The organism is Mesorhizobium sp. M0833 (assembly GCF_040319905.1).
Taxonomy (GTDB): Bacteria; Pseudomonadota; Alphaproteobacteria; order Rhizobiales; family Rhizobiaceae; genus Mesorhizobium.
In genome coordinates this window covers 113,124-169,366 of the sequence record NZ_JAMYOQ010000008.1, presented here as the reverse complement: position 1 = coordinate 169,366, position 56,243 = coordinate 113,124, and the positions used below count along the sequence as shown (strand labels likewise).

The 56,243-nt window shown below is 59.0% G+C and carries 53 protein-coding genes and 5 pseudogenes (1 of these 58 only partly in view); 31 read left to right on the top strand and 27 right to left on the bottom strand.

Going from position 1 to position 56,243, the window contains the following annotated elements:
• The 3 genes in view from NKH98_RS12035 to NKH98_RS12025 are tightly spaced (at most 54 nt apart) and all read left to right on the top strand, a layout consistent with a single transcriptional unit that may run on beyond the window.
• Positions 1-348, top strand: partial view of an SDR family oxidoreductase gene (locus NKH98_RS12035; protein ID WP_352824804.1) — the 3' portion only. Its footprint begins 417 nt before the window's first position; only the last 348 of its 765 coding nucleotides appear in the window; its start codon lies beyond the left edge, outside the window; it ends in the stop codon at positions 346-348.
• 54 nt (positions 349-402) lie between these two features.
• Entirely contained in the window at positions 403-1,164 is a 762-nt protein-coding gene (locus NKH98_RS12030; RefSeq protein ID WP_352898650.1) for an SDR family NAD(P)-dependent oxidoreductase, read from the top strand.
• A complete protein-coding gene (locus tag NKH98_RS12025) occupies positions 1,145-2,170 on the top strand; it encodes a glycoside hydrolase family 3 N-terminal domain-containing protein (RefSeq protein ID WP_352502267.1) in 1,026 nt (341 codons plus the stop codon). The genes NKH98_RS12030 and NKH98_RS12025 overlap by 20 nt, the downstream gene beginning before the upstream one ends.
• A 158-nt stretch (positions 2,171-2,328) precedes the next feature.
• Here the strand turns inward: NKH98_RS12025 and NKH98_RS12020 are convergent, their stop codons facing one another.
• Both NKH98_RS12020 and NKH98_RS12015 read right to left on the bottom strand, forming a co-directional pair.
• Complete coding sequence (locus NKH98_RS12020) at positions 2,329-3,144, bottom strand: ImmA/IrrE family metallo-endopeptidase (protein ID WP_352898646.1); 816 nt, start codon at positions 3,142-3,144, stop codon at positions 2,329-2,331.
• A gap of 89 nt (positions 3,145-3,233) precedes the next feature.
• Positions 3,234-3,563 carry a helix-turn-helix domain-containing protein gene (locus NKH98_RS12015; protein ID WP_352898644.1) on the bottom strand — a complete coding sequence of 110 codons (330 nt, stop codon included), beginning with the start codon at positions 3,561-3,563 and terminating at the stop codon, positions 3,234-3,236.
• A gap of 170 nt (positions 3,564-3,733) precedes the next feature.
• Here NKH98_RS12015 and NKH98_RS12010 point away from each other — a divergent pair, with 170 nt between their 5' ends.
• From NKH98_RS12010 to NKH98_RS11990, 5 genes are all read left to right on the top strand, one after another.
• A complete protein-coding gene (locus tag NKH98_RS12010; protein WP_502894231.1) occupies positions 3,734-3,940 on the top strand; it encodes a DUF2188 domain-containing protein in 207 nt (68 codons plus the stop codon).
• Between the two features lie 28 nt (positions 3,941-3,968).
• Positions 3,969-4,241, top strand: a complete 273-nt coding sequence (locus NKH98_RS12005; protein ID WP_352898642.1) for a multiubiquitin domain-containing protein — start codon at positions 3,969-3,971, stop codon at positions 4,239-4,241.
• Positions 4,216-5,391: a ThiF family adenylyltransferase gene (locus NKH98_RS12000; protein WP_352898640.1), complete on the top strand. Its 1,176-nt coding sequence runs from the start codon at positions 4,216-4,218 to the stop codon at positions 5,389-5,391. The genes NKH98_RS12005 and NKH98_RS12000 overlap by 26 nt, the downstream gene beginning before the upstream one ends.
• Positions 5,388-5,795 carry a ubiquitination-like system serine protease family protein gene (locus tag NKH98_RS11995; protein WP_352898637.1) on the top strand — a complete coding sequence of 136 codons (408 nt, stop codon included), beginning with the start codon at positions 5,388-5,390 and terminating at the stop codon, positions 5,793-5,795. The genes NKH98_RS12000 and NKH98_RS11995 overlap by 4 nt, the downstream gene beginning before the upstream one ends.
• Positions 5,796-5,944: 149 nt before the next feature.
• Complete coding sequence (locus NKH98_RS11990; RefSeq protein WP_352898635.1) at positions 5,945-6,484, top strand: hypothetical protein; 540 nt, start codon at positions 5,945-5,947, stop codon at positions 6,482-6,484.
• A 38-nt stretch (positions 6,485-6,522) separates the two neighbouring features.
• On the opposite strand, the gene NKH98_RS11985 is transcribed toward NKH98_RS11990, so the two are convergent.
• Positions 6,523-7,158 (bottom strand): poly-gamma-glutamate hydrolase family protein, encoded by a 636-nt coding sequence (locus NKH98_RS11985; RefSeq protein WP_352898633.1) that lies wholly within the window; start codon positions 7,156-7,158, stop codon positions 6,523-6,525.
• 260 nt (positions 7,159-7,418) lie between these two features.
• Here NKH98_RS11985 and NKH98_RS11980 point away from each other — a divergent pair, with 260 nt between their 5' ends.
• Entirely contained in the window at positions 7,419-8,723 is a 1,305-nt protein-coding gene (locus NKH98_RS11980) for a DUF2130 domain-containing protein (protein WP_352898631.1), read from the top strand.
• Positions 8,724-8,761: 38 nt separating this feature from the next.
• On the opposite strand, the pseudogene NKH98_RS32990 reads toward NKH98_RS11980, so the two are convergent.
• Positions 8,762-8,953: pseudogene (locus NKH98_RS32990) on the bottom strand (hypothetical protein); the annotation flags it as partial.
• A 129-nt stretch (positions 8,954-9,082) separates the two neighbouring features.
• Between NKH98_RS32990 and NKH98_RS11975 the strand changes: the two are divergent.
• The gene (locus tag NKH98_RS11975; RefSeq protein ID WP_352898628.1) at positions 9,083-10,207 is read left to right on the top strand and encodes a TIR domain-containing protein; all 1,125 of its coding nucleotides are present in this window, start codon (positions 9,083-9,085) and stop codon (positions 10,205-10,207) included.
• Positions 10,208-10,355: 148 nt separating this feature from the next.
• Here the strand turns inward: NKH98_RS11975 and NKH98_RS11970 are convergent, their stop codons facing one another.
• From NKH98_RS11970 to NKH98_RS11950, 5 genes are all read right to left on the bottom strand, one after another.
• Positions 10,356-10,829 (bottom strand): hypothetical protein, encoded by a 474-nt coding sequence (locus NKH98_RS11970; RefSeq protein ID WP_352898625.1) that lies wholly within the window; start codon positions 10,827-10,829, stop codon positions 10,356-10,358.
• Entirely contained in the window at positions 10,816-11,388 is a 573-nt protein-coding gene (locus NKH98_RS11965) for a hypothetical protein (protein WP_352898622.1), read from the bottom strand. The genes NKH98_RS11970 and NKH98_RS11965 overlap by 14 nt, the downstream gene beginning before the upstream one ends.
• Positions 11,389-11,525: 137 nt before the next feature.
• A complete protein-coding gene (locus NKH98_RS11960) occupies positions 11,526-13,040 on the bottom strand; it encodes a hypothetical protein (RefSeq protein WP_352898621.1) in 1,515 nt (504 codons plus the stop codon).
• 53 nt (positions 13,041-13,093) lie between these two features.
• Positions 13,094-13,564 carry a DUF1156 domain-containing protein gene (locus tag NKH98_RS11955; RefSeq protein WP_352898620.1) on the bottom strand — a complete coding sequence of 157 codons (471 nt, stop codon included), beginning with the start codon at positions 13,562-13,564 and terminating at the stop codon, positions 13,094-13,096.
• Positions 13,565-14,143: 579 nt separating this feature from the next.
• Positions 14,144-14,542 carry a hypothetical protein gene (locus tag NKH98_RS11950; protein WP_352898618.1) on the bottom strand — a complete coding sequence of 133 codons (399 nt, stop codon included), beginning with the start codon at positions 14,540-14,542 and terminating at the stop codon, positions 14,144-14,146.
• A gap of 254 nt (positions 14,543-14,796) precedes the next feature.
• On the opposite strand from NKH98_RS11950, the gene NKH98_RS11945 reads away from it, so the two are divergent.
• The 3 genes from NKH98_RS11945 (at position 14,797) to NKH98_RS11935 (ending at position 17,241) form a co-directional block, all read left to right on the top strand.
• Entirely contained in the window at positions 14,797-15,555 is a 759-nt protein-coding gene (locus tag NKH98_RS11945; RefSeq protein WP_352898616.1) for a hypothetical protein, read from the top strand.
• A 35-nt stretch (positions 15,556-15,590) separates the two neighbouring features.
• The gene (locus NKH98_RS11940; RefSeq protein ID WP_352898615.1) at positions 15,591-16,583 is read left to right on the top strand and encodes an ImmA/IrrE family metallo-endopeptidase; all 993 of its coding nucleotides are present in this window, start codon (positions 15,591-15,593) and stop codon (positions 16,581-16,583) included.
• Positions 16,584-16,737: 154 nt separating this feature from the next.
• A complete protein-coding gene (locus tag NKH98_RS11935) occupies positions 16,738-17,241 on the top strand; it encodes a hypothetical protein (protein ID WP_352898613.1) in 504 nt (167 codons plus the stop codon).
• Here NKH98_RS11935 and NKH98_RS11930 read toward each other — a convergent pair.
• The 4 genes and pseudogenes from NKH98_RS11930 to NKH98_RS11915 form a co-directional block, all read right to left on the bottom strand.
• Positions 17,224-17,805 carry a hypothetical protein gene (locus tag NKH98_RS11930; protein ID WP_352898611.1) on the bottom strand — a complete coding sequence of 194 codons (582 nt, stop codon included), beginning with the start codon at positions 17,803-17,805 and terminating at the stop codon, positions 17,224-17,226. The two genes, NKH98_RS11935 and NKH98_RS11930, sit on opposite strands and share 18 nt — an antisense overlap.
• The gene (locus NKH98_RS11925) at positions 17,802-18,653 is read right to left on the bottom strand and encodes a bis-aminopropyl spermidine synthase family protein (RefSeq protein WP_352898609.1); all 852 of its coding nucleotides are present in this window, start codon (positions 18,651-18,653) and stop codon (positions 17,802-17,804) included. Before NKH98_RS11925 ends, NKH98_RS11930 begins: the two co-directional genes overlap by 4 nt.
• Positions 18,650-19,228, bottom strand: coding sequence for an AAA family ATPase (locus tag NKH98_RS11920; protein ID WP_352898608.1), 579 nt, complete (start codon positions 19,226-19,228; stop codon positions 18,650-18,652). Before NKH98_RS11920 ends, NKH98_RS11925 begins: the two co-directional genes overlap by 4 nt.
• Before the next feature lie 307 nt (positions 19,229-19,535).
• Positions 19,536-20,139 (bottom strand): annotated as a pseudogene (locus NKH98_RS11915) (aminotransferase class III-fold pyridoxal phosphate-dependent enzyme); the annotation flags it as partial.
• 11 nt (positions 20,140-20,150) lie between these two features.
• Between NKH98_RS11915 and NKH98_RS11910 the strand changes: the two are divergent.
• Positions 20,151-20,462: pseudogene (locus tag NKH98_RS11910) on the top strand (type 2 periplasmic-binding domain-containing protein); the annotation flags it as partial.
• Between the two features lie 66 nt (positions 20,463-20,528).
• Here NKH98_RS11910 and NKH98_RS11905 read toward each other — a convergent pair.
• The 3 genes from NKH98_RS11905 to NKH98_RS11895 all read right to left on the bottom strand — a co-directional run bounded on the left by NKH98_RS11905 (position 20,529) and on the right by NKH98_RS11895 (position 23,044).
• Positions 20,529-21,137: an RES family NAD+ phosphorylase gene (locus tag NKH98_RS11905; protein ID WP_352898605.1), complete on the bottom strand. Its 609-nt coding sequence runs from the start codon at positions 21,135-21,137 to the stop codon at positions 20,529-20,531.
• Entirely contained in the window at positions 21,138-21,764 is a 627-nt protein-coding gene (locus NKH98_RS11900) for an XRE family transcriptional regulator (protein WP_352898603.1), read from the bottom strand. It abuts the gene before it with no gap.
• A gap of 161 nt (positions 21,765-21,925) precedes the next feature.
• On the bottom strand, positions 21,926-23,044 hold the full coding sequence (locus NKH98_RS11895) for an RHE_PE00001 family protein (protein WP_352898602.1): 1,119 nt from the start codon (positions 23,042-23,044) through the stop codon (positions 21,926-21,928).
• Positions 23,045-23,326: 282 nt separating this feature from the next.
• On the opposite strand from NKH98_RS11895, the gene NKH98_RS11890 reads away from it, so the two are divergent.
• Entirely contained in the window at positions 23,327-24,259 is a 933-nt protein-coding gene (locus NKH98_RS11890) for a recombinase family protein (protein WP_352898599.1), read from the top strand.
• Between the two features lie 25 nt (positions 24,260-24,284).
• Here NKH98_RS11890 and NKH98_RS11885 read toward each other — a convergent pair whose 3' ends face one another.
• The 5 genes and pseudogenes from NKH98_RS11885 to NKH98_RS11865 all read right to left on the bottom strand — a co-directional run bounded on the left by NKH98_RS11885 (position 24,285) and on the right by NKH98_RS11865 (position 30,320).
• Positions 24,285-24,470: a hypothetical protein gene (locus NKH98_RS11885; RefSeq protein ID WP_352898597.1), complete on the bottom strand. Its 186-nt coding sequence runs from the start codon at positions 24,468-24,470 to the stop codon at positions 24,285-24,287.
• A gap of 90 nt (positions 24,471-24,560) precedes the next feature.
• Positions 24,561-25,910 (bottom strand): plasmid replication protein RepC, encoded by a 1,350-nt coding sequence (gene repC, locus NKH98_RS11880; RefSeq protein WP_352898595.1) that lies wholly within the window; start codon positions 25,908-25,910, stop codon positions 24,561-24,563.
• Positions 25,911-26,064: 154 nt separating this feature from the next.
• Positions 26,065-27,099, bottom strand: a complete 1,035-nt coding sequence (gene repB, locus NKH98_RS11875) for a plasmid partitioning protein RepB (RefSeq protein ID WP_352898592.1) — start codon at positions 27,097-27,099, stop codon at positions 26,065-26,067.
• A complete protein-coding gene (gene repA, locus NKH98_RS11870) occupies positions 27,096-28,277 on the bottom strand; it encodes a plasmid partitioning protein RepA (protein WP_023749471.1) in 1,182 nt (393 codons plus the stop codon). Before repA ends, repB begins: the two co-directional genes overlap by 4 nt.
• A gap of 1,001 nt (positions 28,278-29,278) precedes the next feature.
• Positions 29,279-30,320 (bottom strand): annotated as a pseudogene (locus NKH98_RS11865) (tyrosine-type recombinase/integrase).
• A 361-nt stretch (positions 30,321-30,681) separates the two neighbouring features.
• Here NKH98_RS11865 and NKH98_RS11860 point away from each other — a divergent pair.
• Together NKH98_RS11860 and NKH98_RS11855 are read left to right on the top strand one after the other, a co-directional pair.
• Complete coding sequence (locus NKH98_RS11860) at positions 30,682-30,978, top strand: hypothetical protein (RefSeq protein WP_023749475.1); 297 nt, start codon at positions 30,682-30,684, stop codon at positions 30,976-30,978.
• Complete coding sequence (locus NKH98_RS11855; protein WP_352898590.1) at positions 30,968-31,561, top strand: type II toxin-antitoxin system VapC family toxin; 594 nt, start codon at positions 30,968-30,970, stop codon at positions 31,559-31,561. The genes NKH98_RS11860 and NKH98_RS11855 overlap by 11 nt, the downstream gene beginning before the upstream one ends.
• A gap of 204 nt (positions 31,562-31,765) precedes the next feature.
• Here the strand turns inward: NKH98_RS11855 and NKH98_RS11850 are convergent, their stop codons facing one another.
• Both NKH98_RS11850 and NKH98_RS11845 read right to left on the bottom strand, forming a co-directional pair.
• Complete coding sequence (locus NKH98_RS11850) at positions 31,766-31,915, bottom strand: hypothetical protein (protein ID WP_352898589.1); 150 nt, start codon at positions 31,913-31,915, stop codon at positions 31,766-31,768.
• A 370-nt stretch (positions 31,916-32,285) separates the two neighbouring features.
• Positions 32,286-32,894: a TetR/AcrR family transcriptional regulator gene (locus tag NKH98_RS11845; RefSeq protein WP_352898587.1), complete on the bottom strand. Its 609-nt coding sequence runs from the start codon at positions 32,892-32,894 to the stop codon at positions 32,286-32,288.
• Positions 32,895-33,238: 344 nt separating this feature from the next.
• On the opposite strand from NKH98_RS11845, the gene NKH98_RS11840 reads away from it, so the two are divergent.
• From NKH98_RS11840 to NKH98_RS11825, 4 genes and pseudogenes are all read left to right on the top strand, one after another.
• Positions 33,239-34,417 (top strand): acyl-CoA dehydrogenase family protein, encoded by a 1,179-nt coding sequence (locus NKH98_RS11840; RefSeq protein WP_352898585.1) that lies wholly within the window; start codon positions 33,239-33,241, stop codon positions 34,415-34,417.
• Between the two features lie 3 nt (positions 34,418-34,420).
• On the top strand, positions 34,421-35,536 hold the full coding sequence (locus NKH98_RS11835) for an acyl-CoA dehydrogenase family protein (protein ID WP_352898584.1): 1,116 nt from the start codon (positions 34,421-34,423) through the stop codon (positions 35,534-35,536).
• A gap of 57 nt (positions 35,537-35,593) precedes the next feature.
• A pseudogene (locus NKH98_RS11830) lies at positions 35,594-35,892 on the top strand (3-oxoadipyl-CoA thiolase); the annotation flags it as partial.
• Between the two features lie 62 nt (positions 35,893-35,954).
• The gene (locus NKH98_RS11825; RefSeq protein WP_352898582.1) at positions 35,955-38,048 is read left to right on the top strand and encodes a 3-hydroxyacyl-CoA dehydrogenase NAD-binding domain-containing protein; all 2,094 of its coding nucleotides are present in this window, start codon (positions 35,955-35,957) and stop codon (positions 38,046-38,048) included.
• A gap of 158 nt (positions 38,049-38,206) precedes the next feature.
• Here the strand turns inward: NKH98_RS11825 and NKH98_RS11820 are convergent, their stop codons facing one another.
• Positions 38,207-38,707, bottom strand: a complete 501-nt coding sequence (locus NKH98_RS11820) for a hypothetical protein (protein WP_352898580.1) — start codon at positions 38,705-38,707, stop codon at positions 38,207-38,209.
• Between the two features lie 834 nt (positions 38,708-39,541).
• Here NKH98_RS11820 and NKH98_RS11815 point away from each other — a divergent pair.
• From NKH98_RS11815 to NKH98_RS11790, 6 genes are all read left to right on the top strand, one after another.
• Positions 39,542-41,203: a N,N-dimethylformamidase beta subunit family domain-containing protein gene (locus tag NKH98_RS11815; protein WP_352898577.1), complete on the top strand. Its 1,662-nt coding sequence runs from the start codon at positions 39,542-39,544 to the stop codon at positions 41,201-41,203.
• An 85-nt stretch (positions 41,204-41,288) separates the two neighbouring features.
• On the top strand, positions 41,289-42,878 hold the full coding sequence (locus NKH98_RS11810; RefSeq protein WP_352898575.1) for an ABC transporter substrate-binding protein: 1,590 nt from the start codon (positions 41,289-41,291) through the stop codon (positions 42,876-42,878).
• A gap of 173 nt (positions 42,879-43,051) precedes the next feature.
• Positions 43,052-43,993: an ABC transporter permease gene (locus NKH98_RS11805; protein WP_352898732.1), complete on the top strand. Its 942-nt coding sequence runs from the start codon at positions 43,052-43,054 to the stop codon at positions 43,991-43,993.
• Positions 43,994-44,002: 9 nt separating this feature from the next.
• On the top strand, positions 44,003-44,893 hold the full coding sequence (locus tag NKH98_RS11800) for an ABC transporter permease (protein WP_352898572.1): 891 nt from the start codon (positions 44,003-44,005) through the stop codon (positions 44,891-44,893).
• 1 nt (position 44,894) lies between these two features.
• Entirely contained in the window at positions 44,895-45,890 is a 996-nt protein-coding gene (locus NKH98_RS11795; protein WP_352898571.1) for an ABC transporter ATP-binding protein, read from the top strand.
• Complete coding sequence (locus tag NKH98_RS11790) at positions 45,887-46,885, top strand: ABC transporter ATP-binding protein (RefSeq protein ID WP_352898569.1); 999 nt, start codon at positions 45,887-45,889, stop codon at positions 46,883-46,885. Before NKH98_RS11795 ends, NKH98_RS11790 begins: the two co-directional genes overlap by 4 nt.
• A 226-nt stretch (positions 46,886-47,111) precedes the next feature.
• On the opposite strand, the gene lhgD is transcribed toward NKH98_RS11790, so the two are convergent.
• The 3 genes from lhgD to NKH98_RS11775 all read right to left on the bottom strand — a co-directional run bounded on the left by lhgD (position 47,112) and on the right by NKH98_RS11775 (position 50,940).
• On the bottom strand, positions 47,112-48,314 hold the full coding sequence (gene lhgD, locus NKH98_RS11785; RefSeq protein ID WP_352898567.1) for an L-2-hydroxyglutarate dehydrogenase: 1,203 nt from the start codon (positions 48,312-48,314) through the stop codon (positions 47,112-47,114).
• Between the two features lie 26 nt (positions 48,315-48,340).
• Positions 48,341-49,792 (bottom strand): NAD-dependent succinate-semialdehyde dehydrogenase, encoded by a 1,452-nt coding sequence (locus tag NKH98_RS11780; protein ID WP_502894238.1) that lies wholly within the window; start codon positions 49,790-49,792, stop codon positions 48,341-48,343.
• A gap of 278 nt (positions 49,793-50,070) precedes the next feature.
• Positions 50,071-50,940: an SMP-30/gluconolactonase/LRE family protein gene (locus tag NKH98_RS11775; RefSeq protein WP_352898563.1), complete on the bottom strand. Its 870-nt coding sequence runs from the start codon at positions 50,938-50,940 to the stop codon at positions 50,071-50,073.
• A 454-nt stretch (positions 50,941-51,394) separates the two neighbouring features.
• Here NKH98_RS11775 and NKH98_RS11770 point away from each other — a divergent pair, with 454 nt between their 5' ends.
• The 4 genes from NKH98_RS11770 to NKH98_RS11755 all read left to right on the top strand — a co-directional run bounded on the left by NKH98_RS11770 (position 51,395) and on the right by NKH98_RS11755 (position 56,006).
• Complete coding sequence (locus tag NKH98_RS11770; RefSeq protein ID WP_352898730.1) at positions 51,395-52,117, top strand: ATP-binding cassette domain-containing protein; 723 nt, start codon at positions 51,395-51,397, stop codon at positions 52,115-52,117.
• 39 nt (positions 52,118-52,156) lie between these two features.
• Positions 52,157-53,203 (top strand): sugar ABC transporter substrate-binding protein, encoded by a 1,047-nt coding sequence (locus tag NKH98_RS11765; RefSeq protein WP_352898561.1) that lies wholly within the window; start codon positions 52,157-52,159, stop codon positions 53,201-53,203.
• 121 nt (positions 53,204-53,324) lie between these two features.
• Entirely contained in the window at positions 53,325-54,311 is a 987-nt protein-coding gene (locus NKH98_RS11760) for an ABC transporter permease (protein ID WP_352898558.1), read from the top strand.
• Between the two features lie 402 nt (positions 54,312-54,713).
• Positions 54,714-56,006, top strand: a complete 1,293-nt coding sequence (locus tag NKH98_RS11755; RefSeq protein WP_352898556.1) for an alanine racemase — start codon at positions 54,714-54,716, stop codon at positions 56,004-56,006.
• The last annotated feature ends 237 nt before the right edge of the window (positions 56,007-56,243 follow it).

Sequence of the window (56,243 nt, the reverse complement as noted above, 5' to 3'; positions counted from 1 at the left end):
ATCATCAACATCGGCTCTGTTCAGAGCGAATTGGCCCGTCCGGGCATCGCGCCCTACACGGCGACAAAAGGGGCTGTCAGAAACCTGACCAGAGGCATGTGTGCGGATTGGGCAAAGCATGGTTTGCAAGTCAATGCCATCGCGCCAGGCTATTTCAAGACGCCGCTCAACGAGGCTCTCGTTCGAGACCCCGAATTCTCCACGTGGCTCGAGCGGCGCACACCGGCCGGTCGGTGGGGCAATGTTGAAGAACTCATCGGGGCTGCAGTGTTTTTCGCCAGCGACGCGTCTTCATTCGTCAACGGCCACACGCTCTACGTGGACGGTGGTATCACAGTGACGGTGTGAACGCCTGGCGCTGCCCTCGCTTCTCCATCATCCAGAAAGTGGACGCGGATTTTCATGCAGCAAAAACACTCTCGACGGAACTCAGCCTGTTACCCTTCGCTTAAGGGCAAGGTCATCTTTATCACCGGAGGCTGCTCTGGCATCGGCGCAGCGATGATCCAAGGATTTTCCTGGCAAGGTGCAAGGGTGGCCTTCGTCGATATCGAGAAATCCTTGTCTGAGGCGCTTGTGACGTCGCTGAGCGAGCACGTATATCCACCGGTGTTCATCGAATGTGACATCCGCAATATCGCCGCTCTCCAGATGACGATAGAGCGTGTCGGGCGAGATCTCGGTGACGTTTCAGTTCTGATCAACTATGTCGCCAACGACACACGGGACAACAGGATGGCGATCAACCTGCGGCCAATGTTCTTCGCTACACAGGCCGTCATCCCGCAGATGAAGCGTCTCGGAGGCGGGTCGATCATCAACTTTGGATCGTTGAGCGCGCGTACAGCGTCGATCATCCCCACATACATGACGGCCAAGGCTGGCGCGCACGGTCTGACAACGGGGCTAGCTCGAGAACTCGGTCCTTTCAATATCCGGGTCAACACACTTCTTCCGGGTTGGGTGATGAGCGGACATTGCTGCGCTACAGGCTTCACTTTTCCAACCAGACGGTACGGACGGACCGTAGACGCGGGTACTCGCCGTCATCAGAAAGGCGGAAGGGCCTTTAGGAGACTTGCCTCGGCCCGCGCTTATATCGTCGAGGTGAGTCTTCAAGAATCTACTCGAGAGGGACTGAATTATGAGCTTCACGCCTGCTGAGGATGCTCACGCGGTTATTCTTCCTGCCTTCGATGGAATGATGCTCAGTGATCCGGCAAAGCGCTTTCTCGATCGGGGAGGAATCTCCATTCTGCTGGGAGAAAGCCGGGAAGAATATCTAGCCCGCGAAATGAGTGATACCAGACGTGGGTCAGAAACGGCGGAGTCCTTCCTGAGGATAACCGACGACGCCCGGGGCAGGTCGGGCATGCTACTTGCGGCAGTGGATCAGGAGATGGGGGGGATTTGCCGACTGCATGATTTGGTTCCGCAGTTTCCTGCACCAAGCGAGCTGCCCTTTGCGTCGGAAGAACAGATTTCCGAACTTTCAATGTTTATCGCGACTCAGGCCGCCGGCATGGGGATCAATGTTTTCCTGTCTCCTATCCTTGACGTATTGACCGGTTCCAACAAATGGCTGGAAAGGCGCACATGGTCGAAGGACCCTCTACTGATCGCGCGCCTTTCTGCAGCCTACATCCGCGGCGTTCAAAGCGGGCGTGTCGCAGCGACGGGCAAGCACTTTCCAGGCTACAGCACGACAACTGGCGATCCGGCAGTCGATGCTACTGCAATCAATCCCCTTGCCCTCTCCGACGTCGAGGCGGGTCTGGCACCCTTTCGTGCTGCCATCGCTGCCGAGGTGGAACTGATTATGGTCGGACCTGCCATCGTGACGGCCTACGATCAAGCAAAGGCTGCACTCCGATCCAAGGCGGTGGTCCGGATGCTGAAGGAGACCCTCGGCTTCGATGGTGTCGTGATGGCCGATGACTTAGATTCCATGGCCACCATGCGTGGCGATAGCGTTGCCGCGGTCGCAATTGATGCGCTTAACGCTGGTTGCGATTTCCTACTTCTCGCCGACATCGGCACGCAACTGGACGAGATCGCCGATGCAATCGAAACAGCAACTCGGTCCGGAACGATTTCGGCCGAGGCGTTGGCAAAATCTGCTAACAAGGTTCGGCACCTATCACGCAAGTATGAAATGAGAAAGGTGTGAAACCCCTCACATTCCAGTCTGCCATTTATGCGACTTTCGAAGTACAAAGGGCGAACGTCGATGCCGCTTCTGACGCAACAAATAGCTAGCTCAACTATCAGGCTTGAGCCCAGATGCCTGCAGGTAGAGTGTCGCTTAGGGCGGAGGCGGCTTTCAGCCTACCTGTCAGTTGACAGGCGGCGTTTAAGCCGTTGCGCTGCAGTCAACTCGGCTTCTTCATCTTCTTCATCGTCCCGGCCGGCTTCGGCGTCCCTCGACAACATGACGAGCGCAAAGCCATCCCGCTGCAGCAGCACCTGTTCATAGAGCGGGGCTGGCTTGCGGCCTCTTTCAACATGCGTCCAAACGCCGGCGTCGGTTTCGTCGATGTCGCTCGCTACGCCCAATTCGTGCTTGCGGCGCCGCAGCAGTGAATGATCCGGAACAAGGGTCCCTCGTGGTGCGGTGAGGTTGGGAAATTTCAGCGGATCCCGATAATCGCGCAGGATTTTGCCGTTCTGCGTTACCACCAAGGCGACAGGTTCCTCGCGGAAGCGCACATAGGCCCTTCCAGCGGCCTCCTTGCTGACGTCGTACTTCGTCGCAATGCTGGAGAGCTGCCGGATGTCCGGGTCCTTGCCGATGGCGACGTCAACGCGCAACCGAGCTGGTGGCATCAGGAGCTGTGACGCAAAGCGATTGGCCTCCACCTCCATCCGCAAGCGTCGGTCAGCCTCTCCGCCCTTGAGGGCCATCATGTCCTTGAGTCTGCAAAGGAAGCGCCCATCCGCTGATGGCAGATGGGACGGCATCAAGAAGTGCCCAAGTTCGTGCGCGATAGTGAAGCGGCGCCTCTGGCGCGGGCTCGCCGCGTTGTAGAGGATCGTGCCATTGAATTTGTCGGCCGTCGTGAGAAGGCCACCCTCATAGCCGGCCGTCGTCAGCGGCACGATCTCCAGGATGTCGAGCCTGACGCAGAGTTCCTCGATCGGCACCGGAATCGCCAGCTCCGGCTCATGCTTGAAGATTTCGATGACGAGGCGTTCAGGACTGGCCGCATCGGCCAGGTCGATGCGGCTTATGTTCATGTCTTGGGCCTGCTCGCCTTCAGACGTTCCGCAAGCAGGGCTATTGTTTCGAGGTCGTCGGGATCAAGTTCACCGAGATTGCGATAGAGCGCCACCAGTTTCTGCTCTTCCTCGTCCGCCGATGGGTTCTCGCCGACCAACTCGGCAATGCCGGTCTTGTAGTAGTCGGCAAGGCTTTTGAGCAGCGCTAGTGACGGGTTCTTGCTCGCACCGCGCTCAAGGTCCCAGATATGGGCCTTCGAGGCACCGACCGCGTCGGCGACATCCTGCAAGGATTTTCCGCTGCGAACGCGCAGTTGTTTCAGTTTTACCGCCAGTTCCACCATCCAGTCTTTCTCCAGAGTCAGCAGCGGCGCGCTCGCTTTCGCGGCACACCGTCTGATCAGGTGTTACACCATCATAACACCAGGCTTGACGCAAGCCTCGTCGTAAGATATAGTTGTACGCATCTGTATCAAACGAACCTTAACGGAGACTTTCATGGGCAAAAATCAGCATGTCGTACCTCGCGACGGTCAGTGGGCGGTGCTCGGCGCCCGGCAACAACCGCGCCACCTCGCTTCATCCGACCCAGGCCGATGCGATCGCCTCGGCAAGGGACATCGCCATCAACCAGCACAGCGAGGTGGTGATCCATCGCCCCAACGGGCAGATCCGCGACACGAAGTCCTACGGCAACGATCCCTTCCCGCCGCGCGGTTAGCGGCTTCAACAAAAAGGATACCCTAAAAGTGCAGACCCAGGAAAACGAAGAGGGCAAGGACAAAACCGTTACCATCATTGTTGACGGCAGCCCCTACGAAGTCCCGAAGAAGGACACCATCACCTACGCCGAAGTGGTGACGCTGGCCTATCCCGATTATCCGCAGCACCCCGAGATCACCTACTCGGTGACTTACACCCGCGGCGACGGCCACAAGCCGGAAGGCATCCTGGCTCCGGGTGGCAGCGTGAAGGTCAAGGAAGGAATGGTCTTCAGTGTTAATCGAACTGGCCAGTCATAACGACGATATCCGCCGCCTGCTTGAAAAGGGCTATGCCCTGAGGGTGGACACTTTGCACCTCGTGGTTCGGGACGTTCCGTACATCGACCACGAGGGCGCGCTTCAGACCGGGTCCATCGTCGCCAAACTCGTCCCTGTCGACGAGCATCACTACGTGCAGGATGACCACCAGGTCTATTTCGCCGGAGCGGCCCCATACGGCCTCGAAGGTCAGCCCGTCGCCAACCTTGCCGGCGGTGCAACGATTATTCCATTGTCGCGTGACGATGTCGTAGTCCAGAGGTCGTTTTCCAACAAGCCGGCGACCGGGTTTGCGAATTTCTTCGACAAGATCGAACACTATGTCGCTCTGATTTCCGGGCCGGCGATAGAGCGGTTCCCCCAAGCCAGCCCCCTCACCTTTCGCGTCGATCCCGAGATCGTGCCGGACTCCGTGTTCAAGGTGCATGACTCCCTGACCAGCCGCGCCGAGATCGCTGATCTCGCCAGCATCTTCGAGGACGAGGTCATCGCCATCATCGGGCTTGGTGGCACAGGTTCCTATGTTCTGGATTTCATGGTCAAGACCAGGGTCAGAGAGATACGAGGCTTCGACGGTGACCTGTTTTACCCGCACAACGCGTTCCGCTCGCCTGGTGCCCTGGATCTCGACGACTGGCAGAAGTCCAAAGCCTCTGTCGCCGAAAAGCGCTACACGAACTTTCGGCACGGACTGTCCATGCGGCAGGTCTATATCGATGCCTCTTCCACAGCCGAGCTTGAGGGAGTGACGTTTGCCTTCGTTTGCGTGGACAAGGGCTCCGCCCGCGCCGCTATCTTCGACCTTTTGAGAGGAATGGGAATACCCTTCATCGACGTCGGCATGGGTCTCAATCGCAAACAGGGCCCGTTGGCAGGCACACTACGCTCAACCTATTTCAGCGTCGAAGATGCCGAAAAGATTCGGTCCATGAACCTAGCCGAAACGGTGGATGACCCCGACAACGCTTACCGGCAGAACGTCCAGATCGCGGAGCTGAACGCCATCAATGCCGCCCTTGCCGTTATGATGTACAAGCAGCGGCGCGGCTTTTACGTCGACGATAGTTCGGCGTACCATTTGCTCATGGACACGACCACGCTCAGGATCATGTCGGAGCGCGACACGTGAAGGATCTGACGCTCCAGCATGTCCAGTATGTGCCGAAACAGCTCGAGCCGGGCATTCTCTACGTGTCGAAGGAGTTCGCGGTAGCCGTTCATCTCTGCGCGTGCGGCTGCGGCAGCAAAGTCTCGGTCCCGCTTGGCCCCGCCGAGTGGACGTTGTCCGAGCGCGGCGGCCGCGCAACAATGCGCCCCTCAATCGGCAACTGGCAGCTGCCTTGCCAGTCTCACTACCTCATCACCGACGGTCAGATCGACTGGGCGCCGCGCTGGAGCGACGAGCAGATCGCTGCCGGCCGCCGGTCGGAAGAGAGGCGGCGGGAAGCTTACTTCAAGACACGTGAGCCGAAGCGCGGCTTTGTTGGGCGCCTGTGGGACTCGTTGCTCAAACTGCTCAGATGGCGCGGATGACGACGACATCGCCCGAAGTTGTGCTGTCGCCCTGGAAAGACGGGCTGGTCCCGATGGTTCATTGTCCTGGATGTCACGGCCTCTACAGAGACGTGCATCGCCCGTGTCCGGTTTGCCAGCGTCAGATGCAGCCGGACGCGTTTCCCGAGTTGAACGGCCGCGTCGATGTCCCACGGTACACTTTGCCGGGGGCGGCTCCCTACACAGTCTTCGTGCTGCTCGACTTGATGCGGAACGAATGGGAGCGGCCGCTAACCGCCACGAACGGGATGTCTGGGCGCGTTTCCCAGCGCCTCGTTATCGTGATCCTGTTCTGGACGGCCTTTGAGGTGTTGATGGAGCGGTTTTTCGAAGCCGCCTTCGCTGATGATCCCGACGACAAAGTGCTCCGCCGGACGCCCAATATCGGGCAAAGGCTGGATCGGGTCTACCGCGACCGCTGGGGCAAGACGTTCTGGGACGATCTGGCCGACATTGGCTATCCGGAAGTGGCCCAGCACCTCCAGACCGTTCAGCATCGGCGCAACGCATTCATTCATGGCGACGCCGAAGCGATCGACGACGCTCTGGTCATCTCGACCGTCGCAGGCCTGCTGGACGTCCAACTGGCCTGGATCGCTTTGTTCAACAAGCGCTGTACCGGCAAGCAGAACAAGATTCCGGTGTGGGCGTTCAAGCCGAAGGCTTGATCACGGTGGGTGGAGGTTTGGCCGCGACCCTCAAATTTTCAAACCGCTCCAGGTTTGCCGAGATGTTTCAAAACGGCCTTGCGGACCGCCCCGGCAAACAGCGCGCGGCGCTCGGCATTTGCGACGAGCGCGTCCCGCAGCGTTTTTGGCAACTCAAGCTGCACGCCTGCCCGGCCGAGTCCGCGGTTGCAGATGTTGTTTTTGTGCTCGCCAGGCAGGCGATGGCCTGAGGTGATGGCCTTGAAGCCCGCTGCCTCCAGGGCCACCGCGATAGCGTCGCGCAACTCCTTGCCCAGGCCGCCGAGCCAGATCGTTTCGGGATCGTCGCCGTCCGCGCGACCGTGCATGCCGATGGCGAGCTGGGCCTTGGTGACCAGCTGGACGCACTTTTTTTCGTCAAAATATTCGGACCCGATGTGCAACTCCCGATGCGGCCGTTTCGGCTTGAGTCCTTCAAACAGGTAGAGCGAGAAGTCATCTCCCGCAACGGCGGTGGCCAGCTGAGACGTGCCGTACTCAATCCAGCCGCCATGCGGTGCGACGATCGCTACGGCGGAGCCCCGATCCAAAGCCGAGAAATCGTAGTCGGCACCCCGCTCTTCGTTTGCTGCCAGTTCGGCAAATGACGTGTACTGGTCGTCCTTCTTCTGGCCAACGCCTCGAGCTCGTTTCATCACCACCTCCCTGTTGAGTCTTCATGGGCTCGCCATAAGCACGGCATTTTGAGTATGCCCTTACGGCCATTGGCGCTCTGATCGCAACGGGAGACGACGCACACCTATCTGCATGGACGGCCTTGGCGGGCCTCATCCGCCTGGCCTGCCGGCGCGACCACCTATGCAGGGGATAACTGGTATGTTCCTTTTTTGTTCTTTTCGAGCTGGCCGCGTTCCTGTATACATTGCAACATCTTTTGTTCCCCAGGGAGTGTCCAATGACTGTGCAGCCCAGGACCCTCAACGAGCCGACAATCAGCTGCCCGAGCTGCAAGACGGACATCAAGCTCAACGAGTCGCTCGCGGCGCCGCTGATTGCGGCCACGCGCGAGGAATACGAACGGCGTCTTGCGCAGAGCAATGCCGTCATGGCGGTGAGGGAAGAAGAGCTTCAGCGCAAACAGGACGCGATCGACGCCGCCCGGGAGGACATCGACAGCCAGGTCTCTGAAAAACTCAAGCTTGAGCGTGTCGGGATAGCCGCTGAAGAGGCCCGCAAGGCGAAGCTGCTGGTCTCGACCGACCTTGAGGACAAGGACAGGAAGCTTGGCGAGATGGAGGCGACGCTGAGGGTGCGCGACGAGAAGCTCGCCGCAGCTCAGCTGCAGCAAGCCGAATTCCTGAAGCAGCAACGGGCGCTCGACGACGAAAAGCGGGAAATGGCGCTGACCATTGAAAAGAAGATTCAGGAAGGGCTGGACGCCGTTCGCGTCAAGGCCAGGACCGAAGCCGAAGACGGCCTCAAGTTGAAGGTGGCAGAGAAGGAGGAGCAGATCGCCGGCATGCAGCGTCAGATCGAAGAGCTGAAGCGCCGCGCTGAGCAAGGGTCCCAGCAGCTTCAGGGTGAGGTCCTCGAACTCGAGTTGGAGTCGCTGATCGGCAGCCGCTTCCCGATGGATATCATCGAACCCGTGGCCAAGGGTGAGTTTGGTGGTGACGTGCTGCAGCGCGTGGTGGGGCCGGCTGGCCAGCCTTGCGGCGCGATTCTGTGGGAATCGAAACGCACCAGGAACTGGAGCCAAGGGTGGCTAGGCAAGCTCCGGACGGACCAGCGCGCCGCCAAGGCTGACATTGCGTTGATGATCTCCGAGGCGCTGCCCGCAGGCGTCGAAACGTTCGATCTGGTGGACGGCGTTTACCTCGCCCATCCCAAATGCGCGATTCCGATCGCAATCATGCTCCGGCAGTCGCTCATCGAACTCGCCAACTCCCGCCTCGCGCAGGACGGCCAGGCAACCAAGATGGAGCAGGTCTACGGCTATCTGACTGGCCCGCGGTTTCGTCACCGGGTCGAGGCGATCGTTGAGAAGTTCTCCGATATGCAGGACGATCTCGCACGGGAACGCAAAGCCACGATGCGCCTGTGGGCGAAACGGGAGGCTCAGATACAGGGTGTGATCGAGTCGACGGTTGGCATGTACGGCGACCTACAGGGCATCGCAGGAAAGGTCATGCAGGAGATTGACGGCCTCGACGTTCTCGCCATCGATGCGGCGGCGACGGCTGGCGCCGAGACACCGTAGGCCATCAGACGAGCGGCCGCGTGAGCTGGACGTTTACATTACAACCAATCGCCTTGAGCGACAGGGAAGGTGGCAAGATTCCCCGCGTATGAACGCATTTGAAACCGACGATCCTGGTATTTTCCGCGGTAACCGAACAATGCCAAAACCTGCATTTCAAGAAGCCACTGCGAGGCATTCCACGCGTCGAAGATGTCCAAGTCATAGGTGAAGGGTGTCGGATGGGTGACCCCGTTGCGAAATTAGCAAAGAAAACCCGTCGCGGGTCGGTTGCCCTTTCTTTGCTTTCGGGCGCCGTCCGGATCAAAGGCATGAGCGGCGGTGGCTGAGATGTCTTCTAAGCTAGCAGGAGAATGTTTGTGGATGGACAGGAACTGATCGACATCTCAGATCGCCTCGATCGGCTGGCAGCTGCGCTGGAGGCAAACGAGATAACGGCGAGTCTGAAGCGCGTCGGGGGAGCATGCGAAGAGATCGGTCGTGCTTGGAGCGGATCGAATCTCGGCTATCATTCCACCGTCTACTATGCTGGATTTGCGCGTCCGCCGGCAGGTGCGCACTTCAGTATGGAGGCAGGGCTTGGCGAAGAATGGCCACTCGATGGCTCGACAGGAGATTGGCGCGAGTATCGTTTCGAGGATGTGATCGCTGAGATCGAACGACGCAGCGGTGATCCTGATCTGCAGGAAACCCAAAAGCAGTCGCGTGCGGTCGAACAGGCGGTCCAGGATGCGAAACAGACGATCGCTTCCATGCTGGCGATATTTCTACGCGACAACCCGGACGCGTATCTTGAGGATATAAAGCGCAAGGTCGGTGACGAGCGCATTCTTACTGAACAGGAAGGTGCTCGGATCATGATTCCGAGCGGGCAGATCATGACGCGCGACCGGCGTGCGCTTCAGCAGGGCATGCGACTGGCTCCGCATCAGGGGATAACCCTCAAGACCGCCTTGATCGGAGCCCCGGCCATCGTCGCACATAAAATAGCTGACCTGGCACGGCAGGCGGGATCGCATCTGTCCCGTCTAGAATACCGAAAGCGGAAAACGTCATTGGTGGGAACCAACGTCTTTATCGGTCATGGGCGCAGCCTACTGTGGAGGTCGCTTAAGGACTTCATCCACGGAAGACTTCACCTGCCTGTCGATGAATTTAATCGAGTACCCGCTGCCGGCGTCACCAACATCGCACGCCTTTCGGAAATGCTGGAATCGGCCGCCATCGCTTTTGTCATCCTCACCGCCGAGGATGAAATGAGGGACGGAAAGCATCAAGCGCGGATGAACGTAATCCACGAGGTCGGCCTGTTCCAGGGACGGCTCGGCTTCACTAAAGCCGTTGTCATGCTTGAAGACGGGTGTGAGGAGTTCTCCAACATCCAGGGACTGGGCCAGATACGGTTTCCGACTGGCAACATCGACGCTGCCTTCGAAGAGGTCCGCCGGGTACTGGAGCGCGAGGGATTGGTGGAACCTTACTGAATCCCGGAACAGGTCGCGGCCGTATGGAAGGGCGGCATTGGCCAGATCGTCGTGAATGAAGTCCTTGTCTTCGATCTCGAGCAGCGCGCGAATTCTTGGCTATGCCTCATCGGCCATGATCGACTCTTTTCGGGGCGGGAAGGCCTGGTTAGCTTATGGGCGTCGTCACGTAGTCCCTGATCCGGGTCTGGGTAACGAGATTTTCGATCGACGCGAGAGTGAACACTTTTCCCTCGGTCGCTACGAGCAGGCGACGCATATCATTGCGACGAACTTTGAAACCACGACCGGCGATGCAGGCCACGACGTCGTAGGTCAATCCCTTTTCATCTCGAAGTGTACGCAGCCGTTGAACGCGAGCCACTTTATCGCGCGCCGTACCATCATCTTCCGTCAGCTTTGCCTCGATGATGACCGCGGGATTGAATTCATCCGGTATGATGAAGTCCGGGGCCTGATCGAAGCCGGTGATACGCTCCGCCCTCTTCGTCTTGCGGTAGCTGACGCTCACCTTACTCAAGACATCTTCCACGGCGCTTTCGACGACGTCTCCCACAAGCTCGCTGACGGAATCCCGATGCCCGGCAAACGGGCGTCCCAAAAATCGCTCATAGAGAAGCACTGGATACGGCACCCCCAGATCGGCGATCGGCTTTAATGCTTGCCATTCCCCCCGCGGTATCGACCTTGTCGAGCCTGTGCAGAATGAGCGCGCGGTCCACATTGCCGGCCCCGGCCTCGAGCATCTGTATTGCGGCCTCGATCATCGCCTTCAGCCGTTGATCAGTCACGGATCCCTTGTCTTTCAAGGGGACCATCGGGGCGACCCTGATCCTCCGATCCAGCGTGCGAGCGGCGCCTTGATCCACGGCGACCCCTGTCCGTTCGGTGGTCACGTCGGCCCATTCCGAGGGCGTGAAACCGAGGATCGTCCGCAGGACCGTGAAGACGATCGGCGTCGCATAGATCGCATTGGTAACTGCGACCGCGTCGACGGCGGTGAAGTTGGTGGTGGCTTTCTTGAGGACCTGGTATCCGGCCTCGAATATCGGATATTCGATGAAGCCCTGGCCCTTTGGCAGTTCAAGGAACCCCGATTTCAGTTCCGCGAACACCTCATCGATGAACGCATCGACATTCAAACCGGGATCGGAGAAATCTGCATCAAAACGCGACGGCATCGCGCTCTTCCTTATGGAACAGAGGTAGCGATTGCACAGAAGTCGGGGTGCGCGCTTCGACAGGGGAGGACAAACGATCAACGACTGGCTGCCAGGAGCCAAAGGCGTTCAGGGCCGCGGCGAAGCGAGTAAGCTTCTCAGCCGTCGACCAGCTCGCCTGCCATGTTGGCCGCAAGGCCCATATCGCCATGCGGGTGAGATGACCGAACGCGATGCAGCGAATATCCCCGGCTGTTGGCCTTCACGCCGGCCAGCCGCAGCTGGCCGAGCTCATCACGGACGATCCCGGTAAGCTCGTCCATGGTCGAAAAAAGATGCTGACGCTTCGCTTCGCCATTCACACGGCAGACAAAGACCGTGTCGATGATCGACGAGCCCGTGCCATGGATATGGATGGAACCACCCATTTCGGCGGGACATGGCAGGCTCGCCGAACAGGTCAATCCTGCATCGAGGATCGCGACCCCGATCGAATGATAGGCCTCCAGTTTGTTGTGGTGGTAGGTGAAGGCCAATGGCCCGCCCGGCTTCAAAGCATGGGCCATGCGCGAAAAGACCTGTGATAGACCTTCCGTGAAATGGGCGAGATCGCGGCCTTCCGTCAGATTGACGGTCAGTTCGTTCGCCGCGCGGGTGGATTGCTGATCGAACCCCTCGCCTTCATCGCCGACCAGGCCGCGCAACCAGACAAAGCAAAAATCCATCAGCTCCGCGTATTGGACGTTGCCGAAGTAAGGCGGGTCCGTGAACACCGCATCGAGGCTGCCCGGCTCCAGGGCGTAATCCGTCGCACTGGCGCAGTGGATTTCAACGTTACGCGATCGCGCGCCCGGTCTCGTCTCCCCGATCCATTCCCCTTCGACAGGCACTTGTATTTTCCGCCCGGCACGATGTTGAACCTCGAACGGGGCATCGCAATAGCGTTTGGCCTTGGCGTATTTATCGATGATATTGGTCCACCCACCGGAGCCGACGGCACCTCCGGTCCCGTTGACGCTGCCTAGCAGGTTGGACTCGCATTCGACTAGGCCGACGGGAAATCCGTGCACCGAGAACACGTCGAGCGATTTGAGCGCCATGGTGTCGTAGCGGCACAGCGTGTTCTGGTAGCGCAGCAAATCGGAAAGATTCGTCGCCAGCGCATGCCTGATGCGGGTGTCGTTCACTTCCTTGATAAGCCGGCAGCTCAACTCCAACCCAAGCAGTTGACGGTCATTGAACAGCTCGCGGTAGTAGCGAAAGCCCCACCGGTGGAGCCGGTCGGTCTCGTCGCCGGCGGGGATCTCTTGCAGCGGAATGAAGCGGGGCTCGATCGCTTTAGCGCGCGCTGACGCGGTTTGCGCACGGCGCAGGTCCTTGGCATCGGGCTTCTTGAAAAATCGTCCTTTGTGCTGACCCTTGCGGCCTGGATTGGCATACTCAATGGCAAAGAGCCGACGTCCAAGCGGGCCATCCTTCGGCCGGGGGTATCTCACCTCGCCGTTGCAGGCGGAGCACTTGCAACGATTGCGCTTTGCGGGGCCACTCACCGAAAGCGGGGCCAGGCAATGCACGCACGAGCCCGGATGCTTGAGGTCATCTACCTCGTTCAAATCGCCGCAGTGTTCGCATACCAGAACATTGCGCGGATGGCGAGTATCGTCAGCAAGCAAGTATCCGGGGAAGAGGTCGACCTCGGTTCCACATGCTTCGCATGGAATCGTCTTCACCACATGAAATATTTGACCGGCACATCAATGTCGCCGAAGACCGGACAATCGGTACGGTAGAGTTCCCCGACGTCCTCATCGAGCGATTTCACCAACCGATCCGCAGTGGTGCGATAGACGTCATGGTCCAGGTGCTCGATCTCTTCGCGCACGATCCACGCCGCCATGGGGTTGATATCCAACCCGAGGACGTCGCACCCGATGCGGTTCGCCTCGATCAGAGGCGTACCGCCACCCATAAATGGGTCGGCCACCTTCTTGCCGGCAAAATCGTGACCTTCGAAGTACGTCGCGTCGAGACGCTCATCCAGGAATTCGGAGAGAAGCAACGCGCGGAACAGGGTTCCGGGGCGTCGCGCAAACCATTTATGCACCGCAATGATCGGCCGGTAGTTTTGCTGGATCTGCTTTTCCCGAAGAGCCAGAGACGCAACCAGCGGAATGTCAAAACGATGTTCAATGCTCATAGTGCCATCTAGGGTTTTTGGCTTCCGCAACGCTACCGGAATTGGAGGAACAAATAAAGAACTTCCCCCGGTAAATCACCAAGCCGAGCGTTCCCGCCCTACGAGCGGTCCGGGCTACCGTGAACCAAGCCCGCTAAAGCCTTCTCGGCCAGCCGGCTTCCATCGTATTCGACAGCTCGCGCAACAGACGGAAATTTATTCCGTGTCGCCTCGTACCATCCACAACCTAGACGATACCCCCACCTGGACGGGCACCCCTTCCCCCGTCCCAGGCACTTCGAAGTCGGCCAACTCAATCGGCTGTCCTTCAAATCGCGCCGAGACGCCAACAGAGTTTTCCGCTACGTGGACAGATGTAATGTTCCGGTACCGGGACGCTTTCAGGGCAGCCCTGGAACGCGCGATCTTCGGCCGCAGGATCAGTCTCGTCGAAAGCTGGCTTCAAGGTTTCCAGCATCGTTGCTCTTCTCTCGCCTCTGCTGGTAACGCACTCGCGCGGCTGGCAGCGCTTGCAGTGTCACCCCAAAAATACCCGAATCAGCGCCAATGTTCTTGCTTTGTTCCCTCTTTGAGATATGATCACGGTAGGCCGGCGTCATCGAGCAACTTGATCCTTTCGCTTCGCTGAGACTGCCAATAGCGCTCAGACCACAGCCAGAGGCGTCCATTGCGCATTACGATCCTCAAAGCAGCGGCTTCGCCAACTTCGAGGTGCGAAAGCAGCGTCGAAGGAATGACCGCTCGACCTGTGCCGTCGATGTTCAATCGCAGGTACCGATCCATGGCGGCAATTGCCATTTCTCCGCGCTCTGGCTCGCTCGCTTCGACAAGCGCCTGGTGGAGACGCTGCATCGAGGCCGAGCCGGCCGGCTCCCATGCGCATAGTTCCACCGTCGGGTCGGACCCCAGGGTCGCGAGGATTCCTGCTGGCGACTCTAGCCACGGCAGGCTGCTGCGAATGACCACGGGAAAGACCATCCGCTCCTTGGACGCAAGCGCGACAACGTCAGTCCATGCGCTTGGCGCGACTGCCGAGACAGGATTCCAGGAAGCGGGTCTTCCAGTTTTCATGGGACAAAATGGGAAAAAGTCGACATCTCTTTTGCACAGGTTATCCCGTCGTTGTAAACAGCTAATCACTGGTGATTTGCTCAGATCTGAGCACAGGCAAATTTGATTGTGGCCAGCTATCTGGCGTACTGAGGTTCTGGTGGGGAAAAGTGAGCAGCTCAATGATCGCTGATCGTCGCGATATCGCAGAGGGGGTTACCGATGCCTGCGTTGGGGCTGAGTACATCTGCTGGTCGCGTATGCAGGCCGAGGCTGGTCAGCAACTGGGCGTGATCATCGAACGCAAGGAGACTGAGCGGAGGCTCGGCGGCGGACTGTTCTGCTGGGGCGTGGGCAACGCCCCAGCGTCCGCGATCAGTTCTCTGGCTCGAATGGGTACGCCGGTTGCTGCGATTTTCTCCATCATGAAGAGCAAGGCAAAGAGTGTAGACGCGAAGCCTGGTCGCGTCGTTGCCTGGCGGAAATACTTTGATGCGGAGGGCGCGCTTCGCGCCTTACCTAGCCATGTGCTCGTAACAAGTCGCGGCGACAGCGCCTCGGGGCCGAAGCAAAAGCACTTCGCTCTCATGTGCTGGAGCGAGCGACCGCTCTCACTCGATAGAGGCACACCGTTCGACCCGTCCGCTTACAGGAATGTTGGTGGCCGAGGCGCACCGGTTGGAGCCTCGCAGGTTACTGCTCTCTTGAGGCAGACAGACGAGCCGTCGCCAAACACCGCCTATGAGGTGAACCTCAGCGCGCAGCTTTTTGGCGGCTATTGGGTGCGACTTGCGGATCCGATCGAGATCAGCGGTGAGGATCAGGTCAGCGTTGCGAGCCGCGACCTCGATGACGACGCTTGGTTGGACCTCGTAGATCGTATACGTCGCCCATCAAAGAAGATATCCCGAGAAGCGGAAGACATCCGCTATCTCATCTAGTTGCGTTCTCAAGGCAAGGACAGGACGCCTGCATAGTGGAGGAGAGCACCAAGCGACTGGTGAAGGGCCTGAAGGCCGCCGGCCTTAGCGATCAGGCAATCGATGCTGCTTGGCCCGGATGGTGGAGCGAGGACGCGGAGGCGAGTGAATCTGCGCGGGCCGAACTTCGCTTCGTCCTCGCACGCAAGCTTGGCCTTGCACCCGAGCCTCTCCTCGGTGAGAGAGTTGAATTCGTCTGGAAAGACGATGCTCGCTTCAAGAACCTTTCGACGGAGGACGCTGCTGAACAGGCAGCGCTTGCTTCGTTCGGCGTCGCCATCGGGCGCATCCTCATTCGCGCGACTGATGTTGGCGGCAAGATCAACGGAATTTCAGCACTCGATCTCCGCGCAGCGATCCTGCAAAATCGCCCTGTCGTCGATCTCGTCTCTCTAATTGGCTTTTGCTGGGCACTTGGAGTGCCTGTGATCCATCTCAGGGTGTTCCCGCTCGCCGCGAAATCGATGCGCGCGATGGTGGTCGAGGTCTCAGGCAGGTACGCGATCCTTCTGGGTCGCGACGCTTCGTATCCGGCACCAATCGCTTTCACGCTGGCGCATGAAATTGGCCATGCCGCTCTCGGACATATTGGCGGTGGGAAGGCGATTGTCGATCTGGGCGACGCCGACCTGGTCGACGAAGACCCGCAGGAGGTGGAGGCGAACGAATACGCGCTATCGGTGTTGACGGGTACGATCCGACCGGAGTTCGCCATCAACACCACGAACTACAGTGCGAGAAGTCTTGCCGAGGCTGTCATTGTTGCCGGGAGGCAGCACAATATCGATGCTGGCACACTCGCTCTCTGCGTCGGGCACCTGCATGAGAATTGGGCCGTCGCCAACGCTGCGTTGCGGCATATCTACCCCGCGAAAACGGAGATGTGGAGAGGCATCAACCAGATCGCGGAGCGTCAGATCAAATGGGCCGCTCTCAATGATGAGACATCCGACTACCTACGCGTGTTGATGTCGGGGTTCGATGGATAGCCGTTGCCTCCTCGACAATGACCTTGTGATAAAGATCAGCGCTTACGAGCTGGCTTGCGAGTTCATGTCGCTCCTGACCTCGAAGGAATTGATGCCGACCGCTCTCAAGGTGGCAACTTTCGTTATACGTGATCGGATCAGGCGGTCTCGCCAGATGAACGATCGCGACCGGGCGATGCGATCCTTCGATCACCTAAGCTTCGGCATTTTGGTCGTCGAGCCGACGGCGGAGGAGATCGAACTAGCCGCGGCGTATGAGGCCCAAGCCCAGGAACTCGACCTGCAGCTGGATTCAGGAGAGAGCCAGCTTCTTGCAATACTCGTGTCCCGCGGCTGCAAACTGTTCCTGACAGGCGACAAGCGGGCGATCGTGGCGATCGAGGAGATTGTCGGGCACGAGTTTGCCCATCCGCCGCTTGCCTGCCTGGAGCAGGTGGTGGCAGCGATTATGGCTGCAACCAATGTCGCCTATATGCGCTCCCGCGTTTGTGCAGAACCAAATGCCGATCGCGCGATGAGCATTTGTTTCTCCTGCGCGGCGACCGCTGTGTCGATAGAGGCGGCGGTCGAGGGGCTGAACAGCCACATCAATGCCTTGCGATCTCGCGCCGCAAGAACATTGCTGGCGTCGAACGATCTTTCAGGGCTTGTTGCGTAGAAACACCGCGTATGGCGCCTCTAGTTCTGCGACGAGGCTGATATCGACCTCCTTCGCGTCGTCTTCGTTCGAGATTTCGCGATGGTCGAGAACTTCTAGGCAGGCTTTATCTACCTGGCCGCGCAGATAACGTGTTCCAACCCGACCGGCACTCGGTCCGACGGGTACTCGTGTTTGGTCAAGATGCAGCTGAAACTTGTCTTTTTGCAAGGTCTTGAGCACCAGGGCGTATTTCGAACCCAGCACATGGATCCCAGAAGGGATGTCGACCCAATTAACGTGGTCAATCGAATATTGGTCAGCCCTGACTGGATCCTTGGAATGCCGCGAGTCCATCTCCTGCATTATGAGGTGGATCGGTTGACCTTTCTTCTGAAACATCTCTGCGAAGGGCTGTACCATCGAGAGCGGGTGACAGGTGGTGCCCCCATAGCCCCAAAAGGCCATTCCCTCGTCCTCGATCTCCTTTGTCTTGCGCTTGATGATGTCGGCGAGGCTTTCTTGGGCGTGTGTGCCGACTTTCATGTACAGGACGCCGGCGCCTGGCTTGATCAGTTCGCTCATTGTGAATCCTCCAGTGGGATCAGCTCATATTCGTCCTCGTGAGCCTTGCCGTAGTCGAGGCGTTTCCGTTCTTTCACATAGCGGACTCGCGGCTCCTTGGACTTGCCGTAAAAGTTGGCCAATTTCTCCCCTGATGCCGGCTCACTGGGGCGGCAACGCCCGCCGTTGTCCGGAAGCGATGAGATATAGAGATTGCAGGATCTCAACTCAGGGGCGTCATCCAGGTGATAGCTGTGGAGCTTCCGCTGCATCCTCGACACGTAGAAGCCGGCATCTCGCGAATACGACTGGACATTGGCCAAAACCTGCTTTGGCCAGGGCAGATCGTCATCGTCCGCGATCACGATCATTCCCTCGCCTTCGTATCTGACGACCTCGATCCCGCGCTGAACAAACAGATTGACGCTCTCGCCCATATTCGACGCACCCCATGGCGGGTTCGTATAAAAGCAGTCGTACTTATCGCAGTCCGGCATCGCCTCGATGCAGTTGTACAGCTGGGCATCGAGGTGCTCGATCCCTTCATGCCGAGCGAACCGCTTGACGGCTTCAACCGTGCGTTCGTCAAAGTCGAAGACCATTATCTTCGTCGGCCCGAAATCAAGCACTTCCCGCTTCTTGAGATAGGCGACACAGACGCTGATCGCATCGCCATCGCCAATGAATGCGAGATTCTTTCCGTCTGCCCAATCGGCGACCATTTCGCTCTGAAGCACCATGTCGCCCGTCTTCATGTGGATCTGGTCGAACTCTCGAAGTGGCCGTGGTCGATTTTGAACGACGTCGGAAACTGCATTGATGGCCTTCCGAAGATCGATACGCGTGCGCTCTCTGGGACTATTGGTCACTCGATCCTCGTCTTGAGCTTCGCTGCGAGGATTTGCTGGTCGGTCTCGGTGTCAAACAAGTAAACCGGTTTGCCGACCATGATCCCATAGGTGGCGGCAACCCCGGCCTGCAGTGATGTATGCATACGAGCTTCTTCCTCCGAAGGGAGCGGCCTGCCGCCCGACTCTTTTTCTATTCGACGTCGGGTTTCCGCCGGACCGGCATAGAACACCCAAATCTCGTCGGGAGCGAGGGACTGCACGTCTTTCTGAGAGAATGCGGTAATTCGGAAGCCGTATTCTTCTTTGGTTACGGGGTGACTGTCGATAAGAACCGGAACCTTGCTGCGATTGGACACTACAAATTCGAGTAGTAGCCTGTCGAGCTGCTCGACATCGTCCGGGGTCACGACCAGTGCTGATTTCGACCGAAGGTCGTTTTGATCCGATACTCCTTCGGATCGATCCTTGACATATTCAGTCAAGCGTTCGCCATACTCCCAAACCTGAATATTCGGTAGGAGTGCTCGCAGCGCTTTGAGGGTCGAGCTTTTCCCCGCTGCAGGAGCGCCTGTGACGTAGATAACCTTGGGCATCGTCCTCCCGAATGCTCAATGTATTTTCAGGTAGATAACGGTTGCGATGCGACGTCAACACGTCGTTTCCGATATTCACTGAACCTAGCAATTCGGCTCGTTTGTGGCGTGGCACCAGTCCATCTGATTGCAACGACCGATCTACGTGTAGAGTCTGCCGATGTCGGTGTTCACCTCGTCAATTTAGCCGCCATCAAAGGTCGTCGTGTGGATGCTCACGGCCCCATCTCGGTTATTCAACGGTCCGCGTAGCTGGCGCGGTGCAGTCGGCCGAAGGCGGCAGTGTTGGGCCTGCGCCTCGTCGTGGTCAGCGTGTGTTGGAGGCGGCCTCGATCGCATCCGACATGATCTCCAGCCCCCGATCGATCTCGGCATTCCGAGACCGTCAAGGGAGGCGCGATGCGGAACACGCCGCCCATGCCGGGAAGCTTGACGATGTTCATGCTGAGGCGCCGGCCTCCTCCATGACCCGGGCACCGAGCTCAAAGCCGGGAGCCTTCGTCTGCCGGTCGGCGACGATCTCGAGCCCGAGGAGGAGGCCGCGACCACGCACGTCTCCGACACATTCGAAGCGTTGCACAAGACCGTCGCGCTCGACCACGTCGAGGACCGTGACGCCGACCGCAGCCGGCAGAGGATCGGAGACATGGGTGGTGTAGAACCAGGAACCCTCTCTCGAAGGCCTTCTGTTCGATCTCCTCGGTGGTCATGACGGCGGCAAGCGGCAGGTCCGCGCCAAGGGTCTTCGGCGAGGCCATGATGCCGGGAGTGACCCCGTCGCGCTGGAACGCGAACAAATGTCCGGTTCGACCGACACCGGTCTGGGCTTCGTCGAGGATCAGCAGCATGCTGCGCTCCTCGCACTTGCGCTTGAGCGCGGCAAGGTAGCCGATCGGGAGTTCGAGAACTCCCCGCTCGACAGGATCGGCTAGCCTTTGCCAGCAACAGCCTCGCCGGCCTTATCGCGATCGCCCGCACCGGTCACGCGATCAGCGTTCTGACACGTTCGGCCGCTCCGCCGGACCTTCATGTCGTCTCGGCCGGATTGCCGCCGCTTCCGACGTTCGGCATGGCATTGGTGTTCGCCGAACTGCGACCATTCTCGGCCGCAAAGGCATTGGGAGAGCATATCCGCAGCGTGCTACCCACCCTGCGCGGCTCCTTGCCCGATCTTCAACCAGACCACGTCGCCATCGGGTCGGGATGGCCGCCGGATGTGACCGGCCAATGGTAGGCGGATATCAGCGAACGACAACTTCAAAGATTCGTATCTGCAAGGTGTCGGTCTGCAACTGCGTCCTCATACCAATCCCACTCTAAAACCTTCCAGCGCCTCAGCCAGCCCGGGCGCACCGCGAAGAGTCACAACGCGCTTCGGCTGAAGCTTTCCGACTGCTCTATCGTAGACGGCGAGATTGGTCGCGCCGTTGAGACGCGATGGATAGATGATCCCGTCAGGCTGGGACGGATGCTCGTAAAACGCCAGCGACCATCGGCGCGCCACGTTCTGGCGCTGTGCCCGCACGACATCGGTCGGCACACCCATCCGAACGGCATTGTCGCCTCTGAGATCGACCAGGCGCAGGTTCGTCGTGGTCGCGATCTCCGCATAGCGCCGTCGGGTCAGCTCCACCTCCTCTATTGGAAGATCGTCAAGGATTCCTTCGCGGCGGTCGCGCAGCACGGTCTCTAGGAAGCACACCTTCAGGGAGTCACCGAGGTAAAGAACGCCAAACCGGTTGGCGTCAAGACGGCGTCGAGGATCGCTGAACCGGCTCGGCGACTTCCCGTACCCCAATGGATCAGGATAGGTGCTCCAGTAGATCCGGCCGAACGTCCGACCCCGCGGTATGGTCTCGATTTCGAGCTTTGCGCGCCCGAAATCGGGTGGAGGTGGAACGCCAGGCATTCAGTCGAAGTCGCCTCTGGCCATGCCTTCGGCCGCAGACAACACCGAAGCGTCATCGCCTTGTTGAAGGGCACGAAGACCCGTCCGCCCATCGAGCGCGCCATGAGGTGACACCAAAAACCGGTAGACAGCCCAGGCATTGTTGCCCAACGTCGCGTGGAGCGCCGGCAATGCACCGAACGGCCGGCCATCCCTGTCGAGCTGCCAGACGGGAAAGCGGAAGCCGCGCTTGGCACCATCGATCCCGAGCACCTGCCCGCTCTGCCGCCTGGCGTTGACCGTCACCCGGGACGTGCCGAGCAGCTTGGCAAAGGCATCTGCGCTCAGCATGTCCTCGCTGGCGACAATTTCGGCGACCCGCTTGCGGCCGCGCGCGCGCGCTTCGGCAAGCGCCGCCTCGAGTTCGGCATCCGGCTTGCCCGTGTCCTGGACGGGAAAGGTATCGTCTGAAGCGATCGGTTGCTCCTCGACCGGCGTGATCGTCTGCGCATCGGCCGCCGGATCGACCTCTACCCGGAACGATACGCGATGGCCAATCTTGCGGCTGCGTGCGATCGCTTCCTGGTATCGCTCGAGCAACACCTTCTTGAAATTGGTCTGTGCTGGTAGGTTCGTGGTGAACGCCATTGTGGTGACTCCCGCATCGGACGGGGTCCCGCTATGATTGCTGCGCTTTGGAACGGCCATGACGGCAACCTCCTGTTTGCATCAATGTGGCCCCAGAATGTAAGTTCGTCAAGTTTGTTAAGCTCGTAAAGTGTGCGATGACTTACCGGACGGAAGTTCGATCACACGATCCCCCACGCCCGAAACCTTCCCCTGCCCGTCATCTCGCGCAGGCCGAGCTCGCCGACCAGATTGAGCGCCCCCTGTTTTGTCACCTTTAGCCGCTCCTGGATCATGCCGGTGGAGACGAGCGGCCGGGACAGCACCAGCTCGACCAGGTCGGGCAGTTTCGAGCTGGCGCGCCGTTGTTTGACTCGCCGCTCCATCTGGCTTTTTGCCAGCACCAGCCGATCGTGTTCCTTCAGGCCAGCCACTGCTGCGTCGTGAATGGCATCGAGCAAGGCGAGCAGCCGATCGCCGCGATTGCGCGCCCGCCTCCGCTCGCGCGGAATGTTTTTCGCGCCGAGATGAATGCAAGCGAGATGGTGGGCGGCGAGCCCTTCCTGCCGCAGCAGCGCGGCGACGAACAGTGGCCCGAGCCACGTGGCATGCTGCAGCACCTCGATGTCCGACCAGGCTTCGAGCAGGACCGCAGCGCGCAGGACGACTGATTGCTCCCGCGTTTCCGCGAGCACAGCGCGCCATTCGGCCAGCCGTTCTTCCTCATTCCAGTCGAGATCGTAAATCAGGTCCGGCCGGTCGTCCGGGCGCGCCGCTTTCGCCGGCACGTCGGCGCCGCTGAGAAGCTTTGATGAACGTGCCAGGACGGCATCGATCTCGGCAAATTCTTCGGCCAGCCGGTCGGCCTCAGCGTCGTCGCGATCGTCGGCTTCCACAAAGGCAGTTCCAGCCCCCTCCCCGTCCCGGCTTTTTTGGCCCGCCGCCGGCATGGCGCCGCCGCGACCGGTCAGCGCCAAAAAACCGTCGCGGCTGAGCGCCCAGTCCGGCTTTTGCGCAAAAATCCGCCGGCGGGTTCGCAGCACCGCGTGCGCCCGGGTGAGTTCGTGGGTCGGGGTGCGGATGTCCATGTGGGCATCGTGCAGCACGAGGTCCTCGATGTGGACGAGTTCGCCCTCGAGCCAGAGCGCGGAAGCCGCGTCGGCAAAATGCTGGCGCTCGACAAAGCCGTCGCAGACCGGCGAACGGGCGACCCGCTCGTCGAGGCGGACCAAAACCGCGGTCGCGCGGGCAACTGGCCCGATCAGGGTTTCCAGGGGCAGTTTGTCGAGCGTGTAAGCCATTGTTTTCATGATGGCTGATTCTGGTTGGTCAAGCTAGTGAGGGTATCACTGGACTTACGTCGTGTTTCTTCGGGACAAAAAATCACTATCGATAATGACCTCATATCTAGACTGTACAGCAGCACGCCCTGGGACGCTCAGGAGGCCGAAAACCGTTGATTTACCGGCTCATCGAAGCGGTAGGAGCGGTGTAAAGGGCAACTAGAGACGTTTACAAACGATCGTTTGTTGATATCTTCGGCGTTTGTACAAACGCCTTTCCGATGCTGAGAGACGCTGTAAATGGCCCGTGAAGCGCAAGATCGACGCTCCGGACGGCCAAAGGGCCGGCAAATCGGCTACGCGCGCGTGTCGACGGACGAACAAGCGACGGAAGCGCAGGAGATTGAGCTGCAATCGGCCGGCTGCGACGTCGTCGTTCAGGAACATGGATCCGGTGCATCGAGAGCTCGCCCTGCCCTATTGCGGTTGATCAGCGAGATCGGCGCCGGCGATGTCCTGGTCGTTGTGCGTCTTGATCGCCTTGCGCGCTCTGTCAGCCATCTTCTTCAGCTGATCGAGGATCTGACTGAGAAGGGCGCGCATTTCCGATCTCTCCGAGATCCAATCGACACGTCGACGCCACAGGGCATGTTTTCGCTACAGGTACTCGGCGCCGTTGCCCAGCTCGAGCGTGCGCTGATTTCGGAGCGGACCAAGGCCGGCATCATCGCTGCACGATCGAGGGGGCGGCTGCCAGGCAATCCTGGTATCCGGGAGCGCAGGCCCGAAGCCCTGGCGAAGATGACAGCGGTGCAAAAGTCGGCTTATGGCCGACGGCTTCAATCAACGATGAACCAGTGGCTTCCGACGGTCCGCCGGATGCGACCAGACCACAACTGGAACGATATCGCTCGGGTCCTGAAGCAGCGCGGCCTCGAGTGGACGCCTGAACGACTGCGGCGGGCAGTGAGGTGGCTCGTCACCGAGCACCTGGCCGAATCCACACTGCTAAAGCGGGCGTCTCCTCTGCCTCCCGAAGATCGCCTGATGACTCTTGTGGCAGGGATTTCGCAGTCTAACCCAAACCTGTCGCTCCGCGACATCGCTGGCCAGCTCGAGCGCCTGCATGAGCGAACCCCACGAGGAAGCGCAAAATGGTCTGCCTCCTCAGTCAAGAACCTGCTCGATCGAGCCCGCCGGCTTGGTCTCGTCGCCGAACTACCCGCGAGCTGACCGTCATCCCGCTGCAGAACAGTCCTCAGTTTACGGTCCGTGACTGACGCTCAACATTTCCGAGCCGCTTGTACGCGGCCCAGGCATCAGCTGGAACCGAGCTGTCGGCCCGCGCCAGCCAAACCGCACGATCGGATTCGTCAAGTGAGTTCCACCACACCATTCCGGCGGTTTCATCGGGCGTCGGTTCCCGGTCGTGTTCGTTTTTCATGCCCTGGATGCTCTCATAAGATGCTCTTCCCGACAAGCACCGCAGCCACCGTCCATGTTCCATAGTTCGGATCGAAACCTGCCCGGCTGATCATGATCCGCGCCCCGGCTTGTCGAGGCTGCGGCGCAACGCGTCGCTGATTTCCAGCCGGGATTCGGTGCGCACAACCTTGCCCGCCGTCTCCAAATCGACGGCAGCGGCTTCAGTTCCGGACCCGGTTCCGGTCGTCTTCGATTCGTCAAGCTTAGCCCGCAACAAAGCCATCACCATCGGCCAGACCGAGAACTTTCCGGCCTTTGATCGGTCCGTCAGGCTGCGCAAATAGCCGCCGGCGCTGTTGATCTGGTCCTGTCGCTGGTAGATGGCGGCAATGGTAATCGCCGCCTGCTGCTCACCCATTGCCGTTCGCGCTTCCTCCCAGGCGCTGGGGCTGATGCCCATGGCTGGCCGGGCAACCTCGGCCGCGGCCAGAAATTCACGCCAGTTGCGGATTCCGCCGCCGCCCTTCACCAGCCAAAGCATGTTCGGGCAGGCATCCAGCACGATTCCTAGCGGCAGTTCGCGTTTCGGTAGGCTCCGTACGTTGTCGGTGTCCGCAACGTTGCCGCCCGCTTCATCTTTATTTCCTGAGCCGCTTTCAGATTCAAATTTAGAGTCTGGTTTTGAATTCTGTATGTGGCGCCCATTTCGGGACTCATTGGCGTCCACTTTCCGTGTTTTTAGAAATGATTCCAATGCCTCACGCACTTCAGCCCAAAGGCCTTCAAGCTCCTCGGCAATCGCCTCGAGGGTTTGTCTGGTTGCGGTGCGTGGTATCTGGCCGACAATCGCCTGGTAGGCCTGCTGGACCCTGCCCCAGTTCGCCGGCACGCCTTCCTCAATCCCGGCGTCGATCATCTTGACGATGTCACGGCGGCATATGGTTAGCCGCTCCTTAACGAGACGAAAGGCCTTCTTCTCAGATCTGACCGCTTCCGCAAGATTCTTGAACTCCTCAGCGCGCGCCACGATCGGCGAGATGTCAAAGCCATAGGCCTGCTCGATCTCGCCCCCCTGACCCTTCCGGGCGAAGCGCTTGCCGTTTGGGCTGTCCCGACGGATGATCAAGCCGCACTCGACCAGAACGGCCAGGTGCCGCCGTAACGTCGTTGGGGGCATTCCGTTGGCGCGGCGGATCAGCTGCTCGTTGGATGGCCATACAACCAGTTCGCTGTCGCCATAAAGCGCCGTGTCCGGATGGAACGACAACAGCGCGTCGAGAATAGCCAGAGCGCGATCGGTGGCGCCCAGAGCGATCCTGGCGTCCTTGATATCTTGGAAGACATGCCATTTGTGGACGGTCGCGTCCTTCGGCACCGCCCTTGCGGTGACTTGGCTTGAAATCATGCCAAGCGTCATCGGTCGCCGCCCAAAGGGCGTCGTTGCAATATTCGTCTCCATTTTCTTTCACCCTCGATTAGGCAAAAGAAACCTGCTCGCCAAAACGACGCCAATGACTCTTGACAGTGATTCGTGGAGATGCGATTCTCAGAGTGCTTAGTTCAGAGAGAGGCTTCCACGGCTTGCCGTTCGGGGGCCTTTTTCTTTTGCGGTTTTAGACTCCTTGTTTCGTGATGGACTTCCGAAAGGCCTCAAACAGGTCGTCCAGTTGTCCGGCGATAAACGCTGCGAAACGCGATCCTTCAGCCTCTCCCACGGCAATCATGGTAGTTTTTCCGTTGTCTTTGAGGCTGACGCTGACTGTTTTGTCTGGAGCAGCCCAGGATTTCATAGCAATCTTGGGCTTTGATGGCTTGGCCGGACCCGCAGGTTCTTTGATCGCATTATGATCCGATGGAAGCGCCTCAAGCAGAATAATGAATCTGTCGTCGGACGTTGCCTCGCGGAATTTGTTTTTGCGAATAAGATCGAAAGCTTTTGCGAGTGAGCCGTCTATGGAATAGCGGTTCGAGAATTCCTGCCATCGTCCTCGACCAATCCCGGGAGCTTTACCAATCGATTGCAGTATCTCCTTGTCGACCGATGAGGCGATTTTGATCATCTCGGAGACATGCGATTTTCCTGTCGACAGCGAAGCGCAGATGGTGTCCCGTTTGTATCCCGCTTCCTGCTGCGCTAGCGCAAAAGCGCACTTTTCAATGTATGAAAGATCCTCTCGAGCGGTGTTTTCTTCGCCTTGGAAAATGACTGCTTGTTCATCAGTTAACTCGCGGACGGCCGCTTTGAATCCGATCCCAAGCTGCTTAGCTGCCGCTAATCTTCTGCGACCATAGACGATTTGAAACTCGCCATCCTTGCCTTGCACTGGCCGAACCAATCCAGGCACAATCTGACCGCGCTCCCGCATGGATTCAGTGATCTCAGCAATGGCGGAAATCTCGTAGGCGTCATCATATCGATCGGTGATAGACGACGGCCGTATTTTGTCGGGATCGAGTTCAATGATCTGTTCGCCTGACTTCAGTAACTTGTCGGCGATATCGCTACGCTCTTGCATTTGGCGAACACCAGCCGCCACCTTCATCAGGTGCGGCGATGACGTGCGGCGGCTGACGCCCTCCTCCGAATTGTCCTCCCCGAGTTGCCCCAAAACAGCAGCAAACATGCCCTTAGAATCTTTACGGCTCACTGTTCACGCCTCCATGCCATTGTGATGAGGCTTTCTATTTCCGCGTTGGCGGCATTGATCGATTCGATTGCACGATCATAAGTTTTAGGTGCCGAAAACCTCGATCGTTGCACTTCATAGAGGCTCTGCTTCCAAGTGAGAGCGTCCGCAACCGCAGTGGATTTGGAGACTGAATTCAGAAGTAAATCCTCGCCAAACACTTGGCGCATTAGGGCCTGCATGTTGGCTTGCGGGTGGTCGTTGGCCTCAAACTTTGTGATGAGGAATTTGGCGAAATCCCAACGTGCGCCTGCACCAGCCTCATCCAGAATTTGCATATAAGATGCGGCCAACTCCAAAAACTTCCCTGTGGAGTCGACATCGAGCATGTGCGCTGGAACTGGGATTAGGACTCCGGTAGCGGCAGTGAGCGACGAAAGTGTCAGGAAATTGAGTGACGGCGCACAGTCGAGAAGAACGATGTCGTAGTTGTCGACGATCTGTTCGAGGGCCTGTGACACTCGAAGCAGAAAACTGGTTCCACCGCTCTTGCGCATCTCAAGGGTGACGGCCGTCTCGAATTCTGTCAGCTCAAGACCGGCGCAGATGACGTCGAATCCGATGATATGCGTCTGATGAATAATCTTTTCCGTTGGCACCGGATCATCAAACCGAATCGCTGAGTAAAGGGTGTCACCTTCTCGGTAGTCAAATCCGGGTAACGCTCCTTGCAGACTTGTTAACGACGCCTGGGGATCCATGTCGACTGCTAGAACGCGATATCCACGTAGTGCCAACCAATGACCCAAGTGAATAGTGGTCGCTGTCTTGGACGATCCACCTTTGAAGTTCGTGATCGCGATGATCTGGCAATCCTCGCCTTTAACACGACGAGGATTGATCCATTTCTTCCGTGCCTTTTCCGCCAGGTGCATCCGAAGGTCCAGCACCTGCTCCACAGAATATAGGCGCTTTCCGGTGGTCGTTGTCTCTGGCTCAGGTCCCTGCCCTTTCAAGGAGACCTGCCTTATGTAAGCTTCGGTCACTCCTAGCAATGCTGCCACTTCCGTCGAAGTGAATTTGCGCATCGTACGAATCGCATCAGGAGGATACTGAGCCAGCGAAAGATTGTTGAGTGCCTTCTCGAGTTTCGTCGAAAAGGTATTCATGAACTGAAGGCTACTTAGATGCCGCGTCACCCAGATTCTCCTCTTGCACCCAGCGCCTATTGATAGCGACTGTGGTTAACAAGCTGTTAACGCCACGCCAACTACGCCAACTTTTCGAATTACGCGGTTTTTCCGTTACTGGAGGTATGCCCGATTCGGAGCATTCGAGCAAATGGACACAGGGCAGTTCCCAGCTGGGAACTGTTCGTTATCGCTGGCTTCCCTGTGCCGCCAAAGTCGCGCATCAAGCATTGAAAACGACAGCTATGAAGTTGGTCACGCAGCATGGGGGCACGGGCGAGCCCCGTTGCCCGTTTTGTTCTCGTAGATAGTCGACGTTTGGTGTACCGGTTGCCCTCTGGCTTCCGCGTACGGCGGCGAGCGACCTTACAAAAGCGCAGGCAAGTTTCGGCGCATGGAGATCCCCCCCAAATTGGCGCGGCGGCGAAATTCCGGTTGTGAAGGAGACACTGAGCTCGCGCAGTCCAGGGGGGGTCACCATCCTTTGCGTCGGAGACGATGGGTTGTGTTTGTGATGCAGCCATGCCGCGCCGCTTCAGATGTCACTTCGGTGATCGCCCCCCAGGCCGACAAGTTAGACGCCCCACGGCCCCTACCCTGCAACGAGGCATTCCTTCCGGGCCGAGCGACTCTCGCGAATGGCAACTCAGCGGCTAGGATCTATCGCCAGGCGTCCCACGCGATTTGACAGCAATCAGCACCGTTTGGCACGTGGGCGTCCTGTCCACGCGCACTTTCCTCCAGCGTCGAGCAAGAGGCTCCTGCAGCCGCCAGGCAACTTCCCTCGGGGGCTAGTCCAAGTGTCGGCGAAGGATCCTGGAGAACTCATCGAGAAGCAAACTTCTCGCACAACCCGTACTTTGAGTTCCCAGCTGGGAACAGCTCTTCAAGCTGGAGGCTTGCGCCGCTCCAATAAACCTTAGAAACCCATCAACTTGAGGGTTGGATCTGTGGCGCCGGGGTGGATCGGCGCATCCAGAGTCACCCGCGGCTGGGGGGCGTACCGCACTCTACAATCCTGACGCCTTAGTTAGATTGACGCGGAAGCGATCGCGCCGGCGCTGGTATTTGCGTGTCATCTCTGCCGAGGCGTGACCAAGCTGCCTCTGCACGTAGCGCTCGTCAACCTCGGCAGAGGACGCGAGGCCGGCACGCAGCGAGTGGCCGGAAAACTTTTGGCCCCGCTCGCCCTCGGAAAGATCACCGCGCACGCCGGCGGCCAAGGCCGCGCATTTGACCAGCCGCGCCACCTCCTGATCCTTGAGCCGCTCGGCCCCCACAGCTTTGCCCTGCCCCGTGACGCGGCGGAAGAGGAGGCCGTGCGCGATGCGGGCCAGCTTCAGCCAGATCTGCAGGGCGACGACCGGGCAGGTGGCATCGGACGAGCCGCGGCCAATCTCGACCTCGCGCCAGCCGGTCTTGCCTCGCAGCGTAACCAGCACGCCCTTGTCCGGGAAAAATTCAATCCAGCCGCAGCCGTCGTCGGTTTGATCGCGCGCAACATCGAGGCCCACGATTTCGGAGCGGCGCAAGCGGCCGGCGAAGCCCAAAAGCAACATGGCGCGGCCGCGCAGACCGCGCAGCGTGCCACGAGCGTTTCCAGCATGGCGACAAGATCGTCGCGCAGGATGGCTTCCTTTTGACGGGGAGGGGAGGCGTGTTTATTGCGGATACCGGCGAGCACGGTGGCGATATGCCGGTTCTTCCGGTCGAGCGGTTGACCGCGTTGCGTATAGTTCTAGGTCAGCGACGACAGGCGGCGCTCAATGGTCGACACAGACTTTTTGTCCCGTTCCGATCCTGAGGCCTGGGCCGTGATGTAGAGGCCGACGACTTGTGGATCTGGCGGCAGCGGATCAAACGCCTGGCGCCGGCACCAGGCGCAAAAATGCTTCCAGTCGGCGGCATAAGCGCGACGGGTGTTTGCCGAACTCGCCGCCTCGACGTAATCGCGCGCGCGGTCGGCCAGCTTTTCGAGATGCGCAGGCAGTGATGCTTGTCGCGAGTCGAGGACCTGCGTGGGAGGGAGGGAGCCTCATCCGGGTGCCCCATTTCCATGACGACGTCAGGCAGGTCGCTGGTGTCGACCGCGTCGATGGGCGTCATGAAATTACGGGGACTGCCCATCGAAACTCTCGATCATTTGAATGTCACAGTGGTGCGATTCTGAGAGCCCCAACGTGCGACCAAAGCGCCCATTTGTCCACCGCGAGGTGCTTGACCAATAGCTCCCGAGATGTGCGTCCGGTCGCGTACGGGCAACCGGCTGGTTCCGGTTATCGCATCATTGGGTGACGTGCCATGTCCGATCCAGTGATGACCCTCTTAGGGCTTAGGGCCTTCTTTCTCAGTGCCGATCCTTGCTTTCATGTTCAACATCCTTTATGTTTCGTTCAACAGTGGAGAATCCAGGATGAGCATACGTGGCGCAACGGCAGCCGAAAGCGAGGAGCGAATCGCCCACACCCGGAACCGTCTGGTGCTTGAGCAGGCGAGGGCGGTCGGCCTTCTCGGCGCGGCCAAGAACACACGCCTGTCGGGCAGGGTACCATCGGAATTGATCGAGGCGGCAAAGAAGCGCGCTCATGTGAGTTCCGACACCGAACTGCTGGAGCTCGCCTTGTCGCGGCTAGCCCTCGAGGACGATTTTGGCGCCCGGCTCGTCCGCCGCAAGGGCAGCATCTCCGCGGACATTGATCTTGGCGTTTGATCTCGGGAGCGCACTGCGTTCCCTCAAACCACAGCGGCGTGCTGGGGGGCTGGAACGGCGGCCGGATTCCGCTCTGTCCTGGGCAGCGGACCAGCCGCCTGTCGGCGGTGCACTGCTTCTCGACACTAGTGTCTATCTGAATGTCCTGCAGGGGCGCACGCCCGAAGTGGTCGATGACCTTCTGACCTATCGGCTCTGTCAGCACTCGGCCGTCTGCCTTGCCGAGCTCAGCCACCTGTTCGGCCGGCTCGACCCAGCGCACCCCACGACGAAGTCGGTCCTGAAAGTGGTTGCAGGCACGATTGAAGACATTCCAGTGCACCGGCTGCATGCACCCGACGCCACCGCCTGGGGACGCGCCGGCATGCTTGCCGGCCTGCTGTTCCGGCTGAGCCGTCTGCCGAAAGGGGAGGGGCATGAACGCCGCTTCCTCAACGATGCGCTGATCTTTCACCAGGCCGGTCTGCTGGGCGCGACGGTCCTGACCGGCAATGTTCGGGATTTCGATTACCTCAACCAGCTTGTTCCGTCGGTGCGTGTGATCTTCTACCGGCCGCTGACAGACTTGCGCCCGCAGGGTTGAAAGCGTCTGTGGCAGATATGCCCGTGCACCGTGATCGTCCACCCGCCTTTAATGACCACCAGTCTTCAAAAAGGTCGCTGACACTCTCCTGCGACCGTTGAAACGCGGGCGACAACGGCCATTTCTAACGTAAGGACAAAACGAACGATAATGCAATTATCGTTCGTTTTGGTAGCGCGACAGGTGCGGCGGTTATTGCGCAAATCAATTGCCAAAAGCGCCGCCGTGATTCATCTTGCCACGGCACCCTTCCCGGCGCCACGGCGGCCGCGCCGGGCCATCCCGGATGCGCAAAGCCTTGCGGGAAAAGATGTTGAGGAGGGAGAGGAGATAGGAGAACTGGATGTCGAGCATAAGGGAGATATTCCGATCCGGGTTTGATTCGAAATTAATCTGTTTTTGGCTCTGAGCACCACAATATGAGGACGATCGCGGAAGATAATTTGCAGTCCCTTCGGCAGACGATAGCGGGATCAAGCGCCGCCCGTGCGTGCGAGCACGATTTCGTCGCCGACCACCCAGTCTCCGGCGCGGATCGCAAGGAAATTGAACCGCCTTGCATGTCCTCGGGGTGCCGATGCCGCCAGAAGGACTGCGCGCCCCAACGGCTTTCGGATCATCACCCGCCGGAGAGGGGAACAGTTGCGTTCATCGTTCTCGATGTGTGAAGCACCCATGTGGTATCGGCCAGTGCGCTGCATTGTCCGGCTCAGACCAATGCATTCTATCTTGGCATAAGGCCGCGATAAAAAAATTCGAAATACTCCGACGCGAATGCGGTTGCCCGTCGCGCGCCACGGGGGTCGAACCAACGGGACATCCAGTTCAGCATAGACAGGATCGCTCTGGCTGGAATCGCCACGTCACAGTCAATGAACGCGCCAGAAATTGTTCCCTCTGACAAAAGCCCGCGCAGGAACCGCTCATAGCGATCCCGTACCTCGACCTGCCGCGACGACTGCGCCGTACCGATGCCGCTGACGCCATGCAAAAGCGTAATGAACTCGCTGTGGTGCCGTTCGAAAAATTCCGCGTGGGCAACCATAAAAGCTTTTAGTCGCGAACGATCGTCGGTGTAGCGCCCGACCTGCTCGACGACATGATTGTGAAGGTTCTCCAGTAGATCCGCGACGATAGCATCGTAGATAACCTGCTTTGTGGGAAAGTAGTGGTAGACCGCCGCCTTGGAGAGCCCTACCGAGGCGGCCACGTCCCGCAGTGCTGTCCGTTCGTACCCATTCTCGGCAAATAGCCGTGACGCATGGGTGAGAATGGTTTCGCGCGGCATCTGCATCGTCGCGGGTCTGCCAGGCGCAGCCTTTTTCGACTCCATCGCATCTTCCTCATGATTGACATTCGACCCAGCCATCGGTACTTACCGGCCAGCCGGTCGATAATTAATGCTGATCTGGGGGGTTGATTTTCGCATGATTGCCGAGACGTCTGTCTTCTTGGTGTCAACCCTCAATGGGCAGCCCTCCGGAGGCGAGTTCTCGACACTCCACAGGAACGTTCATGACGGGTGATGCCCACATGCGGTCGGGGCGCCGTTGATACCTCTCCTTGTTCAGTTTCCTGGACCAAAAGGCGTCACTTGGCCTGGCTTTGTCAATTGCGGAGCAATGGCGTGCTGCCCAGCCTACGCCGGAATCAGCCCGCTAGCATTTAGGACCCAACATGGACCTTACTTTCTCGCAGGAAGAAATCAATTTTCGCGATGATTTGCGAAGTTTCTTCGTGCGCGAGATACCGGCACAAATCCGCGAGAAGGTGAGCGCGGGACAACTGCTTGCCAAAGAGGAGATCCAGGACTCGCATCGTGTCTTGAATGCGCATGGCCTAGCTGTGCCGCATTGGCCTGTAGTGTGGGGAGGGCGATCTTGGTCGCCCGTGCAGCGCTACATCTTCGTTGACGAGTTGCAGCGGGCTGCCGTGCCGCTGCCGCTTCAATTCAATTGCTATATGCTTGGCCCGGTCATTGCCGCGTTCGGTTCCGAGGCTCAAAAAAAGCGCTTTCTTGCACGCGCGGCTAACCTTGACGATTGGTGGTGCCAAGGCTTTTCCGAACCCGATGCGGGATCCGATCTTGCATCGCTCAGGCTCAGGGCTGAGCGCTCAGGCGGGAGCTATGTCCTGAACGGTCAGAAGACCTGGACGACATATGCCCAATATGCTGACTGGATATTTTGCCTGGCACGAACAGACCCACAGGCCAAGAAACAGACCGGTATTTCATTCATCCTTGTCGACATGCGTTCCCCGGGCGTGACGGTGCGGCCGATCATAACCATTGACGGTCGGCACGAGGTGAACGAAGTCTTTTTCGACAACGTCGAGGTTCCCGCGGACAACTTGGTCGGCGAGGAAAACAAAGGTTGGCAATATGCCAAATTCCTTCTCGCCAATGAGCGCTCGGGCATTGCTCGCATAGGCCTTACGAAAGAACGAATTGCCCGCGTGCGGCGCCTCGCAAACCAAGCGCCGACTGGAAAAGGTTCAGTGTGGGAAAGTGAAGCATTTCGTACGCGGGTCCTCCTCCTCGAAGCCGACCTGAAAGCCTTGGAAATAACGCAAATGCAGGTCCTGGCCCGCCAATCACGCGGCGACGCAAATGGCGCTCCGGATCCGGCTTCGTCGATTCTGAAGATAAGAGGATCGCAGCTGCAGCAGGCGGCCACCGAACTGCTCATGGACCTAGCGGGACCGGACGCGATCCGCGAACAGACGGAGACGGGCGTCGGTCAGGAAAGCGGGGGCGCGATGGCGGCTTACTTCAATTTTCGTAAGGTCTCGATATACGGCGGATCGAACGAAATTCAGCGCAACATTATAGCCAAAACCATTCTTGGACTCTGACAGATGAACTTCGATCTCTCGCAAGAGCAGCAGATGCTTGAAGAAACTGTCTCCAAGCTGCTTGGAGCTCATGCCGACAGGAGACCAGACTCGTCGTCAGTTTGGCAGGATTATGCAAGCGTCGGACTTCTAGGCATGTCCTTCGATGACGCCTTTGGCGGCTTGGGAACCGGCCCGGTCGAGACCATGATCGTCATGCGGGCGATCGGCAAACAGTTGTGCACCAGCCCCTACCTTGGCAGCGCCGTCTATGGGACCAGGCTCCTGCAGACGGGCGGCTCGCAGGAACAACAGACGGCCCTGATCCCAGGTCTAATAGACGGTTCCATTCAGCTTGCCGTTGCACATTCCGAGCCGGGATCGCGCTACTCCGGCGGCGATTTCGCAATGACGGCAATCTCCGATGGCGGAGGCTTCATCCTTTCCGGGAGAAAGGTGCGCGTTCTGGGTGGCGCAACCGCGACCCACTTCCTCGTCAGCGCCCGCCTATCAGACGAAATATTCGGCAAAGGCACGACCGGCCTATTCCTCGTTGCACGCGATTGTCCGGGCGTGACGATTGAGCAGTACCTGACGATTGACGGGCGTGAAACTGCAGACGTCGCCTTTGAGGCCGTAAGCATATCATCAGGCGGACTCATGGTTGCAGCGGAAAAGTCTGAAAACGCCCTTGAAGACGCGATGGACCACGCCCTGGTCGCCGCGATCAACGAAGCCGTTGGTATAATGGAAGAGCTCCTTTCGATCACCATCGAATATCTGAAAACACGTAGGCAATTCGGCGTGCCAATCGGGTCGTTCCAGGCCCTACAGCACAAGGCCGTTGATATATTCATGGAGGTGGAACAGGCCAAGTCGATGGCGCTTTATGCAACCATGCGACTTGGCCGTCCTGCATCAGAGCGACGCGATTCGCTCACGTCGGCAAAACTCTTCCTCAATAGGGCGGCCCGTGCCGTTGGCGAAGCTTCGGTTCAATTGCATGGAGCGATTGGCTTGACCCTGGAAAGCAAGGCCGGAAGGTTGTTCCGTCGGCTAACCGCCTTCCAGGTCACCTTCGGCGACTATGATTCTTGCCTCGCGTCGCTGCTGAAAAGCACTCCAGACATCTTGGCTTGATCGATGAGCATCAAACGCGGCCTCATGACGTCTCTGCCATTCGCCTGGCTTTTCTCGATCGGCGGTGCTGCCGCCCGCGTGGCGCCGCGCATCATGGGCATCGGCCCGGCGCCGGCCACCAAGAAACTCCGTGCCCGCCTGGGCATGACGATCCGACAGTTCGATCTCATTAAGCTCGACGAAACCTTTGCCTCCCAAGGCATTGCCGTGCTCCGCCAACTCGGCATTGCCGCGGAGGCGGAGCACGTCAACCCGAATGGCGGAGCCATCGCGCTTGGCCACCCGCTCGGCATGTCTCGCGTCCGCAGAGCAGCGGTCGCTACGCACTCGCCACAATGTGGATCGGCGTAGGGTAGGGGATCGCGATCGCGCTCGAACGAGCTTGAGTCACCGGAAACGCCGCACCGATAGGAAGTCCATGAGCAACGAAAGCGTGCAATCTGAAACTCATTCCAAGACAGCGAGGCTGGTGGAAATAAGCAATCAAAATTGTATCGCGATCGTCATGATCGACAATCCGCCAGTGAACGCGCTCAGCGCGCAGCTCCGCGCCGAACTCTTCGAGGCGTTGACAACCCTGGCCGATGACGAAGATGTCTTGGGAATTGTCATCGCCTGCTCGGGCCGCACCTTTGTGGCCGGCGGGGATATCGGTGAATTTGGGACACCCAAACAGCTGGAGCCCCCGCTCCTCCCGGATCTCTGCACGCTGGTCGAGGCAATTCGTAAGCCGATTGTAGCGGCAATTCATGGGACGGCACTTGGCGGCGGATTGGAACTCGCACTGGCTGCCTCCTTTCGTATTGTCCACACGGACGCCAAGCTCGGACTGCCAGAGGTGAAGCTAGGTTTCATCCCGGGGTCCGGCGGCACGGTCAGGCTTCCACGGCTCGTCGGCCCGGAGAAAGCCCTCGAAATGATACTATCGGGCAGCCCGATCAGCGCCGAAGATGCCCTAGCAAGCGGGTTGGCCGAACTCGTCTCGGAAACGAACCTCTTGGCCGACAGTGTGACCTTCCTGCGGACATTTCTCGACACGAAGGCCGGCGACCTTGTGCCCCTTCGCGAACGGGACGACAGGTTTGCCGCCACCCGGGCAGATCCATCCCGCTTTGAGGCGCTGGCAAAAGGTCTCATCGCCAAGGTGCGCGGCCTGAGCGCGCCAATCGCCTGCGTCGAAGCGGTCCGCAATGCTTTTGTGCTGTCCTTCGACGAGGCATTGCGTGAGGAGCGCAAGATATTTCTTCAACTGGTGTCCGGTCCGGAGTCTCGCTCGTTGCGGCATCTCTTCTTCGCTGAGCGTCAGTCAAACAGGACTCGCAAGGATATTCGGGCTCGCACGGTTAAACGGATCGGCGTCATCGGAGCGGGCACGATGGGTGGCGGCATCGCCATGTCCTTTGCCAACGCCGGCTTCTCGGTGACCATTCTCGAAATGAGCGACGAGGCATTGTCACGCGGTCTCGGGATTATCGAGCGCAACTACGCGATTTCGGTCTCGCGGGGATCCCTCAGTGCGGAGGCTCGTGCCGAACGCCTGGCGCGCCTTTCACCAACCACGGACTATGGCGCGCTTGCTGAGTGCGATCTGATCATCGAGGCTGCGTTCGAGGCAATGGATGTGAAGCGGCAGATATTTTCGCAGCTTGGCGCGTCCACAAAGCCTGGTACGATCCTGGCTACCAACACCTCCTATTTGGACGTCAATGAAATTGCAGAGGCGTCTGGGCGTCCCCAAGACGTCGTTGGGCTACATTTCTTCTCTCCGGCCAACATCATGAAGCTCCTGGAGGTTGTCCGCGGAAACAAAACCTCGCCCGACGTTATCGCGACTGCATTGGACGTCGCGCGCAGGATCGGAAAGGTGCCCGTCGTCGTTGGCGTCTGTCACGGCTTTGTGGGGAACCGCATGCTTACGGCCCGCGCCATGGAAAACGAAGCTCTGCTGCTTGAGGGAGCTTCCCCCGGGCAGGTCGACAAGGCGTTCACTGATTTCGGCTGGCCTATGGGACCTTTTCAGATGGGCGACCTCGCCGGCCTCGATATCGGCTGGCGCAACCGCAAGGCCCAAGGCAAAACCGCTCTAATCGCGGACGCGCTCTGCGAAGCTGGGCGTTTCGGCCAGAAGACTGGGAGAGGCTGGTACCTCTACAAAGATGGGTCCCGTGATCCGCAGCCTGATCCCGAAGTCGACGCCCTGGTCGAAGGTGCTGCCCGACGACAAGGTATCACGCGACGGGCCATACCTTCGGATGAGATTGTGGAACGCACGCTGTTTCCGATGATCAATGAGGGGGCAAGGATTCTCGCAGAGGGGATTGCCGGCCGTGCCTCGGACATAGATCTCGTTTGGGTTTATGGCTACGGATTTCCGGCTGGCAAAGGTGGCCCGATGTTTTGGGCAGCGCAGCAAAAGGTGATCGATATTCCGACGCGGCTGGACCATTGGTTCAAAAATACCGGGCGTGAGATTTTCAGGCCGACGCGTGAGCTGGAGACCCTCCTTCGTTGAAATGTTCACACAGGAACCGGCCAGACTGGGCAACTTTACAGCCGAACTTCTCCACTGCCTGTCGATCCGTATAATTGGCGATACGGATCGACGGTGTCGCGGCGGGTGAAAGACGGTTGCATACATGAACCGTTTTACGCGTCGACCGGACAATGAAATCATGATCGAGGGTGCCGTCGGCATGAGCTGATTGGCCACCTTGCCGGGACGTTCGCCTCAGGCGCGTTGGGGAAACTGGCCGCGGGCTCAAAGTCTTGCGGGAACATGCGTTCCATGACCATGCCGTATAGCGCGCTGCTGCCGCCTGTCCCGATCCCGATCATCGGCTGAATCGGAACCTTGCGCCCATTGGTCGCGTCGAATATCTGCCCAGAAAAGCGTCCCGCCCGCTCCTTGTCGCGATCGCTGATATTTGAATGCGGATTGGGAACCAGCGCGTCCAGAAAGTCCCCCGCAAGCGCTTCCTGATTCCCGAAATAGGACCTCCCGCGCTCACAAAACAGGACCGACTTTCCTCCTTGCGCAAGGGCGTGCCCGATCGTGCCGCCGCCCATACCGGTGCCGATTACGATGAAATCCCACGTCTTTTCGATTATCTGCTTATCTCTCGAGTCTGCCATTATAAGACCTTCTCGCTCGCCGAGCTCGGAAGCGGACATGGTTTGTCCGAAGCGACAAGGCGGGCAGCGTTGGAGGATGGTGCTGATGGCCGCCCAAACTGCCGTCGCCGATGAGCTTTCGGCCCGACCCGGCGACTCATTCTCATTTGTTCTACGCTGATTGGCGACTTGGCCTCGTCAGACACGCGAATGTTCGAAAAATGGGTTCAGGAAAACTCTCAAGCCACGACACATGGGAGCCCACGGGGTCGATTTCGTGGAACTTCCTGCGGCCAAGCCACTCCATCACCGCCGTTTGAGCGGGGGCGCTGCCGCTATGACCGTTGCAGAGCAGGATTCGGCGAAACTCCGTTGAACAGAGACTTTCAAGCATATCCTCGGCGACGGCGGCGTAAGTGGTCATCCGCAAGCATGTTGCTCGATGGATCCAGGGGTGGCACACATCGGTCATAGTCCTGAAAGCAGGACCGATCTGCCTCCGGTTCATTTCTGCGATTCATCAAGGCTCCCCTCAGGCTTGTGGCGTCAGCGCAATGCGGAATCGCGCCCCGACCTTCGACTTTTTATATATCAAAAGGGGAAATTAATGTCGAGCGACAAGGTCGATTCGACAATGACATATGAAACTGTAGCTGAGTGCATGTCGCAAAGCTGCCTTCATTCAGCACGCGCAAGGGCGGTGAACCTTGGTAAGGATTTGACAATAAACCGTTTTTTTTGAAAAACTTTATACTCCTATGTAGAGCCTCATGCGACGGATCAATCAAACACGCATAGCTCTATCGCCTTGCATTCGCTATAGCATATAGGGTAGACTCTCATGCGGCTGGTCGTGAACTTGGCTGCTAGTCCTGCGTCATCGTCGAGGTGCGAATGCCCACTGGATGGATGCCTCCTGAACTCGGCTCGCACGCGATCGCCCCGAGGCGCGTACGCAAGGGCTTCGCCGATGAGTCGGTTTTCTCTGATTTCCGTTTCCAGGCCCCGCGGGAGGATCGGGATTTTCCTGAGGTCTTCGTCTGCACCGAAAGGATGTCCTACGATCCCGGCGAGACCGTGGAATTTCTTGCCTCGACGACTGCGGATCGCTGGTCGATGACCATCTACAGGGACGGTCATGCGCCGGAACTAGTCGAGCAGGCCGAAGGCCTTTCCGGCGCCTTCGCCGCGACGTCGCCCACCGCCTATATGGATGGATGCGACTGGCCCGTCCTACATACTTGGCGCATTCCGCACGACATGCGCTCTGGTTTCTACCGTGTCGTGTCGACTTGCGAGCGCGCACACGGCGAGCGGTTCATCCAGCATCATTTTGTGGTCGTTCGCCCCACTCCGCAGACGCAGAAGGGGCGCATTCTGTTCGTCCTGGCCACCGCCACCTGGACTGCCTACAACGACTGGGGCGGCGCCAACCACTATTTCGGCACCTGGGGTGCAAACCGCAACGAGGGCTCGCCGATACTGAGCCTGCGGCGGCCTTGGTCGCGCGGCTTCGTCTGGCTCCCCGACGGCGCACCGCGGATCACGCTGGACCGCGCTCCACGCATGAACGAGATGCCTCGTTACCCGTCCAAGGAGTGGGGCTACCCGGGCGGATGGGCGCAGAATTATGCCTGCGCGGGATGGGCCCAGTTCGATCGCCATTTCGCGGTATGGGCAGAATCGCAAGGTTACGATTTCGACGTGATCACTCAGACCGATTTGCACGCTCGGCCCGAAACTCTCGACCGCTATAGTTGCGTCGTGACGGTTGGGCACGACGAGTATTGGTCTTGGGATATGCGCCAGGCCATCGAGTCCTTCGTCGAGCGTGGCGGCAATTTAAGCCGCTTCGGCGGCAACTTCCTCTGGCAGATCAGATTTGAAGAGGATGGCGGCAAGCAGATTTGTTGGAAATCCAAGGCGCCAAAACAGGATCCATTGCGCGATGACCCCCAGCGCAAGCATCTGGTCACATGCGCTTGGGAAAGCCCGGCCGTCGGCTGGCCTGGCGCCTCGACAGTCGGCGTCAACGGCTACCACGGCATGTATGCGAATTGGGGCAGCTTTACACCTCGGGGGTCGCGAGGGTTCACCGTCTTCCGCCCTCATCACTGGGCCTTCGCCGGGACGAATTTGAGTTATGCGGACGTTTTCGGTTCGGAGGCTGGCGTGTTTGGATACGAGGTTGACGGGCTCGATTATACATTCAGCGAGGGGCTCCCACACGCCGTCCCCGCCTCCGGCGTGCCCGACAACATCGAAATCCTAGCCATGAGCCCTGCGGTTCTGTTCGAGCATGAGCAGGTCGGGTCCGGCTTCCGCAACTACATAGGAGACGACGATCTCGAGACCATAGTTTCAATGGCGGGCGACGCGCCGGACGTTGCTCGCCGCAAGCTCCGCTATGGCTCGGGTATGATGGTCTCAATGCCGCGCGGCAAGGGTCATGTGGTCACCGCCGGATCGTGCGAGTGGATCGTTGGACTCACGCGCAGCGAACCATTCACCGAGAAGATAACCAGAAACATATTGGATCGATTTTCGGCTGAATAGCCCCGAAATTGCTATTCGGCGTCAACAACAGGGCACTTGTGCCGAAGATGTCTGTCACTTAACCAAAAAATGGGAACGGAGCTCGATGAAAATCGCCAGACGTACGCTGCTTAAAGCTACAGCGGCAACCGCCACCCTGCTGTTCGCGCCATCAATAGTCAGAGCGCAAAGTCAGTCTGTCATTAAGTTCATTCCCCAGGCCGACCTATCGGGGATCGATCCCGTTCAGACCAACAGCCTCGTCTCTCGTCATCATGGCATGATGGTGTTCGACACCTTGTATGGCCTGGACGCAAATTTCAACCTACGGCCGCAGATGGCGGCGGGGCACACCTCTTCGGATGACGGGCTTACCTGGACGATCACGCTGCGCGACGGGTTGCGCTTCCACGATAATGAACCGGTTCTGGCACGTGACATTATCGCCAGCATGCGGCGGTGGGGCAGCAAGGATCCGCTCGGCAAAAATCTGCTGGCAAACACCGACGAACTGAGCGCCAAGTCTGACAAGGTCATCGAGTTTCGCCTCAAGACACCTTTCCCGCAACTGCCCTTCGTGTTCGGAAAGGGCTCGTCTGTATGCTTCATGATGCCGGAACGGCTGGCGAAGACCGACGTTTCGACGCCAATGTCCGAGATAATCGGCAGCGGGCCATTCCGCTTTCTCGCCAGTGAGCGGATGGCTGGGCAGCTAAACGCCTACGAGAAATTCAAGGAATATGTGCCTCGCGACGAGCCTCCGAGCTTTATGTGCGGGGGCAAGGTGGTCAAGGTGGGCCGGGTCGAATGGCACACAATTCCGGACGCCTCGACAGCGGCGGCCTCGCTGCAATCGGGCGAGATGGATTGGTGGGAGCAGCCGACGCCGGACCTTCTTCCGTTGTTGCAACAAATCCCTGACATCACCGTGGAAGTCAAAGACAAGAGCGGTTTGATGGGCCACATCCGGCTCAATCACCTTCAGCCGCCGTTCAACAACCCCGCCATCCGCCGGGCGCTTCTCGCCGGCATCAACCAGGCGGATTACATGACCGCGGTCATGGGCAACGATCGCAGTCTTTGGCAGGACAATGTCGGATTCTTTACGCCCGGCTCTCCATTCATGAACGACGCCGGCATGCAGGCTCTGACCGCCCCGCGCGATCTAGAGAAGGTTAAAGGCGACCTGAAGGCCGCGGGCTACAATGGCGAGAAGGTCGTTCTGCTCGTCCCGACAGACCTCCCTGCGTTGAACGCAATGAGCGAAGTCGCCGCGGATGTGTTCCGTCGGGTCGGCATCAACCTCGACTATCAGGCGCAGGACTGGGGAACTGTGTATCCGCGTCTGAACTCGATGGAACCCGTCGAGAAAGGCGGCTGGAGCGCGTGGTGCAACTACCTCGCGGGCGTGGTGTGCATCAATCCGGTGGGCAACTCGTATCTTCGGGGAATCGGCAAGGAAGGCGCCGTCGGTTGGCCTGCCAGTGAACGGATCGAAACACTGCGCAAAGAGTTCATGGCGACGGACGACGCCGCCGAACAAATGCGCGTAGCGAAGGATCTGCAGACACAATACTTCGAGGATCTGCCCTACATACCGACCGGTTTCTATAAGCAGCCGACCGCTTACCTCAAGACCCTCAGCAACATCGTGGAGGGCTTCCCGCTGTTCTACGGGGTCGAGAAGTCCGCCTGACGTGTCGAGCGAGGCTGTGCGACGACGTGGTCTTGCACAGCCTCTTTGATTCGAACGTCCTCGCGCGAAGCTGCTTTCGGCTCTCGTTCCACATCGTTCGTGCAGCGAATGATTTCTTTTATCGCGCCGGCCCTGCCTGGGGCAGCGTCTCACCGGAACCTAGGAACGAACGCATGTTGTCTTACGTTGCAAGGCGAACGATGGCGACGATACCGGTGATGGTGTTCGTCGCATTTTTCGTTTTCAGTCTTCTCTATATCGCCCCGGGAGATCCGGCAGCCATTATCGCCGGCGACCAGGCGACGCAGGAAGACATCGCTCGCATCAGAGAAAGCTTGGGGCTCGACCAACCATTCCTGATACGCTTCGGCGTATGGTTCGTGGGCCTGCTTCACGCCGATTTGGGAACCTCTATCTTCGCCAACCTCCCTGTCAGCACGATGATCATGCAACGGACCGGGCCGACTCTGTCGCTGATGGTCATCACGCTTGTTTTCGCGGTGCTCGTCGCGGTGCCGCTGGGAGTCGTGGCAGCTTGGCGACAAGGCACGCTTGTCGATCGCATCGTTATGGGCGCTGCGGTGGTCGGCTTTTCGGTGCCCGTCTTCGTCGTCGGCTATGCACTCTGTTATGTCCTGGCGTTGCATTTTCAAATACTGCCCGTCCAAGGATACGCCCCTCTCGAGAGAGGATTGTGGCCTTGGTTCAGATCGCTGATTCTGCCTTCGCTGACCTTGTCCACGGGCTACATCGCGTTGATCGCACGCGTTACCCGCGCAGCGATGCTCGAAGTCCTGCAGCAAGACTACATACGCACGGCCAAGGCCAAGGGCGTCGGCCAGCGGATGATCCTTTTCGTTCATGCGCTGAAGAACGCGGCGATTCCGATCGTGACGGTGATTGGAATCGGGGTCGGGCTTTTGATCGGAGGAGCTGTCGTCACCGAGAGCGTGTTCGTCATCCCTGGCCTGGGCCGCCTTACGGTCGACGCCATCCTGCGACGCGACTATCCCGTTATCCAAGGCGTCGTCCTCCTCTTCAGTTTCTCTTATGTGATCGTCAACCTCCTGATCGACCTGCTTTACACCGTCTTCGATCCACGAGTGAAATACTAGGAATGAGCGATGAGCAGCAACATTGACGACGGCATACCCGCGGACTTTCTGCCGCCGGTAAAGGTGCGAACAGGTGTTCTCGGCTTCGCGCTCCGCAACCCAACCATCACGATCGGCGCAACGCTTTTGACGTCGATCGCGGCCATCGCCGTCGCCGCTCCGATCCTATGGACGGTAGACCCGACGGCGCTCGCCCCCTCGCTCAGAACGCTCGCGCCCTCCGCTGAGCATTGGTTCGGAACGGACATGCTTGGCCGTGACGTTTATTCGCGTGTCATTTATGGCACTCGTGTTTCACTTGTCGTCGGGCTGGCCGTCGCCGTCGTCGCATCCGCCTTGGGTTTATTGATCGGACTGGTCTCGGGCTTTTTGCGAAGCGTCGATTCCATAATCATGCGCGTGATGGACGGTCTCATGTCCATCCCGCCCATTCTCTTGGCGATAGCTCTCATCGCTCTCATGCGCGGCTCCATCGTAAATGTGATCTTTGCCATTAGCGTCGCGGAAATACCCCGGGTCGCTCGACTCGTGCGCGGAGTGGTTCTGTCATTGCGCGAACAGCCCTATGTCGACGCCGCAATCGTTTCGGGGACTCATAGGGCGAAAATCATATTCCGCCACATTATGCCAAACACGCTGGCTCCGCTTCTGGTGCACGCAACATATGTCTGCGCCTCGGCGATGATCACCGAGGCTGTCCTTTCGTTCATCGGCGCCGGGACGCCACCGACCACGCCGTCTTGGGGCAACATCATGGCGGAGGGGCGTGCGCTCTGGCAGGTGAAGCCGTACATCGTGATGTTCCCGGCGGCTTTTCTTTCGGTCACCGTGCTTGCCATCAACATGCTTGGCGACGGTATGCGCGACGCGCTTGATCCGCGAATTGCAGGGAAAGTCTAACATGCGTTTGTTGGAAGTGTCGCGGCTGCAGACGCACTTCAGGTCTCGGGACGGCATCACTCGCGCGGTCGACGGCGTCTCATTCGGCGTTGACGCCGGGGAGACGCTTGCGATCGTTGGAGAATCCGGGTCCGGAAAATCCGTCACCGCGATGTCCATTCTCGGCCTGATCGATGCGTCGTCCGGCGGGTCGCGCGGGTCGATCAAATTGATGGGCAGGGAATTGCTTGGACTGCCGGAGCGAGACATGCGCCGGATCCGTGGCAAGGACATGGCCATGATCTTTCAAGAGCCGATGACGAGCCTTAACCCGGTTCTCTCGATCGGCTACCAGCTCTCCGAGTCGGTGCGGCTTCACGAGGGCCTGGGAAAGAAGGAAGCCAAGCGCCGCGCTATCGAGATGCTCGATCTCGTCGGAATCCCGGAAGCGCGGCGTCGCATCAAGGAGTATCCGCATCAGCTGTCTGGCGGAATGCGCCAACGGGTAATGATTGCGATGGCCATCGCCTGCAGTCCGAAGCTCCTGATCGCCGATGAGCCTACGACCGCGCTTGACGTCACCATCCAGCTTCAGATCCTCAATCTGATGCGCGAGCTGAAACGCAAGGTCGGCGCCGCGGTCGTCATTATCACGCACGATCTGGGTGTGGTCGCTGAGATCGCGGACCGCGTAATGGTCATGTATGCGGGGCGTGTGGTCGAGGCGACGACAGCGACCGAACTTTTCGAGCGTCCCCTGCATCCGTACACGATCGGCTTGCTCGGATCGGTTCCGAAACTGGGTTCTTCCCTGGCGGGCGAATCAAGCCGTCTTGCCGACATTCCCGGCATGGTTCCAAGCCTGAAGCGCAGGATCGACCACTGCGCTTTCGCGTCGAGGTGCATTCGGGCGACGGAGATATGCCGCAATACCGTGCCGCCGCTAATCATGAAGGCGCCGGCGCATGAGGTCGCCTGCCATCATGCGATGGTCGACGCAATGGAGCAGCCGATATGACGGTGCCGATACTTCAGGTCCTTGGGTTGAAGAAATACTACCCATTGTCCTCGACACCTTTTTGGGGGACCAAGAGCTTCGTGCATGCAGTCGACGATGTGTCGTTTGACCTTCATCGGGGTGAAACCCTGTCGCTGGTTGGAGAGTCAGGCTGCGGAAAGTCCACGGTCGGACGCTCGATACTCGGTCTTTCCAGCCTGACTGCCGGACAAATCTTCCTGGACGGTACGCGTATCGACGCATTCAGCCAAAGCGCGTGGCGGCCGCTGCGCAGGCGCATGCAGTTCGTATTTCAGGACCCGTTCAGCTCATTGAACCCACGTATGCGCGTGCGGGACATTCTGGCCGAACCACTGCGCAATTTTTCACTTGCGACCAGCGGCAGCGAGATCGACGCCAAGGTCGGTAAGCTGCTCGAGACGGTGAGCCTCCCGAAAGACGCCGGTTCCCGATGGCCGCACGAGTTCTCCGGCGGTCAGAGGCAGCGGATCGGTATCGCGCGCGCGCTGGCGACCAATCCCGACGTCATCGTATGCGACGAGGCGGTCAGCGCCCTCGACGTCTCGGTCAAGGCGCAGATCATCAACCTTCTTCAGGATTTACAGGCTGAGCTGGGCGTCGCCCTGCTTTTCATCAGCCACGATCTCGCTGTGGTCGAGCACCTGACGCACCGCGTGGCTGTGATGTATCTTGGCAAGATCGTTGAACTCGGCTCCAAGCGTGACGTTTTCGCGGCCCCCAGGCATCCATACACGGAGGCGCTGATGTCGGCCGTTCCCGTGCCGAAAGTGGGCGACCAGAGGCGGCGAATCGTCCTGAACGGCGATATACCGAGCCCGATCAATCCCCCAACCGGGTGTTATTTCCACACTCGATGCCCGCGCGCCTTCGACAGGTGCGTTCGGACACAACCTGAGTTGAAAGAGGTGACGCCCGGACGCTTCGCCGCATGTCACCTGAATGATAAGCCACTTGTCGCGGCAGCCTCGCTGTAAAACGCCGCGACGCGAGCTCGGCGCTGTCCGATCACCTGCGCACATTCGTCCTAGAAGCAACCAGCTCCGGCTTAGGCGTAGCGAGCCAGTCATTTTTCATTTGTGCGCCGGTTTTAACATCCTACTGCCATGACGGCGGATGTTAACCGCAGATCTTCCGGGCATGAATGCCTTCTCGGCCGATCAAACTCTGCACAATGGCCGCGGGACACGCTAGGCTGCCACCTCACCAGCCGAATTGCGTTGCAGCGCGATCAACGACCGCGCGAGCAATCGGCATGGAGGACGTCGCTGCCGGGGAAGGCGCGTTGCAGACATGCACGATCCGGGCCGTGGAGCGTATGATGAAGTCATGCTCGATCGTCCCATCGCTCATCACGGCTTGAGCGCGGATACCCGGACGGTAAGGCTCCAGGTCGTCGATCTTTAGTTCGGGGCAGTACTGCCTGCAAAGCGCCAGATAGCGTCGTTTGCTCAAAGAATTAGCCATCTCCGACAGACCCAAACCAAGATTGTTCTTCGCAAACACGCGGAACCCACGGTACGAGAATATCTCGGCTACATCTTTGAAGCTGAAATCGCTGAACCTGTAGCCTTCGCGCGCGAACGCGAGCACGGCGTTCGGTCCCACGGTGACGTATCCGCCGATCATGCGCGTCAGGTGGACGCCGAGGAATGGCAGAGCAGGATCCGGTACGGGATATATCAGGTGGTTGACGATGTCGTTTTTGTGCGGGCCGAGCCTGTAATACTCGCCGCGAAATGGCACCAGTTGAAAATCCAGGGTCAGTCCACTGAGCTTGGCCAAGCGGTCCGCCATAATCCCAGCGCAGACGATCAGGTGACGTGCCTTGATTGTTCTCGGGCCCGCCTCGATCGTGACCCCGTTCGGGTCCTCCTTGATGGTCTCGACCTTCAGGCCCGTGAGGATTTCACCACCGTGGCGCACCACTTCCGCACCCATTTTTCGGGCGACTACGGCATAGTCAACGATGCCAGTGGTCGGCACGAATAGCGCCCCGAGGCCTGTTATCCTCGGCTCGCGCCGCGCAAGCTCCTCTGCATCGAGAACTTCGACATTCAACCCGTTCTCCTTGCTGCGTTCGTGCAGAGCGGTCATGCGCGGGAGATCGTCCGGCTTTGTCGCCACGATCATCTTTCCGCATTGATCGAATGGTATGGAGTGCTGGCGGCAGAAAGCTATGGTTGCCTCGACCCCCTCCTTGCAGAACAAGGCTTTCAAGCTGCCTGGCTTGTAGTAGACGCCGGCATGAATGACGCCGCTGTTTCGCCCAGTTTGATGCTGGGCGAGGTCCGCCTCCTTTTCGATGATCGCAACTGAAAAACCAGGATAGCGGTCACTTATCCGCATTGCGGCCGCAATGCCAACGATGCCGCCGCCGATGATCACGACGTCGTATGTGCTCATGGATTGGTTCCGTCTGTTTTGGGAAGTCAGTCGATTTGCAAATGGGAGACGAATTTGGAGTTCAGATAACTTTCCAATGCGTCAGCGCCCCCCTCGGTCCCGTAGCCCGAGTCATTGATGCCACCGAACGGCACTTCTGGGAGCGCCAACCCAGGATGATTGATCGACATCATGCCCGAAGCGATGTCATCGCCGATCCTGGCGGCGCTGGCTGCCGACCGGGTGAATCCGTATGCCGCCAGACCGAAATTCAGCCTGTTTGCTTCGACCATGATTTCGTCAATCGACCGCATCGGAACCATGAGCGCCAGGGGGCCAAATGGTTCGTCGTTCATGACGCGCGCCGATGTGGGCACATTGGAGAGTACCGTCGGCTGAAAGAAGAAGCCGGTATTGCCTATCCTTTCGCCTCCAGTCACCACTTCGGCTCCGTGCTGCACCGCGTCTTGAACGAACATTTCTGTCGCTTCTACACGCCGCGTGTTGGCCAGCGGACCCATGCCTGTCTCCGCGTCGAGCCCGTTGCCAACCCTGATCTTCCTGGCAGCGTCGCTGAATTTCGCCACGAACTCGTCATAGACAGGCTCCTCAACGAGGAAGCGTGTCGGTGCCACGCAGACCTGCCCCGCATTGCGGAACTTGGAGGCGACCATCGTCGACGCGGCGCGTGACAGATCAGCGTCCTTGAGAACGATCACCGGTGCGTGGCCACCGAGTTCCATAGTCACACGCTTCATGTGCTGGCCGGCCAGAGACGCCAACTGCTTGCCGACGGGAGTCGATCCAGTGAACGATATCTTCCTGATCACCGGATGGGAAATAAGGTGCTGCGAGATTTCAGCCGGTGTTCCGTACAGGAGACCAATGACGCCGTCCGGCAAGCCGGCGTCGATGAACACACGTACCAGTTCGGCTGGCGCCGCAGGCGTTTCTTCGGCCGCTTTGATGATGATTGAACAGCCTGTGGCCAAGGCGGCGGCAAGCTTCCTCGCAAGCTGGCTGACGGGGAAATTCCAGGGTGTGAATGCAGCAACCGGCCCAACCGGTTCCTTAATCACGAGTTGGCGAACGGCGCGAGAGCGGGCCGGAATAACACGCCCATAGGTGCGCCGCGCCTCCTCGGCGAACCAATCGATGATGTCGGCGGCACTCAGCGTCTCTGCCTTGGCTTCGGCGAACGGCTTTCCCTGTTCGAGCGTCAGGAGCCGCGCAACATCCCCGGACCGGGCTCTCAGCAGTTCGGCGGCTTGCCGCATCAACTTGGAACGATCGAAGGGCGAGGTCGCACGCCAAGTTTTAAAACCCTTGCTCGTGGCTTCTATCGCGGCTCCGATATCAGCCTCTCCAGCATGGGCGAACACGCCCAGCACCTCGCCGGTGGCCGGGTTGACGACGGGAGAGGTACGGCCGTTGCTTGCCTGACGCCAATTCCCATCGATACGCAAAAGCACGTCGGGATAGGCGATTTCGGTCGAAATTGAAGGCTTGGTCACGTGTATGTCCTCTTGGCTAATGGCGCCGCGGCCCTTGAGTGGTTGGCATAGTACCCCGATATTTCAGTATTCAGCACGAGACGAGACCCCAATCGTTTTACCAGTAGCGAGGCCGCCATCGGTTTGACAGGGCGCGCAGGCGCGGCGATGCGTCGGTTGGAAGAGGCCGCATGCCCATGCCGCTCCGGCGTGGCGAGGTCGACCAAGAAAGGTCTTTGATACGCGGCGGGCCGGGTCTCGTCGACTATCAGGTGAGCTCTCCATCACCCGAACTTCCCGATTGGCGCGCCAGGTACGTCCGTGCGGCAAGAGATCAGAGTTCCCAGGTCCGGCTTGCCGTTGCGGGCTGTCGAGAGCGACGTTATGAACAAGGTTCGAAGATCGCGCCCCCCGAAGCACGGCATCGTTGGCGCATCGGTGGGAACCGGCATCGAGGCCAAGATGCCGCCGGCCGGTGAAATCTTGTTAATGCAGCCTGCCGTTACTCCGGCGCTCCAATAGAAGCCATCGACATCGACCGCGGCGCCATCGGCCAGACCCTCTTCCTCACTGGGCGTGACCAGCACCCGCATTCGGGACATCTGGCCGTTGGCGGGATCGAAATCATATGCAGAGACCGAACCTCTCGAGTCCGCGTGGTACATCGTTGTGCCATCAGGGCTCCAGGCCAAACCATTCGACACGTTGACCCCGCCTAACATCCGAGTACACCGGCCGTCCGGCGTGATCCTGTAAAGCGACGCGGTGGGCAAGCGGGGAACGGAATCGTGCATGCTGCCCACCCAAAAGCAGCCGTCCGGACCGACTTTACCGTCGTTGAGCCGATTGATCGAGACATTCGGCTCAGGGTGAACGAGGAACTCGAGCGATCGCGACGCCGGGTCATAAAGGTGCACGCCGCTCCGAAGCGCGACGATCAAGCGTCCACCCTGCGCCAGGCCGACGCTTCCGACCGCCGCGGGCATCGGATGAGTGGCCAATTGTCCCGAAGCTGGATCGAGTTGATAGAGCGCCGGCGCCAAGATGTCGACGAACCAAAGTATCTGGCGATCGTCGTCCCAAACAGGACTTTCCCCGAGGACGAGTTCGAAGGAAACATGTCGCGTGAACGACTGGGTCGAATCTAAGTGCAAACGATACTCTCCTTCAGCCCCTGCCGGCGGCGAGCAGGAAGTGCAAAAAAACAGCGCACTCAGAATTTTATATCAGTCAAAGCAGATTTGATATAGCAAATTTCGAACTTGTCGAGCCGATTTTGTCCTGCGACAGGACGAAATATGAGACGCAAACACCAAATTGCTACGGCCATCCGCCCTTCCCGTGAGGATGTCGGTACTGCCGAAAACGCGTTGCACACTCTAAACGGACGTTGCAAAGGGTTCAAAATGAACGCTGCGGCTCCGGGATTCCGAGTAGCTACAATGTTTTTTCTCTGCGCTGTGACTGCGAGGCTCACAAAGGCTTTGAGCCAATTCTCAAATATTACCTTTGACCGATATGAAATATCGTATATGGTCGATCAATTGCGGAAACAGCATGAGGGACGCGGCTGCCGTGAGCGATTTGTTGCACCTGAAGGACATCAGTATGCATTTCGGCGCTGTCATGGCGCTGGATCGAGTGGATATTTCGGTCGGTCGAGGCGAGGTGCTGGCCCTGCTGGGTGATAACGGCGCAGGCAAGTCGACCTTGATCAAAGTAATCTCCGGCGGACTGAAGCCGTCAGGCGGCAAGATCTTCTTCGAAGGCGAGGAGCGCGTCTTCGAGTCTCCTCATGACGCCAAGCAGATGGGCATCGAGACCGTCTACCAAGACCTTTCCGTTTGCCTGAATGCCGACGTTGTCGCGAATTTCTTCATGGGACGCGAACTCACTCGGCGTTTTTTTGGCATCCCGATTCTTCGGGAGGGCGAGATGAAGGCAATCACTGAGAAGGTGCTGAGTGCAGGAGGCACGCGCATCCGCTCTGTACGAGTTAACGCAGAGCATCTCTCGGGCGGCCAACGTCAAGCGATCGAACTTAACCGCTTTGTCCACTGGGGTGGAAAGCTCGTCGTGCTAGACGAGCCATTTGCCGCGCTGGGCGTGGAGCAAGTGCGACGAGGCTTGGAAACAATCGCGCACGTGCGCGATCAGGGTATCACGGTGATCATCGTCACCCACAATATGACCCATGCCTTCGAGATCGCGGATCGCATCATAGTCATGCATCAGGGGCGGGTCGCAGGAAACGTGCCGACTGCCCAGACAACTCACGAGGATGTCATTCGTATGATTACCGGAGATGCGGCTCGCCGATCCGCATCCTGATCGTTTGTCCTCGGCAATAAGAAAACAGGGAGCGCAGCAATGAATTTTTCGAGAAGACAGATAGGCGGGCTTGCCTTGGGAGCCATGGCCGGGCTGGCGTCCAGCCGCGTGTCGGCTGCCAGTAAAGGAAAGGTGTACTTCCTAATTCCTGATTCGGGCGGCCCGTTCTATCCGGCGTCCGCAAAGGTTGAGGCCGCCTTTCTTCAGCAGATCGGCTACGAGATGATCACCTTGGATGGCGGCAATAAGTCCGATCTGCAGCTGAACCAGATAGACAACATTATCAATCTAAATCCAACGGCGATCGTCCTCGCCGCCGTTGACTACGACGCAGCCGTGCCTGGCGTCGAGAAGGCTAGGGCCGCCGGAATTCCGGTGATCGCATTTGATCGCGAGATCAAGAGCACCAAGCTCGATTTTACCTCTGTGGCCGGCACGATTGAGATCGGCCGCATTGCAGGTGATGAGGCGATCCGGCTCCTCAAGGAGCGGAAGGGTTCGCTCAAAGGCAAAGTGCTGCAAATCATGGGAGACCCCGGCGACTCGTACGTCGTGGGCCTGGCAAAGGGTTTCGGCGAGAAGTTGGCGGGCCTTTCCGACGTGACGCTTATCACCAAGCCGACGCCGCAGTGGGAACCAACCAACGCCGGCAGCACGGCGCAGAACCAGTTGCAGGCTAACCCTGACATCGATGTTATTTTCTATCACTCGGGGTATCTGGCGTCCGCAGTTCAAGGAGCGCTCGAAGCGGCCGGAAAGAAGCCAGGCGAGGTCATGTGCCTGGATGGAGACGGCGACCCCGGTGGATTGGCTCAGATTCGTGCCGGCTGGCAGCAAGCGTCGGTTGCGCAGCCCATGTATGCGCAAGCGTTGGCCGTGGCTGAGGTGATGGACAAGCTTGTCAATAAACAGCCTCTCAACGTCGGCACTTATCAGGTTCTTGGCCTCGACGCTGCGCTGACGATCGAGCCATGGGGTCCCTATTTCAAGATCCCCGGAAAGGTCGTGACAAAGGAAAACGTTGACGATCCGGCCGTTTGGGGAAATGGCAAGATCCCGGACGTCAAGGTCACTCCAATCGGTTGACGTTTTGATTTGACCCCCTGGGGACCGAGCACGCCCGCTCGGCCTCAGGCTTGCTTTCGAGGCAACCATGACAAGTTTAAGTGACCAGGAAACCGTTCGCCCTCGGCAGATAGGGCTGGGAATGAAGCGGACGCTTATCGAAGCCGCACTCGAGAATATCGTATGGTTGATCCTGCTGACCATTCTTGCGGTGTTTTGTGTCGCAATTCCTGGTTATGCCCAATTCGGCATCTTCTTCAATATCATCGAGCAGGCCACGTTTGTCGGCATCCTCGCGGTCGGCCTATCGATCACGATCATCGCTGGCCAAATGGATCTGTCGATCGAGTCGACCATGGCTCTTGCCGCCATGGTTACCGCGACCTTGGTTAGCACCGGCCCGCTCGGATGGGGATGGGGGCAAGGCCCAGGTTGGCTGATCATTCCGGGGACGCTGGCGGTTGCTCTTGGCTTGGGCGTTGCCATCGGTCTCGCCAACGCCCTCCTGGTTATTAAGCTGAAGATCAATGCGTTCATTGCGACGCTCGCGACATATATCTTCCTTCGCGGGGCCGTCGTAGCGTTCAATGGCGGTTCGGCTGTGTTTGGATTGCCCGCTTCGCTGAGATCCATCGCCCTAGTCAAGTTGGCGGGAATACCGCTCTTTGCCTGGCTGACAGTCACCATTTTCTTGGTATTTTCATTTGTCTTGAAGAAGACGCCGTTTGGCCGTTACCTCTACCTTGTGGGCGGCAATCCCATCCCGCCATTCCGGGCCGGAATCGCTGTAGAAAAGATCGCTGCGTGGAGCTTCGTGCTATCGGCTGCACTCGCGGCTTTTGCCGGATGGTTGCTCGCAGCTCGGACATCCGGGGCGACCCCGAACCTTGGTATTGGGATGCTGTTCGAAGCGTTTGCAGCGGTGGTCATCGGTGGAGTGAGCCTAAAGGGTGGCATCGGCAGATTGTCCGGAGTCTTTGCCGGCGTGCTTCTACTGAGTGCAATCAGAACTGCGATCAACCTCCTTTCGATGCCGCCACACTACACTCAGATGATTCAAGGCGCTCTGGTTCTCGCGGCGATGTTGCTGGATGCCCTGAAGACGACAATCCGGAAGCGGTACCTATAAGCAGAATTGGCTGCGTGTCGGTTCGTTGAGACGAGGAGCGCACTGTCTGTCATCCACAGCGCTGGAGCGTGTCATTGGCCCTGTCTACGCTCTTCACAGCAAAGAGGCCCCGGGGGGTCCATCGGCCAGACTGGCGAGGCATCTACCATCGCACGCTGCTGAGTTTAGTTGTTTCCTTGGGGAGGATGCAGCAGATCCGCTCTGACCCCTGCCGCGCGGCGAAAATCAGTGGCGCACCTGTGCCAGGGACAGGGGGGTGAGCCAGCATCGGACGTGCGGTGTATCGCAGCACGGTCCGCCGCCAGCTCTGAGCGACCCGAATAGCGTTGGTCCCGTAGCCAGCGTCGAAGGCAACGAAATGTCAGACAAGCTTTGACTGCGATTTCCAAACGGAGTGCGACGATGAAGTTGCTGGACTTTAATGAAGCCGCGGACTTCGAGCTTGATGGGAGCGTACGAGGCGTTCCGCCCGGGGTCGTGATATCGAACGGAAAGCTCAGCGCGATGAATTGGTCGCCGCACGACGGCAGCATGACACTGCCCGTGCTGACGTTGGACGAGGAAGCTCTGTTGTCCAATGCCACCAATTTCCTGCAATTCGCCGAGAACGAGAAAGTGCTCCTGGCGCCTCACGCCAAGACGCCCATGATGCCAGGCTTAGCGGCCTCGCTCGTCACCGCCGGCGCTTGGGGAGCGACCGTGGCGAATGTTCAGCAGCTGTCTGCACTCATGGCTGCAGGCGTGAAGCGCATCATTTACGGAAGCCCCCCCGGTGGAATGACCGGCTGTACTCACCTGGCCGCAGCCCTGGCGCTCTTTCCGGACGTCGACGCGTATGTCTTCCTGGATTCGGTCGAAACCGTAAGGGCTCTGCACCAAGCCCTTCGCAAGAGAGGCGGGGCCAGAGCCTTCGGGTTGATCGAGGTCGGGTTTGGACGGACCGGCGCCAGAGACATCGGTACCGCCATGGCGATCCGCGACGCAATCATCGCCACGAATGGCGCGATCAGACTGGCAGGCGTTGCCACCTACGAAGCCGGCGCTGCGGCCGGAAGCGGCGTCGACTATCAGATCATATTTCGCCAGCTTTTTCGACTGGTTGCTGACGCGCATCGTTCGGCCAGAGAAGCCGTACCTTTGGGCGAGCACTTGATTATTACCGCAGGCGGCTCAAGCTATTTCGACGATGTGATCGACGCTCTGCGGCCAGTGGCTGAAACTCAAGGCCCAACCTCACTGGTGCTGCGCTCCGGAGCTATTTTCTTCTCTGACGACGGAATGCAGCAGCGGGCTCTCGCGGCAATAGCAGCAAGAAGTCGCTATGGATCGATAGGAAATGCAATCAGGCCGGTGTTGTCGCTTTGGGCGGAAGTCGTATCTCGGCCGGAAGATGGTCTTGCCATAGCAGGGTTCGGAAGGCGCGACGCGCCAACCGACCAAGGGGTCCCTGTCGTGCGGCGAATCTACCGTGATGGCGTCAAGGTTACCTCAGTAGATGACCAACTGCCGGTCGTCGCGAAGGTGAACGACCAACACGCCTTCATTTCCGGACCAGGCGTCGAAGGCCTCTTGGTGGGAGACATCCTTCAACTTGGCATCTCACATCCCTGTACGGCGCTCCAGTGTTGGAACGTCGTCTACGGCACCGACGATCAATACCGGGTCCAATCCGCGTTTAAAACCCATTTTGGCTAAGGAAAAGGCCGTGAATGATCAGAGCTGGCGGCGGAGGGCATGGGAGCGATCCTCGACTAGGAAAATCGGCCATCTGCATCGTTCAACGATAGGCCGACGATGCTGAATTGATGCATTCCTTGACGCCCACCTTCGGTGGCTTGCCGTTCGTCAACTTCGACGCCGCACCCGCCGATGGCTGGCGCGTCAACGCTCAGTGGACGCTCATTGGATCGGCAGACCTGCACAGGGCACCTG

What these genes read in the sequence shown, in the direction of transcription:
- NKH98_RS12030 (WP_352898650.1), top strand. Translation starts at nt 403, where the DNA reads ATGCAGCAAAAACACTCTCGACGGAACTCAGCCTGTTACCCTTCGCTT.
- NKH98_RS12025 (WP_352502267.1), top strand. Translation starts at nt 1,145, where the DNA reads ATGAGCTTCACGCCTGCTGAGGATGCTCACGCGGTTATTCTTCCTGCC.
- NKH98_RS12015 (WP_352898644.1), bottom strand. Translation starts at nt 3,563, where the DNA reads ATGGTGGAACTGGCGGTAAAACTGAAACAACTGCGCGTTCGCAGCGGA.
- NKH98_RS12010 (WP_502894231.1), top strand. Translation starts at nt 3,734, where the DNA reads ATGTCGTACCTCGCGACGGTCAGTGGGCGGTGCTCGGCGCCCGGCAAC.
- NKH98_RS11985 (WP_352898633.1), bottom strand. Translation starts at nt 7,158, where the DNA reads ATGAAACGAGCTCGAGGCGTTGGCCAGAAGAAGGACGACCAGTACACG.
- NKH98_RS11980 (WP_352898631.1), top strand. Translation starts at nt 7,419, where the DNA reads ATGACTGTGCAGCCCAGGACCCTCAACGAGCCGACAATCAGCTGCCCG.
- NKH98_RS11965 (WP_352898622.1), bottom strand. Translation starts at nt 11,388, where the DNA reads ATGCCGTCGCGTTTTGATGCAGATTTCTCCGATCCCGGTTTGAATGTC.
- NKH98_RS11955 (WP_352898620.1), bottom strand. Translation starts at nt 13,564, where the DNA reads ATGAGCATTGAACATCGTTTTGACATTCCGCTGGTTGCGTCTCTGGCT.
- NKH98_RS11950 (WP_352898618.1), bottom strand. Translation starts at nt 14,542, where the DNA reads ATGGTCTTTCCCGTGGTCATTCGCAGCAGCCTGCCGTGGCTAGAGTCG.
- NKH98_RS11945 (WP_352898616.1), top strand. Translation starts at nt 14,797, where the DNA reads ATGATCGCTGATCGTCGCGATATCGCAGAGGGGGTTACCGATGCCTGC.
- NKH98_RS11935 (WP_352898613.1), top strand. Translation starts at nt 16,738, where the DNA reads ATGAACGATCGCGACCGGGCGATGCGATCCTTCGATCACCTAAGCTTC.
- NKH98_RS11930 (WP_352898611.1), bottom strand. Translation starts at nt 17,805, where the DNA reads ATGAGCGAACTGATCAAGCCAGGCGCCGGCGTCCTGTACATGAAAGTC.
- NKH98_RS11920 (WP_352898608.1), bottom strand. Translation starts at nt 19,228, where the DNA reads ATGCCCAAGGTTATCTACGTCACAGGCGCTCCTGCAGCGGGGAAAAGC.
- NKH98_RS11905 (WP_352898605.1), bottom strand. Translation starts at nt 21,137, where the DNA reads ATGCCTGGCGTTCCACCTCCACCCGATTTCGGGCGCGCAAAGCTCGAA.
- NKH98_RS11900 (WP_352898603.1), bottom strand. Translation starts at nt 21,764, where the DNA reads ATGGCGTTCACCACGAACCTACCAGCACAGACCAATTTCAAGAAGGTG.
- NKH98_RS11895 (WP_352898602.1), bottom strand. Translation starts at nt 23,044, where the DNA reads ATGGCTTACACGCTCGACAAACTGCCCCTGGAAACCCTGATCGGGCCA.
- NKH98_RS11890 (WP_352898599.1), top strand. Translation starts at nt 23,327, where the DNA reads ATGGCCCGTGAAGCGCAAGATCGACGCTCCGGACGGCCAAAGGGCCGG.
- NKH98_RS11885 (WP_352898597.1), bottom strand. Translation starts at nt 24,470, where the DNA reads ATGAAAAACGAACACGACCGGGAACCGACGCCCGATGAAACCGCCGGA.
- repC (WP_352898595.1), bottom strand. Translation starts at nt 25,910, where the DNA reads ATGGAGACGAATATTGCAACGACGCCCTTTGGGCGGCGACCGATGACG.
- NKH98_RS11860 (WP_023749475.1), top strand. Translation starts at nt 30,682, where the DNA reads ATGAGCATACGTGGCGCAACGGCAGCCGAAAGCGAGGAGCGAATCGCC.
- NKH98_RS11850 (WP_352898589.1), bottom strand. Translation starts at nt 31,915, where the DNA reads ATGCTCGACATCCAGTTCTCCTATCTCCTCTCCCTCCTCAACATCTTT.
- NKH98_RS11845 (WP_352898587.1), bottom strand. Translation starts at nt 32,894, where the DNA reads ATGGAGTCGAAAAAGGCTGCGCCTGGCAGACCCGCGACGATGCAGATG.
- NKH98_RS11840 (WP_352898585.1), top strand. Translation starts at nt 33,239, where the DNA reads ATGGACCTTACTTTCTCGCAGGAAGAAATCAATTTTCGCGATGATTTG.
- NKH98_RS11835 (WP_352898584.1), top strand. Translation starts at nt 34,421, where the DNA reads ATGAACTTCGATCTCTCGCAAGAGCAGCAGATGCTTGAAGAAACTGTC.
- NKH98_RS11825 (WP_352898582.1), top strand. Translation starts at nt 35,955, where the DNA reads ATGAGCAACGAAAGCGTGCAATCTGAAACTCATTCCAAGACAGCGAGG.
- NKH98_RS11820 (WP_352898580.1), bottom strand. Translation starts at nt 38,707, where the DNA reads ATGTCCGCTTCCGAGCTCGGCGAGCGAGAAGGTCTTATAATGGCAGAC.
- NKH98_RS11815 (WP_352898577.1), top strand. Translation starts at nt 39,542, where the DNA reads ATGCCCACTGGATGGATGCCTCCTGAACTCGGCTCGCACGCGATCGCC.
- NKH98_RS11810 (WP_352898575.1), top strand. Translation starts at nt 41,289, where the DNA reads ATGAAAATCGCCAGACGTACGCTGCTTAAAGCTACAGCGGCAACCGCC.
- NKH98_RS11805 (WP_352898732.1), top strand. Translation starts at nt 43,052, where the DNA reads ATGTTGTCTTACGTTGCAAGGCGAACGATGGCGACGATACCGGTGATG.
- NKH98_RS11800 (WP_352898572.1), top strand. Translation starts at nt 44,003, where the DNA reads ATGAGCAGCAACATTGACGACGGCATACCCGCGGACTTTCTGCCGCCG.
- NKH98_RS11795 (WP_352898571.1), top strand. Translation starts at nt 44,895, where the DNA reads ATGCGTTTGTTGGAAGTGTCGCGGCTGCAGACGCACTTCAGGTCTCGG.
- NKH98_RS11790 (WP_352898569.1), top strand. Translation starts at nt 45,887, where the DNA reads ATGACGGTGCCGATACTTCAGGTCCTTGGGTTGAAGAAATACTACCCA.
- lhgD (WP_352898567.1), bottom strand. Translation starts at nt 48,314, where the DNA reads ATGAGCACATACGACGTCGTGATCATCGGCGGCGGCATCGTTGGCATT.
- NKH98_RS11770 (WP_352898730.1), top strand. Translation starts at nt 51,395, where the DNA reads ATGCATTTCGGCGCTGTCATGGCGCTGGATCGAGTGGATATTTCGGTC.
- NKH98_RS11765 (WP_352898561.1), top strand. Translation starts at nt 52,157, where the DNA reads ATGAATTTTTCGAGAAGACAGATAGGCGGGCTTGCCTTGGGAGCCATG.
- NKH98_RS11760 (WP_352898558.1), top strand. Translation starts at nt 53,325, where the DNA reads ATGAAGCGGACGCTTATCGAAGCCGCACTCGAGAATATCGTATGGTTG.
- NKH98_RS11755 (WP_352898556.1), top strand. Translation starts at nt 54,714, where the DNA reads ATGAAGTTGCTGGACTTTAATGAAGCCGCGGACTTCGAGCTTGATGGG.